Below are 56375 nucleotides of genomic sequence, written 5' to 3'. Positions count from 1 at the left end.
ATCGGCATCCTGCAGCATCACCACCCGCACATTCGGGTGCCGTGTAAACTTGTGCCCGCGCGGGCCGAAGTGGAAATACATGTGGTCGAGACCGACATCGCCTTCGCTGTAGATCAGCGTCAGCGGCACCTTGCGCCTGCCAAGCGCCGCAAAGGACTGGCGCACTTGCCGCGCGATATGACGGCGGCCTGGGATGAGTTCGACAAGCGGCGCGATGCGCGGCGAAAGCCGGCGGCCGATCGCGATGAAGATGTTCTGCAGGGCCGCAAAGACATCGACCTCGCCGCGGAACAGCCGCTTGACCGTGTCGAACCGCATCATCCGCTGACCGTAGTCGTCGACGCTGCGCGGAACAGAGACGACATGCTCGCGCCGCACCGGCATCTCGGGATCCCAGTAGTAGACGAAGGGATTAATGGAAACGATCGCCTTCAAACGCTCATCCTCGATGCCCGCGCGCAGGGCCACATAACCGCCGCTGCAGCGACCTGCGACCATGATCGGTCCGGCGACAAAGCTTTCCAAGAGATCCAGCGAGGCGAGCGCGTCTTCCGTCTGTGTCGCCGAATAGAGAACCTGTTCCGGCGCATCCGGCCGCGGAACGCTGTCGCCGACATTGGCGGAATCGAAGCGGAGTGAAACGACGCCCTGGCGGGCGAGCTCACGCGCCATATCGACAGTCGTACGACCCCAGCCCGCATGCCGGTCATAGGCCGTCGACATGAAGAGCACGGCATTACCCTTGATCTCGCCCTGCGGCCGGCTGATGACGCCGATCAGATGCTGGAAGGCTCCGAAACGAACCGGAATTTCCTCAAAACCATCACCCGCGAGTGGCTGGTTTTCGACCTCCTGCGGAGAGTGACCCGCGGATGCGGCAGGCGTGGTTGTCTCGACAAGCCATTCGGCGAGCAGGTCGATGACTGCCATCGGCGTCTTGGCAAAGAGCGGGTTCGTGACCAGCTCGTCATAACCTTCGAACACGCGCTGCTCGACATTGCCGCCGAGCGCCTTCAGTGCGTCGGCGAAGGCCGTATCGTCAACCCGAACCGGGCGTTCGAGGATGAGGTAATTCGGCGCCGCCAGGTCCTGCGGTGAACTGATATTGAGCTTGCCGATTTCCGCAGCAATCGCGTCGGGCAAGGTCAGACCGGCGATCTGCACCTGGGCGCTCGGCGCATGTTCCTTGCCGAGACCGAGGTCGGCATGGATGATCCGCGACCACATGTTGATTTCACGCAGATGGCCTCTGCCGCTCAAAATAGGCGCAAGCAGCACAACACTGTCGACGCCCTCGATCGAATGGCCAGTCAAATGAGCAAGCGTGCCGCCGAGACCCTGGCCGACAAGGATGATCTGGGAGCAACCACTGAGAGCCTTCAGCTTTACAGCGGCCGCGCGGATGGAGTTCTTCCAGATTTCCAGGCTCGGCGTCTGATTTCCGAAATCGAGTGCGTCACCCGTGCCCGTATAGTCGAACCGCAGGCTCGGTACACCGATATCGGAAAAATGCTCTGCCGCCACACGATAGAATTTCCGCGTGCACATTTCCTCGAAACCCCAGGGGCTGACGAAGAGGACGGCAGCCGAGCGTCTTGCGACATCAGGCTTTTCGGGCATGAACAGACCAATCGTGCCATCGAAGACAACGGGAAGAGCAGCGGCACGGCCGGCGCCTTCTGCTGGTTCACGCGAGAATTCTTCGTTGACCGGCTTCTTCGCTTCTCCTTCTGGGGTCGGCGGGGTGATGAAATTGACCACGCGCCTTGCCGGTCCCTTCAGCAGCGCCGGCATCTTGTCGAGGATCGAGCGCAGCACCTGGATATCTTCGGCCGGAACGGCGCGCAGGACTTTCAACGCAGCAAAATAAGTAAATGTGCCAGCGATGATCGCCGCGACAAGACCAATCGGACCCTGGATGAGCTCAAGTGCAGTAATGGCACCGCAGCCGCAAAATACCGCCGCGAGAGTAATCTTCGTAAGGCTGAGATAAAGGCCCGAAAGCTGAGTTCCGAATCCCGTTTGCCTGACCATCATTACCGACATCGCAACAAATACGGCTATGCGCACAAGCGCGGCACCCTCGGCGGCAAGACTAGGTACGATGAGTAAACAACCCACTACCATCAGGAGGCCACCTATCACACTGATTTTCAACCGTACATTGGCCTTGTCGATTGAAAGCAGGTACAGGCTGAGAACCTGCATGAGAGTGTAGGCAGGCGCGACAAGCGCAAGCAGGGCGACAACTCCGCCGCTTCGGTCGAAGGCTTCGCCGAAGACCACATGTACAAGTTCAGTAGAGATCGCAGCGAGCCCGAGGCTCATGGGCAGCACAATATAGGCCATGCTGCGGATGACGGCGGCAAAGGCCTCGACCGGGAATTTAGAGTCAGCACTGGCATGCCGCCGTTCAGAATAATAGGGCAGCAGGCTGCCGCTCATCTGGATGGGAAGCTGCAGCGCGATATTGGCGATCGACAGGCCGGCAGCATAGAAACCGACCATTTCCACCGACCAGAACTGCTGCAGAAAGAGCAGTTCAATGCGGTTGAGGAAGATCGAATCGATGATGAACTGCATAGACAGGATGACCGACGACGACGCCAGATATTTGAGCGAGACGCCGCAGCGGTCACGACGGGTAAAGAGGATCGGCAAAGTAGCGACGAAAAGCACGAGCTGGCCGAGCGCATATCCGACGAGCACGCCCAGCACCCCATAAAAAACGGCACCGACCGCCACACCCACAAGCTGAAAGACCGAGACGATCAGCGTCAGCTGAAAGAAGGTGCCAAGCCGCTTTTCGCCGATGAGGTAGAATTTGACGAAGGAGCCAATCGCCTGGACGAAGAAGAGAATGCCTGTCACAAGCGCCACCGACGGCGCGGTATCGGCCCAGTGCATTTCCTCCGATGTCAGGAAGAACAGGGCATAGAGCCCCAGCAGCACCAACGTGGAGCAGACCATGAAGGTAACCAGGATCGAGGCAAATCCCCTACGTTGCTCGAAACTGTAGCCCTGCGCCGAAAGCTGCGGCAGCGTCTTCAGAAGCGTGATGCTGGAGCCGAGCTCGGCAATCGAGGCCCCTGTGACAACGAGCCAGAGCGAAAAGGCGACGATGCCGTTGGCTTCGGGGCCGAGCAGGCGTGCGGTTATGATCGAGGATACGAATCCCGTCACCAGAAGCAGCATGCCCGCCGCCGCATTCATCACCGAGTTTGCAATAATGCCCTTCGACATCCGTCCATCCGTTAGAAGCCGCATCGCGGCCGAAAACAAGCCATCTCTAAATTGGAAATGTTAAAATAAAGGGGAGTGAAGCGCTCAGCTTAGCTTGCCTGCATCGCCGAAAGCCTCGAAAGCGCCTTGTCATAACTGTGCTCGGCAAGATGGCGCATCAGATAGGTCCGAGCCCCCTCCGCTTTTCGCCTCGCACCATCAGAATCGGAATAGATGCTCTTCAAATGCGCTGCCGCGGCCACTGGCGAGGGATCGGCCCAAACGGCATCCTTGAGATCGGCAAATTCCGGATGGCTGTCGACGACGGGAACGAGCGAAGGCTCGACCAGCCAGGTATTGTCGGGATCACAGAAATCGGCCGTGCCCGACCATCCTGTCGAGACGACGGGCGTGCGGTGCATGATCGCTTCAGCCACCGTCAGGCCGAAACCCTCCGAGCGATGCAGCGAAAGATAGGCGTCGGAATCGCGGATAATGCCGTTGATCTCCGAACTCGCCAGATTGTCGGTAACGATCCTGACGTTGCGGTCGCCTTCCACGGATCGCATGAGTGCCCGAAGCGCCTCGTCTCTGGCCGGGTTGCCGCTCGCCTTCATCAGCAGGAAGGCATTGGGGCATTCGGCGCTGAAGAGCCTGAAGGCTTCGATCGCCGCCTGTGGGTTCTTGCGGTTGATCGAGGAGCCGGCACTGAAGATGAACGATACGAGGAAAGCATTCTCGGCAATTCCGAATTTCTGCCTGATACCGTCAGCCGCCGGCCGCTCGGTAACAGGGTGCGGCACGACAATGACAGGTGCAGTCGTATGCGGCGCAATTGCCCGCCTGGTGAATTCCGAGGGAACGAAGACGGCGTTCATATAGTGCATGGCATTGCGCCATTCCGCCGGCACCACTTCAAGCTCCCAGGCCCAGTAGCCGATGTTGAAGGCACGGGTGAAATTGCCGAGGCCTTTCTTCAGGATCGCGCGTGGCAGCATGGGCGGATTGAGATGCCATATGCGGCTTCCCGGCTGGCCGTCGGAAACCTGTGTAGATGCCCACTCCACCAGCTTGCCTTCGTCCGGATGCGTGCTGACATCAGCAAGCATGATCTCACGGCCCGCGTGCGAGAGCGCGGCAACGCAAAGTCGCGCGGATTCGCCTACACCCGCCGCCATCGATAAATAGCCGACGATCTCGACAGGCCGGCGCGGATTGAAGGCGAGACGCGATTTGACGATCAGCCGCTGCAGCAGATGCCCGCGCACGTTCCGATAGACGCCCCGCAAAGCCTCTTCCGCCTGCACTCTGATCGTCATGACCGCTCCCTGGCCGTTAAAGCGCGAAACGGCGCGCGGCGCCGACGCTCCTGATTTCACCCGTCGGCAATGCATCGCCATCAGTGCCCGCAGCGGCGATGAGCTTCACTCGCTTGGCAGGGCCTGGTGCCAGATGGAACCAGTCCTCTTCCGCCCGGTAGCCTTCGACATCGATATGGACAGATTGGGCCAACCTATCGGTCGCAAGCGCAATGACCCAATCATCGCCCTCACGCATGAAGGACGCCTCGATCGTCGCGTCGTGGAAGGCTTTGGCTCGGCCGCGCGGAAAATGAAAAGCCTGCGCGAGCAACGTGCCGTCCATCGTCGACCGCAGCCAGGCGACGCTGACGTCATGCGATGGCGCACCGAAACGGAAGGCATAGGTCGCATCGAAGAAGCCGCCGAAGAGATCGGTACAAGCGATACGCTCAACGCTTCTCGGGTCGAGATTGAAAGCCTTGCTGCCGCTCGCGACCTGCTGGCGCCCCTCGCGCAAGCAGGCGACATCGAGTTCGACAGCGACCACCTTATCGGTTTCGTTGATGACGTTGACATAGAGGCCGTTCGTCCCCTCGTCCGTAAAAACTGCCTGCACCGGACGGAAGGCGCGGCGCATTGCATGCCAGACAGGCTTCGGCTCGCGGGTGGAGTTGATCACGCCCCAGCCGGGACCTGGCAACAGATCCTGCAGGGTCCAGACGAGCGCGCCATTGCAGGACGATCCCTTGCGTCGCCATTCGGCAAAGGTCTCCTCCAGCACTTCTCCCGTCACGGCGCGCGAAAGATCGAGATAACGCTCGGGATCGTCGCGGCGGAGCCTGGCCGGATCGAGATCGTAGAGAAGCCCGAGATAGAAGTCTCTGATATCCTCGAAATCCCAGGAAGCACCACGGTCGCGCGGCACCCGCTCTTTCCAGAGCGGACTGTGAACTGGGGGCACGTCGAGATGCCGTTGCAAGGTCCGCTGCTGCGGCACATGAGCAAAGGCGAGGCTTTCGGCCGCAAAGCGCACCTCGGCGCGGCGCGCATCCTCGAGTGGCCGCATATAGGCGCCGACGCCGTAATAATGCGTCACGCCGGCGTTGGGCGAAAAGGGCATCGCCCCGCCATAGGGCGAATTCGGCACATAGGGCACATCCGGCCGCATGCGCTGGCAGATCGCCGGGATGATCTCGTCGGTGATCGGCCCGCTCCAGAAATCTGGGGGCAGACCGAACATCGCCGCCTGCTGGTGGATTTCGCTGCCGCCGCAGAGCACGGCAAGCGAGGGCGAGAGCTGTACGCTGTGCAGAAACTCTTCCACCTCGGCATGTACACTGCCGATAAAAGCCTTGTCATTCTTCGGATAGTCGAAATTGGCGAACATGAAGTCCTGCCAGACCATCAGCCCGAGCGCATCGCAGAGCGCGAAAAAGTCGGGCGTTTCATAGGCCATGGTACCGCCGATGCGGATCATGTTCATGCCAGCCTCGGCAGCAAGCCGCAGGAAAGGCTCGTAATCGGCCCGCTCGCCAGGCAGCCGTGCGATATCGGCCGTTGTCCAGACCGCGCCGCGGCAGAAGACCCGCTCGCCGTTGATGACAAGCGCGAAATCATTGCCATCAGCGCCATGGTCAACCTCGATACGGCGAAAGCCGGCTTTGCCCAGCGAATGTTCTTCGCCATCGATAACCAGCGTCACATCATAGAGATGCGGCACACCATGCGTATGCGGCCACCACGCCTCAATGTCGGAAAGCTTGAGAATCGCCGAATAATGCCGATCGCCGATCTTCTCGAAACCCTGCTCGGCGCCGGCGCAACGCAACAGCATCACCGGCTCTTCGCCAGCGGTACAAAGCGAAACGCTGAGTCGCCCCGCGCCGTTTTCCTCCAACACCGCGCGCACCGAAACATGATCGACCGAGGCCACGCCCCGGCGCGCGAGCGAAATCTGCCGCCACGGCCCAACGGCATGGATCTCGGGACACCAGCCGGGCATATGCCCGAGCAGCGTGTTGCGGACATTCTTCAGCCCTTGAGGCGTAATCATCTGCGGTCGCCAGCGAGCACGCGGCCCGGGCTCCGACAGACGAGGGCCAAGCGCCCGGAAACAGAGCGCCAGTTCATCACCACCTGTCAACGTAACCGGCATTTCGTGCGCAGTGAACATGCTCTCGGAAAAGAGGATTTCCTGGCCGTTGAGAAAAACATGGCAGATTGTCGCCAGCCCCTCAAAACGCAGGATCGCCTCACCCGGCTCCGTATCGAAGAGGCGGGTCAGGTACCAGGCGTCCTTGGTGTTCAGCGGCTGTGGATTTTCCCGGTCGAACAGCCCTGCTCTTTCGAGCGCCGCTGCAACGGTGCCGGGAACAGGTGCAGGAATGAACTGCGCCGAAAGATGGATGTCGTGGGGTGTCGCGCAGGCGCCAGGCTCGGTCAGAACCAGATTCCACCCTTCGGAAAGCAAGCTTTCCTCAGCCCCGATGCTTGCCAACCGCCCCCGCATGGTCAGATCTCCGGCCTCAGACTCGCTCCGCGAGCGATGCCATCATCGAATCCCATGCATCGGCTGCCGGATCAAGTGCCGCTTTCAAAGGCTCGAACTTGCGGCGGGTGACGGCGCGGGCAAGCTGGAACTGAACCGACTTCGCCACTTCCGAGATCCGGCGCGCCTCTCCGGCCGCAACACCAAACTCGCCGGCTGAAAGCCAAGTCAGATGATCGGCCGCGAGTTCGAAATTCGCACCTACCTGCCGCAGCGTGTTGAAGGCATATTTGTGGAAGAAACCGAAGGACCGATCGGCTACTGCCTCAACCTGCAACGGAAAGACCTCGGCAAAGGCGCGGATCGGATTGGCGCTTGGGCGGCGATGGAAATGGAAGCCCAGGAGCCGCCGCGAAACCTCGCGCAGATGTGCTTCGCCGACAGGGCGTTCCGGGAACTTGGCGAATTCGGTATAGGGCAGGAACGGCGCATCCTCATCCGTCAGATGGGATTGGAACAAGCCGTCGAAATCCTCGCCCTCGATGCGGAAATAGCCGGCATTATGGAAGTAGTCGACACGCTTGCCGGCAAAGTCCAGCCGGTTGATCGCAACTGTGGTCTTGCCATGTTCCTGCCGGTAGGCGGTGCCGCGCGTATCCGGCATGTAGAAGGAATCCATCTCGATGAGGCAGAGCCGCCCGCGGGCGATCTGCACCTCGATATGCCGCTCGACGCGGTCGTAGATCGCAAGCTCGGTGGCGCGAATGCCGTAGAGCGCTTCGAGATCCTCCAGCGGCACCTTGAAGAAGGTGAACTGGTCGCCCTCGAAATCCTGGGTCAACGTGAAACCGAGCATTGCTTCCGGCACAACGCCGAAGGTCGAGAGAACCTCGATCCAGAGATCGATGTAGCAATTGGTCTCAGGCCACATGCGCTCACCGGAATGCAGCGCATGCGCCCTGTAGGTATCGGGATCGATACCCGCAAAGACCGATGTCATCGAGCCGCTCAGCCCCACAGGACTTTCCGCACACTTGCCGGCCATTCCTTGACGTCAAGGCCGTGATGATGGAAGAGCGCGAGCGCAATGCGCTCCAGCCCGAAGCCGACGCAGGCGGTGTGGGCCACGCTGCCGTCTTCAAGGTTCAGGCCCCACTTCACGCCGAACGAGTCCTGATGATAGTTGAAGCTCATGCAGGCCGTCGGGTTTGCAGAGGAGGTGATCGGGATCAAGAGCTCGAACTTCAGGTTCTGGTCGCGCTGGTTGTTGACCATCATCTTGCCGGCACGGCCGAAGAACGGGTCGTTGGCAACGTCGATTGTCACGTCGAGACCGACCTGCTTCATCATTTCGACACCGCGGTCCATCCAGCTCTGGCGGAAATCGGTCACATGCTGCTCGGTGCCCATGCAGACATATTCGCGCATGCGGAAAAGCTGCTGCCGGGCCGGATCCTTGGAAGGCTCATGACGGAAGCAATAGGATTGCAGATCGAAGAGACCGCCCTTGGCCGGCAGGTTGCCGCGCTTGGCGACCGTCGGATAAAGCGGATAGCAGGCTGCCGGCGTCAGCACGATGTCGGTCGCCTTCTGGTCCTTGGTCCAGTCCTCGCCGACTTCCATGCACTGCAGCAGGCTCATATGGTCGAGCTCGCTGCCGCAGAAGCTGTGCACCGTGCCGGCAAGCTGCGGAAAGCTCTTCATGTAGCCGCTCTTTTCGAAGAGCGCGCGGTTCATGCCGGGCGGAAAACGCATCGCCTCGGCGCCATCGGCGCCGCCGAACTTATCGATCAGCCGCTCGAAGGCAGCGATGACATCTTCGAACTGGCCGCTGCGGCCATAAAGACCGTCAACGCCGGTATCGATCAGCAGACCTGACTCGAAGAGCCGGTCCAGAAACGAAGTCTGCATATCCATGGCTTTACCCCAGTAGGCTAGTGTCCTGCTTATGGACAAGAAGCATGCTCGACGTATTGCCGAGGATGCGGTCGTTCGAGATCATGAGCTGTGCGGAATGGGCATCGCGCAGATGACGTCCGAGGCTGAAGGGCGTACCGTTCTTGTAGCCCATGATGCCGCAGATCAGCATGGTATGATTGACGATTTCCAGGATCGTTTCCGAAGAGGCGATCTTCACATTGTTCATCGCCACGGCAAAACCCATCGACGAGAGCTTGTCGCCGTCAGTTTTGGCATCCTCATAGGCCTTGAGGCCGGCAACGACGTTCGATTTCACCATCTGCAGGAGGTTGGAAACCTCCGCGAGGCGAAGCGCACCGGGCGGCGTGGCGTCGGGAGACTTGCGGGCAGCGGCACGCACGAAGGCCTGGGCACGGGAAACGGCATCGACTGCGATACCATACCAGACACCGCTCCAGAGCAGGTGCGAGGAGGCGAGCATCGACTGCGCAGCGATTTCAGCGAAGGGCTTCGGCAGGATCTGTGCGGCCGGCGCTTCACCCTTGAAGAGGAAGCCGTCGGAGCAGGTACCGCGCATGCCGAGCGTGTTCCAGATATGCGTCTTTTCGAGCGTGTACTGATCCCTAAGGAAGGCAGTCAGTACCTGATCGGAAGAAGCGGCCTGCGGATGGCTGCGCGAGGTGATAAGAATTGCATCGGCATGCGAGCCATAGGAAATGACGGTCGCATCCTTTTGCAGCCTGCAGATATCGCCGTCGATTTCGATGGCGCAGATGCTGTTGCGCAGATTGCCGCCGATCCCACCTTCGGTGGTGGCGGAAGCGATCAGGAGCTGTTCGGCGGCGATACGGCGCATGAAGGCGCTATGCCATTCGCTGTCGACGCCGTGTTCGACGAGGCTCGAAAGCTTGATCTGGTGCATGGCGAAGACCATCGCGCTTGCCGCGCAGGCCTGGCCAAGAATCGAGCACAATTCGGCGATCTGGGTGATGGAAGCGGCCTCGCCACCGAGATGGCGGGGAATCTGGATGCCGAGCAGGCGCTCGGTCTTCATCGCGTTGACGGCTTCCTGCGGGAACCGGCCTTCGAAATCGACGGCATCCGCATGTTTTGCCGCAATTTCTGCGACGCGGGCAGCCCTTGCGACCAGGCTGTCTTCCGTGATCTTGACCGGGAAGTTCATCAGGCGACCTTTCGACTATCCCGGATGAGATCGACCGTCTTGGCGATCGCCGAGATGCTTGCGAAGGACTTGCGGTTCAGGAGATTGTCAGGAAATTCAATATCGAATGCCTCTTCGATGCCAAGCATGAGCTGCACCGAGGCGAAGGACGTCAGACCCGCAGCGTAGAGATCCGCATCGTCGGCAACCTGATCAACAGGAACAGGAAGCTTACCGAACTTGGCTACGAGGTCGCGGATTGTCTTGTTCATCCCATTAACTCCAGATTTTCATGATCCTGAGCCGGCATTCATCGCCTTTTCATGGGAGTGCTTTTAGTGCGGAAAACAGAAAATTCCGCTAATGTAATTAGTTAAATATGACTATCATTCATACTTTGTATTTTACAAATAATGCCCGCTTGAGGCCTAATACTTCATTCCTATCAATAGTTTGATGTGGCCCGAGACGACCGGCAGTAAATGGCCCCGGCTGTATCGAGTGCAGAAATGGTACGCCGGGAGCACGCTTTTGCGTTAACCGGCAGGAGGATAGGAATGCTCGCCGCCGCGATAGTCCGACACCGAGTAGCAGCCCTCCCCGGTCGCCTTCACAGCGCTCTCGCCGATGACAGCCTTGCCGTAACCACCGGGAATATCGAGAATATAGGTGGGCTGGCAGAGACCGGAGATGCGGCCGCGAAGCGAGGCAACGATCTTCTGCCCCTCTTCTATCGACAGCCTGAAATGGCTGGTGCCGGGCGCAAGGTCCGGATGATGCAGATAATAAGGTTTCACGCGCGTCTCGACGAAGGCCCGCATAAGTTCTGCCAGCACGTCGGGATCGTCATTGACGCCCTTCAGGAGCACCGACTGGCTGACCATGACGATGCCGGCATCCACCAGCCGGGCGCAGGCGGCGCGTGCTTCAGTCGTCAGCTCACGCGGATGGTTGGCGTGAAGCGCGACATAGACAGTCTTGCCACTCGCTTTCAGCGCCGCAATCAGCTCCGCATCAATCTTCTGCGGATCGACGACGGGCACGCGCGTGTGGAAGCGCACGATCTTCACATGCTCGATCTCAGCAAGCTCGCTTAGAATGTCGCCGAGACGCCTTGGTGAAAGCACCAGCGGATCGCCGCCGGTCAGGATCACTTCCCAGATCTCGCCATGCCCGCGGATATAGTCGACGGCTGCAGCCAGCGCCGCCGGATCGAGCATGCCGAGCCCCTGCGGCCCCACCATCTCGCGCCGGAAGCAGAAGCGGCAATAGACCGGGCAGACATGCACGGCCTTCAACAGCACGCGGTCCGGATAGCGATGCACGATGCCCTCGACCGGGCTGTGCGCATGGTCCCCGATGGGGTCGGCCCGTTCCTCGGGCGTGGTAACGAGTTCCGCCACATCGGGCACGAACTGCCGGGCAATCGGATCGGCCGGATCGGCATAATCGATCAACCTTGCCATGGCAGGTGTCAGCGCGATGGCATAGCGCGCGGCGACCTCATCGAGCGCCAGTCGCTCCGCGTCCTCGACCAGCCCCGCCCTGACGAGATCGTCGACGCTCTTGATCGGACGCATGACATTCATCGGCCGTACTCCGCGACCGGCGCCCAGAGCACCTGATCGATCCGCGACGCACCTGTCGCCAGCATCACCAACCGGTCGAAGCCGAGCGCGATGCCGCTCGCTTCCGGCATGATTGCCAGCGCCGCCAGAAAATCCTCGTCGAGCGGATAGGTCTCGCCATAGACCCGCATCTTCTCCGCCATCTCGATCTCGAAACGGCGCCGCTGCTCGGAGGCATTTGTCAGTTCGCCAAAGCCGTTGGCAAGCTCGACCCCGCAGGCATAGAGCTCGAAGCGCTCCGCTACGCGCGGATCGCGCGCCGAAGGCCGCGCAAGAGCCGCTTCCGAAACAGGATATTCGTCGAGAATGGTGACACGGCCAAAGCCGAGATAAGGCTCGACCTTCTCCACCAACACCCGGCTGAAGAGATCAGCCCAATGATCGTCATCGGCAACGCGCATGCCGACCCGCCGCATTTCAGCGGCAAGATGGTCGCGTTCGGTCGAGCCGTCAGCAGATACAGAAGCCAGAAGATCGATGCCGGCATGGCGACCGAACGCTTCTGGAACGCTGATGCGCTCCGGCCCGGCGAAGGGATCGCACTCAGTGCCGCGATAGGTAAGCGTTGCGGTCTTCACCGTTTCGGCAGCGAGCGCCAGCATGCGCACGCAATCCATCATCAGGCTCTCATAGCTCTCGCCCGCCCGATACCATTCGAGCATTGTGAACTCAGGATGATGCAGCGGCCCGCGCTCGCGGTTGCGATAGACATGCGCAAAGCAGGCGATGCGTTCTTCACCGGCGGCCAAAAGCTTCTTGCAGGCAAATTCCGGCGACGTGTGCAGGTAGAAGGGCGCAGCCTGTCCGTCCGTCGTCAGCGCTTGCGTCGCAAAGGCATGCAGATGCGCCTCGTTGCCCGGAGACACCTGCAGCGTCGCAGTATCGACCTCGATGAAATCCTCACGGGCGAAATAACCTCGCAGCGCTGACTGGATCGCGTTACGCCCGATAAGGAACGGGCGGCGATCGGCATGCACTGATGGTGTCCACCAGGGAGACGCTGTGGCGCTCGTGAGGTTCATTCAACGCTTTCCTTGCCGGATTCGGCCGGGATGGGGTGGCTATTTACACGATTTTAGGTTAGTGCCGCCCCGAAGAAAAAACATTTTGCGTCTTCAGGGCCATTCTGACTGTCCTCTACGACGCCGAAAGCCGACTTACAAGGAAGTCTTATGGTCAAGGTCATCGCCTCTTCGGTCCGCAAGGGCAACGTTCTCGATGTCGACGGCAAGCTCTACGTCGTTCTCACGGCTCAGAATTTCCACCCGGGCAAGGGCACGCCGGTTACCCAGGTCGACATGCGCCGCATCGTTGACGGCGTGAAGGTTTCCGAGCGTTGGCGCACCACCGAGCAGGTCGAGCGCGCCTTCGTCGAAGATGTGAACTTCCAGTACCTTTATGAAGACGGCGAAGGCTTCCACTTCATGAACCCGGCCACCTATGATCAGGTCGTCGTCGACGTTGACACCATGGGCGACCAGAAGGCCTTCCTCCAGGAAGGCATGACCTGCATCCTGTCGATCCACGAAGGTATTCCGCTGGCGCTCGAACTTCCGCGCCACGTCACCCTCGAGATCGTTGAGACCGAACCGGTCGTGAAGGGCCAGACGGCATCCTCCTCGTACAAGCCGGCGATCCTGTCGAATGGCATCCGCACTTTGGTTCCGCCGCATATCGATGCCGGCACCCGCGTCGTCATTGCAACGGAAGACAATTCCTACGTCGAGCGCGCCAAGAACTGATTGCATCAGTTTCCAGACATTCGGACGGCCTGAAGCAACCGCTTCGGGCCGTTTTCATTTGATCGGAAATACTCATTCGCTTCCGGCAGCGCCAATAGACAACGACCGGCAAAAACGCCGGCCTCCTGCTCAGAGATGCGGGTTACGCGGCCGGTATTTCTTCACCAGCTTCTGATTGATTTCTGCAGCACCCGGCATGTTGGCGCTGAGGTAAACAGGCGCATCGCCCGATTTCGAAAGCTCGGAGGCGACATCCGCAAAGATGGCATTGATGACGGTGACGCCCACAGCCGTCGAGACCGGCCCGACCCGAAGGCCCGTGCCATCGAGATCAAGAACGGCGTCACCCGGCGGCAGCCCGTTATCCAGCACCACGTCGGCCACATCGGCAAGCCGCCGGCGCCCATTGGCGATCGCCGTCGAATAGGCGATCGAGGTGATGGCGATCACCTTGGCGCCGATCTCGCGCGCGTAGTCGGCCGCCTCGATCGGCGCGGCATTCACGCCTGAATTGGAGGCGATGATGATCACATCACCCGGCTGCATGCCGTAACGCTCCAGCATTGGCCGCACCAGCCCTTGGGTGCGCTCATAGACCGAGCTGATGACCGCACCCTCATGCAGCATGGCCGAGCCGACGAGAACGGGCACGGTAAAGGCAAGTCCGCCGGCACGGTAATGCACCTCTTCCGCCAGCATATGCGAATGGCCGGTTCCGAAGACATAGACACGCTTGTCGCCACGGGCAGCCTCAAGGATCGCAGCGGCGGCCTGCGCCATTGGTTCGGCCAGTGCCCGCTTCAACTCTTCCAGCCGGCCGATCAGATTGGAGAAATACGCGTCCGTGATGTCACTCATCCGCCGCTCTCCTTCAAGCCGCTTCGCCGTTTAGCCAGGTCGCCGTCACTTCGATTGCATCGGTGAAATGCACGAGATCGGCGCGCGCGCCTGGCGAAAGGTGGCCGCGATCGGCAAGCCGAAGGAAACGCGCCGGATAGAGCGTCGCCATCCTGAGTGCCTCGGCAAGCGTCAGTTCCAGATAGGTGACGCCGTAGCGGATCGTTGAAGCCATGTCGACATCCGAACCCGCTAGCGTGCCGTCCGAAAGGACCAGTTTCGAACAGAAGCCGCCCCTTTCGCGCCGCACGGTGCGGCCGTTCAGCGTGAACGTATCCATCTGCGAGCCGACCAGCGACATGGCGTCGGTCACAAAGAAAAGCTTGCCCTCGCCGCGCTTGGCACGCAGCGCCGTGCGCAGCGCCTTCGGATCAACGTGGTGGCCATCGGCGATGATGCCGCACCAGACGGCCGGATGGTCGATCGCGGCACCCACGAGCCCCGGCGCGCGGTGCGCCAGCTGGCTCATGGCGTTAAAGAGATGCGTCACACCGCGAGCCCCGGCATCGAAGCGGGCCTCCGCCGCCTCACTGGTGCTGTCGGAATGACCGATACTGACGATGACACCCGATTCGCTCAGTTCACGCACCTGCGAAACTGTCACCTGCTCCGCCGCCATGGTGACGAGCAGCGTGCCGATCGCCTCGCGCGCGGCGATAAAGCCCTTGACGTCCTTGTCCTCGACCGGACGCATCAGCTCGGCGAGATGCGCACCCTTGCGCGCCGGCGCCAGATGCGGACCTTCCAGATGCAGGCCGGCAACACCACGGTTGGTCTTCACCGCGACTTTCGCCGCCTCGATCGCGGCAGCCGTCGCTTCGGCCGTATCGGTGATCAGCGTCGGCAGCAGCGCCGTCGTTCCATACGGCCGATGCCCATCGGCGATCATGTACATCGAACCCGGCGACGGCTCGTCGTTCAGCATGCGGCCGCCACCGCCATTGACCTGCGCATCGATGAAGCCGGCAGACAGCACGCCTCCATCAAGTGTCACGACCTCGCCCTTGGGCAGATCATTCAGGCCGACGATCGCCTCGACGCGTCCGTCCTTGACGATCAGCGCCCGTTCGTCATGGAAACGTTCGCCATCGAAGATACGCGCGCCGGTGAAGATCTTGCGGGTCATCAGACGGTCTCCGTCACCTTGAGAAGGTTGGCCGGCTTGTCCGGATCAAAGCCCTTCCGGCGGGTGACGGACTCGATCAGGCGATAGTAGACGAGTAGCGAAACCAGGGGATCGACGAGACCGTTGCCGGTCGTCGGAACCTGCAGATTGACGCCGGCGAGCGGCTTCGTCGAAAAGGGCACGGTGGTAGCGCCAAGCTTCTGCAGACGCTCCAGCGCCTTTACATTGTTGTCGTAGGCGGCATCTTCAGGCACGAAACCGATGATCGGGAAGCCAGGTTGTACGAGGCGCATCGGGCCGTGCATCAGTTCCGCAAGAGAGAAGGCCTCAGCGTGAAGACCAGCTGTCTCCTTGGCCTTCAGGGCCGCCTCGAGAGCGATGGCGAAAGCCGTGCCGCGGCCGCCGGTATAAAGTGAGGCGGCATTGAACAGCACATCCTCGGCTGCCTTGGTTTCGATGCCGGACGTCGCGGAAAGAGCGGCCGGAAGCTTCTCGAGCGCCGCCTGCAGATCGGCCTTGCCGCTGATCGCAGCCGTCACGCCAGCGAGGGCGGCAACAGATGCGATGAAGGATTTGGTCGCCGCAACACTCTTTTCAGCACCGGCATTGAGGCCAAGAACGAGATCGGCCTGCTTGGCGAGCGGGCTGTCAGTGACGTTGACGACGGCAATCGTCGTCGCCCCGCCCTTCTTGGCCGCTTCCTGCAGCGCCACGATGTCAGGGCTCGCGCCAGACTGTGAAACGGTGAAATGGATGCCGCCCTTCAGATGCAGGGAGGCACCATAAACTGAAGCAATAGACGGCCCGATCGAGGCGACCGGCACGCCACAGGTAATCTCGAACAGATATTTGAAGAAGGTCGCCGCATGGTCGGAGGAGCCGCGCGCCGCTGTCGTGACGACGCTCGGACGGGCGGACGAGAACAGCCGGGCGATTTCTGCGAAGACCGGCTTTTCCTTATCGAGCAGGGTAGCGACCACTTCGGGCGACTGGCCCGCCTCCTGCAGCATCAACGACTGGTTCTCACTCATAGGTCATCTCCAATTCTCAGTTCGGCGACGAAATCATAGGCGTCGCCACGATAATGCGAGCGGGTGTATTCAACGACGCGCTGGTCTTCCAGGCGTGAAACGCGTTCGATCAGAAGCGCCGGCGCACCGGCCTTGACATCGAGGATAGCCGCCGATGAAGGATCAAGCGTGACGGCGGTCAGCCGCTGCATGGCGCGTACCGGCTTGTGGCCGCTCTGGGCGAGCGCATCATAGAGCGAGCCTTCTCCGCCGGCATCCTCGCCGAGAAACTTGACCGGCACGACCGCGCGTTCGATGGCGAGAGGCAGCCCGTCAGCCAGACGAAGGCGGTCGAGCCGCAGCACGGGCTCATCGACACCGAGGCCGAGCAGGAAGGATTCTTCGGGAGACGGATTGTTGATGGTACGCGACAGGATCTTCGCCGCCGGCGAGCGCCCGCGCGAGCGCATGTCCGCCGAGAAGGAGGAAAGCCGCCAGAGCGACTGCTCCATGCGCTCCACCTTACTGGAAACGAAGGTGCCGCTGCCGTGGCGAGATTCCAGCGCACCCGATGTCATAAGATCGCGATAGGCTGTCCGAACCGTCACGCGGCCAAGCTTCAGGGCTTCCGCCAGATCGCGTTCGCCGGGCAGCGCTGTTCCGGGCTTCAGCAGGCCTTCCTGGATGAGGCCCGTGAGCGCCTGCGCCAGCCGCTTGTAAAGCGGCCCCGTTGCCGCCTCATCGCGCAGCCCACGGCCATTCAGTTCCGCTATCAGACTGGTTCTATCCATGGACGCATAATAGAACCTATTTAGAACCAATCGGCAAGGCGGATTCGCTTCATCAAAAAGAAAAACCCTCGCGGGACACCGCGAGGGTTTTCATTGATCCTGACGGATGGTTGATCTCAGTTCTTCGTGAAGATGTAATCCGTTTCCTGCCGCAGCACCTCCCCTGGACGCAGAACCGCGTTCGGAAAGCCTGCATGATTGATGGCGTCGGGCCAGATCTGCGTTTCCAGGCAGAAGCCTGCGAATGGCGCATACTTGCGGCCACCGAGACCCGGCACCGGCACGCCGAGCTTGAAGCCGGCATAGAACTGTACGCCAGGCTCGGTCGTGCGCACTTCCAGAGAGACGCCGGAATGAAGGCTGCGGGCAAGTACGACGGAGCGCTTGGCCGTGCGCTCGCTCGAGAAGCAGAAATTATGGTCGTAGAGCGCCTGCTCTTGGTCGACGAAACGCTTCATCGGCGCCATCGCGCGGAAATCGAACGCGGTGCCTTCGACAGAGCGGATCTCGCCGGTCGGTATCTGCTTCTCATTGGTCGGCAGATAGTGGTCGGCAGCGATCATGATGTCATGCGCCAGCGCATCCTCCCGGCCATCGAGATTGAAATAGGAGTGCTGGCAGACATTGGCGATCGTCGGTTGATCCGTCGTCGTCTCGTAGTTGACGGAAAGCTCGCCATTGCCATGTACGCGATAGGTCGCCTGGATCGTGCAGTTGCCGGGATAACCGGCGCGGCCATCGGGATCGACGATCTTCAGCACGACACGGTCGGTCTCGTGCTCGACGATCGTCCAAACGAGCGTACCGATATTGTTGCTGCCGCCGTGAAGATGAGTGACACCCTTCTCGTTCAGTTCGAGCTGGTAGTCCTTGCCGTCGAGCGTGAACTTGCCGTCGCCGACGCGGTTGGCACAGCGTCCCGGTGTCGCGCCGAAGAAAGGCGAATGCGCGAGGTAGCTGCCTAAATCCTCGAAGCCGAGCACCAGCGGGGCATTATGGCCCTCGAGGCTGATATCCTGGATTACTGCGCCCCAGCTCAATACCTTGACCGTCAGTCCGCCGCCGCGGATGACGACGCGATGGACGGTCTCCCCGTCCTTCGTCTGTCCGAAAACTTCCCGTTCCAACTTGTCCGTCATGATCGACGCTTACTCCATCCCTAGAATTCAGGAACCGGAACCTGCCCCCATTCGCCGCAAACCGCAACCGGGCAGGGCCGGAAAACAAAATGCCGTCGCAGAAATGCGACGGCATCATTTCTAAACCGGACCGGTGACGCTCAGATGTCCGAGCCGATCTCTTCGATATCGTAGGGCGTCGTCTGGTAGATCTCATTGATCCAGTTGCCGAAAAGCAGATGCGCATGGCTGCGCCAGCGGTTCTGCGGCGCGAGCGCCGGATCGTTATGCGGGAAGTAGTTGTGCGGCATCTTGATCGGTACGCCAGCATTCACGTCGCGGAAATATTCGTCCGAAAGAGACGTGGAATCATATTCGACGTGATTGAAGATATAAAGCCGCCGACCCTTCGGCTCGTGGACGAGACACACGCCCATCTCGCTCGATTCCATCAGGATCTCGAGGCCGTCGACCTTCTCGATGTCGGCCCGGCGCACCTCGGTCCAGCGCGACACCGGAACCTCGAAATTATCAGAGAAACCGTTGAGATAAACGGAAGAGGGCTTGAGATTACGGTGGCGGTAAACGCCGAAGGCCTTTTCCTTCAGTTCATATTTCGGCACACCGTGGAAATGATAAATCCCCGCCATCGCACCCCAGCAGACATTCATGGTCGAATGGACGTTTGTCTGCGTCCAGTCGAAAATCTGCTGCATTTCCTTCCAATAGGTAACGTCCTCGTAAGGCAGCGTCTCGATCGGCGCGCCCGTGATGATGAAGCCGTCAAATTTACGGTGCTTCACTTCCTCCCAGGTCTGGTAGAAGGCGAGCAGATGTTCTTCAGAAGTGTTCTTGGCCTTGTGGTTGCCGACACGGATCAGCGAGAGTTCTACCTGCAGCGGCGAAGCGCCCACCAGGCGCGCCATCTGCACCTCGGTCTTGATCTTGTTCGGCATGAGGTTGAGCAGCCCGATGTGCAAGGGGCGGATATCCTGGCGGATCGCCACCGTTTCGGTCATCACCCGCACGCCCTCGTTCACGAGGGTTTCGAATGCGGGCAGCGTATCGGGGATCTTGATGGGCATTGCGGTCAACTCGATCAAAATAAAAAACCGGCGGCGAAAGAATCGCTACCGGTCCGCACGCGGCCCTTTAGCGATTTATTTAACGTGGCTGCAAGCCGGCCGGCCAAATCACCACGAGGCATCCTAATTAGCGCCAGTCGCGCTGCGAATCAACTGTCAATAGAGACAGCTGCACAAGCCATCACGCTTTCTTTATGGGTGGTGGAATCTGTTGATGGACCAGTAACGCCCCCATGTTATTAATGGTGTGATGGGCGATTTTGGAAAAAATAATGAAAAATGACGTCAAAGGGGGGAAGGGCATCCAGAGTCAGGACCGGGTGGGGTATGATCTCAGCCTGACATATCGGCTTGGAGTGATGTTCTCCGCATTCTGGAATTCGCAGGTTCGCGGCAAGGTCGTGGGACTTGCGATCCTGCTTGTCGTCATCATCCTGATGACCGCCTATGGACAGGTGATCCTCAACGAATGGAACGCCCCTTTCTACGATTCCCTCGAGCGTCGTGATCTCGGCGAGTTCTTCCGCCAACTCGAAGTCTTCGCGATGATCGCCGGTGCGCTGTTGCTGCTCAACGTGCTGCAGGCATGGCTGAACCAGATGACCGCCCTCTACATGCGCGAAGGCCTCTCACGCGATCTCGTCGATCAGTGGCTGGAGCGCAAGCGCGCCCTCAAGCTCTCCACCATCGGCATCCTCGGCGTTAACCCGGACCAGCGCCTTCACGAAGATTCCCGCAATCTTGCCGAAAGCACCACCAACCTCGCTCTCGGCCTCCTGCAATCGACCATTCTGCTCGTCAGTTTCATCGGCGTCTTGTGGGAACTTTCGAGCGGCTTCATCTTCCATATCAGCGGCCACAGCTTCACCATCCCCGGCTATATGGTCTGGGCGGCGATCTTCTACGCCGCATCGGCCTCACTATTGAGCCAGGTCGTTGGCCGCAAGCTCGTCAAGCTCAATGCCGACCGATTCTCGAAGGAAGCCGAACTGCGCTTTGCGCTGATGCATGCCAACGAGAACATGCCGGCGATAACAGTGGCGCGTGGCGAAGAGAACGAGCGCAAACGCATCAACGGCGATATCAGCAACGTCCTTACCGTCATCAAGCGGCTCGCCATGGCCAATACCAACCTGACCTGGGTCTCGGCGGGTTATGGCTGGCTGGTTATCGTTATCCCGATTATTGTTGCAGCCCCCGCCTATTTCTCCGGCGGCCTCACATTCGGCCAGCTGATGATGTCGGTTGGCGCCTTCAACCAGGTCAATACGGCACTGCGCTGGTATGTTGCCAACTTCGGCCCGATTGCCGAATGGCGCGCCACGCTGATGCGCGTCACCGATTTCCGCCAGGCGCTTCAGGAGATGGATGATGGCTTCGATTTGAAGGACGCAATCGTCTACGAGGAAACCGCGCCCGACAGGCTGACGCTGAAGGATATCGTCATCGTTGCCAAGCTTGGCGAGGATATCGACGATTGCGGCGGCTTCCAGATGCGCGAAACGGATGTGACGATCAGGGCCGGCGAAAAGGTCATGATCAACGGCGATCACAGCGTGAACCGCCGCCTGCTCTTCCAGGCCATGGCCGGCCTCTGGCCCTGCGGCAAAGGCACAATAGGCCTGCCGCCGATTGACGACATCCTGTTCATCCCCCAGGTTGCCTATGTGCCGGGTGGAACGCTGCGCGAGGCGATCGCATTCCCCCAAAAACCCGAAGCCTATGACACCGCGGCCATCGAAGCCGCGCTTGAGGCTGCCGGCTTGCATTCGCTGGTCGCCCGCCTCGATAGCCGCGCGCGCTGGGACAAGCTTCTCGATGCCGATGAACAGAAGGCAATCGGCTTTGCCCGCCTGCTCCTCGTCAAGCCGCGCTGGGCCGTCTTCGACGAAGTGCTCGAAGGCATGGAGCCGGAATGGCAGCGCACTATGACGAAGCTGCTTACCACGATGCCGGACACCGGCATGATCTATATCGGCCGCTCGGAGACCTATCTGGAAGCGCTGCATCCGCGCATACTGCATCTGCTGGCGCTGCCTTCGAAATCCGATGAAGAACCGGTAGCATCCGTCGCAGGATCAAGCGCCGCGGCAGCTCCTGCCCCGGCGCTCTGATCAATTCCAGTAGAAGAAATACACAGCGGTTTGGCTGAAATTGCTCCAGGAGAGCTTACATCGGCGGCATCACGCCGTTGATGCCGACGGCGACCTGAGCGGCCGAGATACTGCCGTCGGCTGCCCTTTCCGCCATGACGATAACGCCGGCGCCCGGCTTCAGATCATCTTTCGTTGCCGGCGCAAAGGTAACGATCGGCGTGCCCTCGGCAATCGAGATGGTCTTTTCCTTGCCCTGATAGGTGAGCGTGATCGTGTGGCCGTCGACAGACTTTACCGCATTGCTGACGGTCGCATTGGTCATCGAGCTATTCGGCTGCACGTCCCACGGACGGCTGCCTTCGCCGGTGCCCTTCATCGCGGCCGGGAAGATCAGCACCTCGATCGCGCCATCGGGACCTGTGCCCTTCGGCAAGGAGGCGACACCAACGAAATCGCCGACCTTGATATCATCGACAGAAGCATTCCTGATACCCGCAACCTTCCAGCCGGACTTGAGCGCCACCGTCGCATCGCTGCCCTCCCGGGTCTTGACGGTTAGCGTGTCGCCGTTGAGACTCTCGATCGTGCCACGAACGCGCACGCGCTGGTTTTCCTGAGCAATCGCCGCCTGCGAAAGGCTAAGCACGACGAAGCCGCTGGCGGCAAGCGCCGTCAATATTCTGGTATAGGATTTGCAAGACATGTAACTCTTCCTTGTCGCCATTGATCGGCACGATCCCCAGCTGAGCGGCACTCTATGCCGCATGACGCGGCGCGGGCGAATCAAGGAAAAGTGAGGAAAGCGGACCCCGACAATCCGGTTCCAGACGCCGGAGTCCGCGAAAGACCTTTGAAAAGACCGGCTCAACCGGCAGCAGACATGTCCATGTACATGATTTCCCAGACATGGCCGTCGAGGTCCTGGAAGCTGCATCCATACATCGGCCCCATATCGAGGATCGGCTTCCAGGGCTTGCCGCCCACTGCCAGCGCCTTCTTGAGGTAATCATCCACCTCGTCGCGGCTACCGGCCGAAAGGCAGGTCAACACTTCCTTGCCCTTCGTCGTATCGGCGATATCGCCCTCGATGAACTGCTGGAAATGACCGTGGGTCAGCAGCATCACATAGATGTTTTCCTCGACAATCATGCAGGCAGCATCGTCGGTGGTAAAATTCGGATTGTAGGAAAAGCCGAGCGCCGAGAAGAATTCCTTCGACTTGACGAGGTCCTTGACCGGCAGGTTCACGAAAATCATGCGCATGAAAAAATCTCCCTAATGACGTGGCGGCACCGTGCCGTTGATCACGTTCGGCCCAAGGACGGAGAAAAACCACCCGATCCGACATTTCAGGAAATTTTTATCGGATCAGCCTTCCAGCTCCTCGCGCAGCATTTCGAGTTCCAGCCATTCCTCTTCCATCTTGGTCAGGCTTTCGCGCAGCTTCTCCATCTCGGATGCCAGCCGGTTGAAGGTTGCCGGGTCCTTGGTGAAGAGGTTCGGATCGGCCATCTTCTCCTCACGCTTACCGATCTCCGCCTCTGCCTTGGCCATTTCTTTCGGCAGGTTTTCGAGTGCGAATTTCTGCTTGTAGGAGAGCTTGACCTTCGAGGCAGAAGGTGCGGCAGCCGTCTCCTGCGCCTTAGGCTTTTCCGCCGCCTTCTCGGCCCTGCGGCGCTCCTCGGCTGCACCCTTGCGCTGCGCCAGCATGTCGGAATAGCCGCCGGCATATTCGATCCAGCGCCCGTCCGGCGCTTCCGGATTGGCCGGCGCAATCGTCGAGGTCACCGTCCGGTCGAGGAAGTCGCGATCGTGGCTGACGAGGATGACGGTGCCGGCAAAACCCGTGACGATCTCCTGCAAGAGGTCAAGCGTCTCGATGTCGAGATCGTTGGTCGGCTCGTCGAGGATGAGCAGGTTCGTCGGCCGCGACAGGATGCGCGCCAGCATCAGCCGGGCGCGTTCGCCGCCGGAGAGGTTCTTGATCGGCGTGCGCGCCTGCTCCGGCTGGAACAGGAATTCCTTCATATAGCCGGTCACATGCCGCTGCTCGCCATTGACCAGCAGGTTCTCGCCACGCCCATCCGTCAGGTAGTTGGCAAGCGTATCGTCGAGGTTCAGATCCTCACGCTTCTGGTCGAGGGTCGCGATATCAAGATTGGTGCCGAGCTTCACCGTACCGCTGTCGGGCGCAAGCTGGCCGGTCAGCATCTTCAAAAGCGTCGTCTTGCCGGCGCCGTTCGGGCCGACGAGACCGATGCAATCGCCACGATGCACGCGGATCGAGAACGGCGCGACGATCGGCCGGTCGTCATAGCTCTTGGTGATCTTGTCGGCCTCGATCACCAGCTTGCCGGATTCCTGCGCATCGGAAGCGCTTGCCTGTACCGTTCCCTGCGGCCCTTTGTGGCCACGATACTGCGAACGCATCGTCTGCAGCTCGCCAAGCCGGCGCATGTTGCGCTTGCGTCGTGCCGTCACGCCATAGCGCAGCCAGTGTTCTTCCCGCTCGATCGCCTTGCCGAGCTTGTGCTGCTCCAGCTCCTCTGCCTCCAGCACCTGGTCCCGCCACGCCTCGAAAAACGCAAAGCCCTTGTCGAGCCGGCGAGACGTGCCGCGGTCGAGCCAGACGGTGGCCGTCGAGACCTTTTCGAGGAAGCGGCGGTCGTGCGAGATCAGCACCAGCGCACTGCGCGTCTTCTGCAATTCGCCTTCCAGCCACTCGATGGTCGGCAGGTCGAGATGGTTGGTTGGCTCGTCAAGCAGCAGGATGTCGGGCTCCGGCGCCAGTACGCGCGCAAGTGCTGCGCGGCGCGCCTCGCCGCCAGAAAGGTTCTTGGGATTTTCCTCGCCGGTCAGCCCCAGATGCGAGAGCAGGTAGCTGACGCGATAGGGATCGTCGCCCGGCCCGAGACCGGCTTCGGCATAGGCCTGCACAGTCTGGAAGTCGGCAAAATCCGGCGCCTGCTCCAGATAGCGCACCGTGGACGCTGGATGGCGGAAGACCTCACCCGACTGCGCGTCGACGAGGCCGGCGGCGATCTTCAGAAGCGTCGATTTGCCTGAGCCGTTGCGGCCCACGAGACAGATCTTGTCGCCGGACTCCACCTGCAGGGTAGCCCCCGCCAGAAGCGGTGCACCGCCGAAGCTCAGGAAGATATCGTCGAGTTTCAGAATGGGAGGCGCCAAGTATCAGACTCCGGAAAGATCATAGGGCCGCGCGAGCACGATGGCCCTGCCGCTGGCAAGCGTGAAGCGCACGGGCCCCTCCGCCACATTGGAAATGGTGCGCGACGAGCCGAAGGGCAAATGGAAGTCGGCGAGCGGATAGCGGGCATTTTCGATGAACAGGCCACGCAGCTCGCTGAAACCTGGCACGGAAAACAGGCTGCCCGGCGGAAGATCGATCTTCAGCGAGCCGGGAAGCAAAGGCACGGCCTCCTCACTGCCCGAGGTCAGCAGCATGTCGAAGCCTTCTTCCGCCAGCTCCACGGCGTAGAGAAGATGCTGCAAGGCGTGGTCGGACCGTTCACCGCCCAGCGCACCCGCAAGGATCAGGCGTTTGGCACCACGCTCGATCGCCTCGGTAACGGCAATTTCACCATCCGTCGCAGCCTTTGCGGCTGGATAGGGCTGGCGCGGTACGTCAGGAAAAGCGCGGTCGAGATCGGGCGGTGTCGAATCGAAATCGCCAACCCACAGTTCCGGCACCACGCCCAGCGCCGCCGCATGCCGCATGCCGCCATCGGCCGCGATGAACCGGCTTTCCCGCACGGCGTCGCGCAGACGATCCGTCAGGCTGAGTGCCCCGCCGAGCAGGATGGTGAAGGTGGATTGGCTCATGGGCATTGCCCATAGCGCAAACGGGGGGAAGGGGAAGAGGCGCCGGATATCCGGTGCCTTTCCCTCAAAGCAATTCCCGCAAAAGCATGCAGCGGTTTTGCGACCGGAATTGCTTCAATCAAATGCTCTAGAAGCGATAGGTGACACCAGCGCCGATCAGCCAGGGATCCAGTTTCGCCTTGCCACTGACATCGGCACCGCCGACGGTCGCATCGAAATCCGGACGCAGGAAGATCTTCTTCACATCCAGGTTCGCACCCCAATGCTCATCGAACATGTAGTCGAAACCGGCCTGCAGCGCGACGCCGAACGTGTTCTTCACATCGAGGCTGTCGGCGCTCTTGCCGGACTGGTTGTAGAAGACAGTGTAGTTCACACCGGCACCGAGATAGGGCTGGAAGGCACCGAAATCGGTGAAATGATATTGCAGCGTCAGCGTCGGCGGCAGCAGCCACGTCTTGCCGATTTCCCCGAGGCCGGCAACCGAGCCTTCGCCATGCACATTGGCATAGGTCGTGCCGAGAACGAGCTCGGCGGAAATATTGTCGGTGAAGAAATAGGAGATATCCACTTCCGGAATCACCGTGTCCGAATAGGACAGATCGGATCCGGGAATCCCATCGACTGAGCCGTTGTCGCGCGTGATCACGCCAAGCGCACGAAGACGTACCTGCCATGGGCTTTGCGTCGCCATTGGCGAGCCCGCCGAAGGCGCCAGATCGGCCGAAAGCGCCGCATGCCCGAAGGATGCGAAAACGATAGCGGTAAAAATACCCCTCAGCCGAAGCGGATGATGTTTCATGTGAATCTCTCCTGATGACGTCGAACGAGGAGAGACTTAGGCTTGCCTTGGATGGGTCGGCTTGAGCGAGATCAAACGTCGGACTATTTTCTTAGCCCGGCGTATCCTTGTCGCGCGAAAGGAAGATCGCCTCGTAGCCGCCGATGAATTTCTCGAACAGCAGCGAGAAAGTGTCGATCTCCTCCTGTGGCCAGTCCCGCACAACCTCGGAAACGAAGGCGAGCTTCTGGGCCCGGATTTCCGCCAGCAGATCCTTCCCGAGCGGAGTCATGACGACGACGATACGTCGCGCATCCGCCTGCGAAGCCTCACGGCGCAGGACGTTGCGGCCCACCATATCGGACACGACGCGGCTTGCCCTCGACGGGTCGATGCGTAGCATCTCGGCAATGGCGCCGACCGTCACCTCGCCATTTTCCTGTGCGCGGCGCACGGCATCGAGTACGTCGAGATGAGACAGTTCCAGATCCGGTGCCACGCTCTGGATCGCCAGGCGGCCGATCAGCCGGCGGCCCGTCATCATTCGCATGCGCGTCATGGTGCGGCCGATGCGCGGCACACTGTCCAAAGGATCATCAAGCTCTGTCGTTCTTGTCTTGGTCAAGGTCTCGTTCATGACGGAATCATAACAGACCGGAGCTCAAAATAAAATATGCCAATGTCAATAATGTGCCCTTGACAAATATATGACATTAGCACATAATATATCCATATAACGAGAATGGCCCATCCCATGGATATGCAACTTGCCCCCGCACCGCTCGTAACGGATCCCCGTCGGCGGCTCATCCTCTTCTTCTTCCTGATGACCGCCATGTTCATGGCGACGCTGGATAACCAGATCGTCTCCACCGCACTGCCGACCATCGTCGGCGAGTTCGGTCATCTGGACCGCTTCGGCTGGATCGGTTCGGCCTATCTGCTGGCGCTCAGCGCCGTGATGCCGCTCTATGGCAAGCTCGGCGATCTCTTCGGACGCAAATATGTGATGATGACGGCAATCGCGATCTTCACGGTGGGCTCCGCCGTCTGCGGTCTCGCCGTCTCGATGAACACGCTGATTGCCGCCCGCGTGCTGCAGGGCTTCGGCGGCGGCGGCATCATGGTTTCGATTTTCGCCGTCAATGCCGACCTCTTCGAGCCGCGCGAACGCGCCCGCTACCAGAGCTATTCCAGCCTCGTACTGATGGCCTCCGGCGCCATCGGCCCGGTCCTCGGCGGCACGATGAGCGATCTCTTCGGCTGGCGCTCGATCTTCCTCGTCAATGTGCCGATCGGCTTCATCGTGCTTACCGGCCTCGCCTTCATGCTGCCTTACCGTAAGCCGCATCGCCGGCCGAAGATCGACTATGCCGGCGCACTCCTGCTGGCGCTGACGACAACCAGCATCGTGCTTGCGACCGACAGCAGCGAGCTTTTCGGTGCGTTGATCTCGCCGCAGAGCATCGGCATAATCGCCTTCGGTGTCGTTTGCGCCATCACCTGGGTTTTCGTCGAACGTCGCGCGCCGGAGCCGATCGTGCCGCTGGCGCTCTTCCGCAATTCCACCTTCAGCCTGCTGCTGGTAATCTCGATCATGGGCGGCGCAATCGCCATCGGCATGGTCAACTACCTCGCGCTGTTCCTTCAGACGACGACAGGCCTTTCGCCGTCGGGCGCCGGTCTGCTCTTCATTCTGCTGACAGGCGGTCTCGTCTGCGGCTCCCTGAATGCCGGCCGCATCATTTCGAAGACAGGCCGCTACAAGCCCTTCGCAATTGCCAGCCTCACCTGCAGCGCCATCGCTTTTGCACTGATCTCACAGGTTCACGCCGGCACACCGATTGCCTTCATCGGCGCGATCATGCTGCTGCACGGCATCGGTATCGGCCTTGCCCAGCAGGTTCCGGTCATCGGCGTTCAGAATGCCGCACCGGCCCGCGATGTGGGTGCTGCGACCGGCTCGGTCACGCTGTCGCGTATGGGCGGCGCCTCGATTGCCATCTCCATTTACGGTGCAATCATTGCATCGCAGCTCGGCAGGCTCGGCTCCTCCATCCCGGGGGTGGCCAATATCGAGGAGCTGACGCCGAAGATGATGGCAGCACTTCCCGAAGCCAGCCGTCAGGCGGTGGCTAATGCTTACGCCTCCGCCTTCTCGCCGCTGTTCATGACCTCCTGCGGCATCGCTTTGATCGGTCTGATCGCCGCCATCATGCTGAAGCCGGTGCAGCTCCCCCGCGCCGGCGAACAGAAGACCAGCCAGACCACCGCCGCCGCCGCCGAAGCCGCGGAGTAAGCACAGAGCGCGCGGCCTCCGCGCCTCTTCAATTTAGTCGGCTCGAAAACACCACCATTAATTGTATTATTCGCGCGAATGTTACGCGTGCCCGCATCGGTCGCCGTACTGACCGATTTTTTCCGCAGTGCAGCCGGAATCTGCACTCGCGATGGAACTTTCGCCATAATTTCATCGGAGCGAGAAGTGCCTCGACAGGCGGGGCATTGCCGAAATGCAACGGCGCCACATTTAGATAAAGTCTCGCTATGCAACCCATGCGGAAATCGGCTACAGCAAAGACTTGGATCGGCCGATTGTGCAGCGCGAGAACCGAGGCGGAAGCCTATTGAATTTTTCTGGCAACGGCCGGCCCGAAGATGCGGCAGACCGGCGACTTAAAATGGTGCGGAGAGACAGACTGGACAGCATGACGACGTGGAAATCGCCCGCGCTTTCCAGTGATGCCTTTTTCGCGCCGCGCCGTTGGGCGCGCCGTTTCCTGCTGCTGTCGGCCTGCGCCGTTGCGCTGAACGGCTGCGAGTCGTTGATCCAACAATCCTATCAGCCGACCGTGGGCCCTTCGTCCAATCCGCAAATCGTCGATGAAGTGCAGAAGAACGACCCGCGCGCCGCCATGGGCGCCCGCGAGCATCCGCGCATCGTTGCAAGTTATGGCGGCGAGTATAAGGACGCCAAGACCGAGCGCCTCGTCGCCCGCATCGCCGGCGCGCTGACGGCCGTCTCGGAAAATCCGAGCCAGTCCTATCGCATCACCATCCTGAACTCGCCCGCTATCAACGCGTTCGCGCTGCCGGGCGGTTATCTCTATGTCACCCGCGGCCTGCTGGCTCTCGCCAACGATGCCTCGGAAGTCGCGGCCGTGCTGTCACACGAGATGGGCCACGTCACCGCAAACCATGGCATCGAGCGGCAGAAGCGTGAAGAGGCGGAAGTCATTGCCAGCCGTGTCGTCGCCGAAGTGCTGTCTAGCGATATAGCCGGCAAACAGGCGCTTGCCCGAGGCAAGCTGCGTCTGGCCGCCTTCTCTCGTCAGCAGGAACTGCAGGCCGACGTCATCGGCGTACGCATGCTCGGTGAAGCCGGCTATGATCCTTATGCCGCAGCCCGTTTCCTCGACTCCATGGCCGCTTACAGCCGCTTCATGTCGGTCGATCCCGAGGCCGACCAGAGCCTGGACTTCCTGTCGAGCCATCCGAATTCCGCCCAGCGCATCGAGCTTGCCCGCACCCACGCTCGCGCCTTCGGCCAGGAAGGCTCCGTCGGTGATAAAGGCCGTGACTACTATCTCGATGGCATCGACGGCCTTCTCTACGGCGACAGCCCGGAAGAGGGCTATGTACGCGGCCAGACCTTCCTGCACGGCGGCCTCGGCATCCGCTTCGACGTGCCGCCCGACTTCAGCATCGACAACAAGGTCGAAGCTGTCATGGCAACCGGCCCGAACGATATCGCCATCCGCTTTGACGGCGTGGCCGACAACCAGAACCAGAGCCTGACGAATTACATTTCCAGTGGCTGGGTTACCGGCCTCGATCCCTCGACCATCCAGCCGATCAACGTCAATGGCATGGAGGCTGCGACCGCGCGCGCCACTGCCGACCGCTGGGACTTCGATGTCACGGTCATCAGAAACAACAATCAGATCTTCCGCTTCCTGACGGCGGTGCCGAAAGGCAGCCCGTCGCTGGAGCCGACGGCAGACGTTCTGCGCGCAAGCTTCCGCCGTATGACGCCGGACGAAGCCGCTTCGCTGAAGCCGCTTCGCGTGCGGGTGGTCACAGTCCGCCCTGGCGAGAACATCACCACGCTCGCTTCCCGCATGATGGGTACCGATCGCAAGCTCGATCTCTTCAAACTGATCAACGCCCTGCCGACGGGCGCTGCCGTTTCTCCCGGCGACCGCGTGAAGATTATCTCCGAATAAAAGAAGGCCCGGCTTATGCCGGGCCAGTCTGTGCTGCTGGGGAGTAATTCCTGTCAGGCATAGGCTGCCATGTGCGGATCGGCGCTGACGAGCGCCGTACGAAGCTTTTCCATCGCCCGGCTTTCGATCTGGCGCACGCGCTCTTTGGAAATGCCGAGGTCGGCGCCGAGCTCTTCGAGTGTCGCCCCGTCTTCAGCCAGCCGGCGCGCGCTGATGATCTTCATTTCACGCTCATTGAGATGCTTGAGGGCAGAGGCAAGCCAGACGCGACGGCGTTCGCCGTCGATCATGTTCGAGACCTGCTCATCCGGCAGCGGTTCGTCGCTGACGAGGAAATCCATCTTTTCTGCACTGTCGGCATCACCCGATACGGAAGGCGCCTGCAGCGAGGCGTCGTTGCCGGAAAGGCGCGCATCCATGGTCTGCACGTCAGCAAGGCTGACACCGAGGGCAGCCGCGATTTCCTGATGAATGGATTGCAGTGTCAGCTGCGTATCGCCCTTGGCAAGTTTGGCGCGCAGGCGCCGCAGATTGAAGAAAAGTGCCTTCTGCGCCGAACTCGTACCGCCGCGCACGATCGACCAATTGCGTAGGATATAGTCCTGGATCGAGGCGCGGATCCACCAGCTTGCATACGTGGAAAAGCGCACATCGCGCGCCGGTTCGAACCGGGCCGCGGCCTCCAGAAGCCCGACATAACCTTCCTGTACGAGATCGCTCATCGGCAGGCCGAAATTGCGGAACTTGCCTGCCATGGAAATGACGAGGCGCATATGCGCCATGGCGATCTGGTTGCGGGCGCCGCGGTCTTCATGATCTTTCCAACGAATGGCCAGGTTATGCTCTTCTTCACGGGCAAGATAGGGAGCCGCCATTGCTATTTTGATCATGCGCCGATCTGCAGACATGTTCTTCATATCGCTCTCCTAAATGGGCCACGTGCCTAAAAATGAACAAGCAAACATCGTTTCCGGAACATCGCTGCGCCGGAGCAAACTAGGGTCTTGAATGCATAAAGGCCTCCTCCTGGACTTTTCAGGAGGAGGCCCTATCTCTCGTCATGTGCCGCCAAGACGGCAGGATTGGATCTGTTTCTTGAGATTGCCGGAAAGGCAAATTCTGGAAATCATGATCCTCTCCTCATCGAACGTTGACAGCTTCGGCGGAAGTCAAACCGAGCTTTATGGGCTCCGGTCATGTCCGCACTACTGTGTATGAACGTCGTAGCGGCGAAAAAGTTCCAATAAAAAACCCGGCACCAAGGCCGGGTTTTTTCATCAGCAAAAACAATGCGCTATTAAGCGGCTTCGTCCTGCGAGTCGTCTTCTTCGATTACCTTGCCACGCTTCGGACCCTTGTTGAGATTGGTCTCGACGAGGCGAACTGCTTCGGTTTCAGACATTTTGTTGACGGCAGCGATTTCGCGAGCCATGCGGTCAAGAGCAGCCTCATAGAGCTGACGCTCGGAATAGGACTGTTCCGGCTGGTTCTCGGCACGATAAAGATCGCGAACGACCTCTGCGATGGAAATCAGGTCGCCGGAATTGATCTTGGCATCATATTCCTGAGCGCGACGGGACCACATGGTGCGCTTGACGCGAGCCTTGCCCTGCACGACCTTGAGGGCGCGCTCGACGAAATCGGTCTCGGAAAGCTTACGCATGCCAATGCTCATGGCCTTCGCGACCGGGACCTTCAGCCGCATCTTGTCCTTTTCGAAATCGATGACGAAAAGTTCAAGCTTCATGCCGGCGACTTCTTGCTCTTCGATAGCCGTGATGGTACCGACGCCATGTGCGGGGTACACGATCGATTCACCAGTCTTGAAGCCGTGACGTGCGGTAGAAGGTTTTTTCTGCTGGGTGGTCATTCTAATCAAAAACTCCCTGTTACGCTACCGGCGGCGGCCGGAGCCGGGTCAGTCAGGCCCGGATGAGACGGTTAAATCCGTCGGGTGACTTCACTCTGGTTCCACCAGACAGAAGCAAAAGGTATCCTTGCGCGCGATCTTGGGATCCGACAGCTCAAGTTATTGATATGTCACGGAAACCGCGTACGGATTTGTTTTACTTTCGTGATGGTTTTGGGCATGCGTCATGCCACAAATGGAACAGTGTGGTGAACGTATCACAAAAATATGAGGAAATCAATAATTTGCTTAACGTGAGTCATGTGGGCAACACATAGCCCCCATGTGACTCACGCGTAATTTGAAACGTTTAACCTGCGGCTGAACCCGGTTTCATCGGCACCGCACGTCGAAATTTTCAGTCGCCGCTGCCGGGCTTTTCCGAGAAGTATTTCTCGAATTTTCCGGTCTCGCCGTCCATCTCCTTGGCCTCGGCCATCGGCTCTTTCTTGACCGTGATATTCGGCCAGATGCTCGCATATTCAGCGTTAATCTTCAGCCACTTGTCGAGACCCGGTTCGGTATCGGGCTTAATCGCCTCGGCCGGACATTCCGGCTCGCAAACACCGCAATCGATGCACTCATCGGGATGGATGACGAGGAAATTCTCGCCCTCGTAGAAACAGTCGACGGGGCAGACTTCAACACAGTCGGTATATTTGCAGCGAATGCAATTGTCGGTCACGACATAGGTCATGAAGAACTCCAGGATTCCACGCGGGCGGGGCCGGGCAACCTGGAACGTCGCGCCTGTCCCCTAAGCCGGAGAGAAAGCGTGGACAGGCTTGGGAAGGCAAGCACGCTACCCGGCAGGTTGTGTGTCACGTATCGGCTTTACAGCAGGATTTCAAGGACAAACGATCTTCGAAAAGCTGACGGCAGGAAGAGTTTTCTAATCCTCATCCGACATCAGCCTGTCGATTGCGCGCCGCTCCTTTTTCGTCGGTCTTCCGGAGCCGGTGGCCCGAATAGCCAGCTCATAGGGCGTGAGGCGTTTTGCCACATCCGGAGGCGGCGACAGATCCTCATAGAGCAGCTTCGCCTCCTCATAGGGTCCGCGCCGCTCGCCCGGCAGCCGGACAACGAGAATGACATCCCGCCGCTCCAGCCTCAGCTCAACGCGATCGCCCACCTTGACCATCTGGCTCGGCTGCGCACAGCGTGCGCCATTGATGCTGACGTGACCGGATTGGATATGGCTCTGCGCCAGCGAGCGCGATTTCACCATACGTGCGAAGAACAGCCATTTGTCGATGCGCTGGCGCGAACCGCTCCCTGGCTGTGTCTCTCCGCTCATGACTACTTCTTCATCTGCTCCTTGAGCGCTGCAAGCTTGGCAAACGGCGAATCCGGATCGATCGGCTTCTCCTTGCGCGGCGGCTTGGCCTCGAAGCGCAGCGGCTGCGAATTGCCGCGGTTGTTGTTGCGGTCGTTGCGATCGCCACGATCCTTGCGGTCCTGCCGGTCGCCGCGCTGCTCGTTGCGGTCATTACGCGCGTGCTGAGGCCTGCCCCCATCACGATTGCCGCCGTCACGATTGCCGCCTTCCCGGTTACCGTCACGATTGCCATCCCGGTTGCGGTTGTTGTTGCGATTACCATCCCGGCTCTCGCCACCTTCGCCACCGCCCTGGCGGCGATTGTTGCGCTCACCGCGGTCCTGACCCTGGCCTTGGCCCTGTCCGCCGCGGCGGTCGCCATGGCCGCGCGCCTGGCGCTGGTTTTCGTTGCGGCCACCGAGGCGCCACAGGAGAACCGGCTTCGGCTCTGCAGCTTCGCCCGCCTCAGCCGAGTCTTCGGTAACTGCAGGCGTTTCCTCAGCTACAGGTGCGGCTTCGACAGCGGGCGTTTCTTCCGAAGCGCCGTCTGCGTCATCGTGGTCGGCCTTTTCAGCCGTTTCCTCTGCTGCAGCCTCAGTCACCGCTGCAGCCGGAGCGGATGCTACATCCTGCGTTGCGAGGAATGCGGCTGCCTCTTCGGCCTTCACGGCATCGGCGCGGTAGCCGAGACCCTTGAGAATCTCTTCCATGTCTTCGAGCGTCGCGCCGAGAATGGATAGCATCGCCGTCGTCGTCGTGAAACGGCGACCGTCATAGGCGCCTTCGGGACGCGTGCCTTGACCCGGCTTCCACTGCAGGAGCGGACGGATGAGGTCGGCAAGACGCTCCAGGATGTCGATGCGCACGGCGCGCTTGCCGAGGAAACGGAAGCCCGCGAGCTTGTAGAACATACGCTCGAAGCTCGGATCGGTGACCACAGAGGTACGGCCGGCGGCGAGCACCGGAATGAGATCGCCGTAGCCCGGCTTGTCGAGACCGTCATTCTTCAGTGCCCAGAGGAGGGTGATGAGCTCCGCCGGCGCCGGCTTCAGAAGCGCAGGCACGAAGATATGATAAGCGCCGAAGCGAATGCCGTATCGGCGCATGGAAGCGCGCGCATCCTGATCCAGAGACTTCACTTCTTCCGTCACGTCGCGGCGGAAGAGCACGCCGAGATTCTCGACGAGCTGGAAGGCAAGCCCCTTGGCAAGGCCCTGCAGGTCTTCGGCGCGCGACAGGTCGTCGAGCGGCTTCAGCACCGTGCTGATATGATGATTGACGAAGCGCTCGATACGGGCGGCGACATGGTCACGCGCATTGCCCGTGAGCTGCTCGTCGGCAAGCAGGATGACACGCGGACGCATCACATGATCGCTGCCCGAAAGGCGGCCGACAGGATCGCCGAGCCACCGGACGAGTCCATCCGATCCGATCGCCAGATCGGCATTGCCTGCGGCATGCAAGCGTGCGGCACGAGCTTCGAATTCGAGAGCAAGCGCCTTCTGCGACGCAGCCTGAACCGCCTTGGCATCCGGCCCGTCCGTTCCCCCAACAGGCGTGAAACGGAACCCGGTCAACTGCCCCACATGATGTCCTTCAACAAAGACATCGCCATTCACACTGATTTCAGCTTCCAGCATCGCATTCTCTCTCAGGCGCTTCATGAGCACAGATGTCCTGCGATCAACAAAGCGTTTCGTCAACCTTTCATGTAACGCATCGGACAATCGATCTTCGATTTCCCGCGTCTTTTCCTGCCAGTGTGTCGGATCGGCAAGCCAGCCGGGCCGATTCGATACATAGGTCCAGGTTCTTATCTGCGCGATTCGCGCCGAAAGCGTGTCAATTTCTCCATCTGTCCGATCCGAACGGTGAACCTGTTCGGCTAGAAACTGCTCGTTCACCGTGCCATAGCGCACTAGATCGGAAAAGAGGGTAGAAATAAGATCGGCATGTTGCGCAGGCGTTATGCGCCGATAGTCCGGCAGAGCGCAAGCCTCCCAGAGCTTTTCGACCCGCGCCGGCGTGCTAGCGAGATCAATAATTTCCGGATAGCGCGACAAATGTTCGAGCGCTTGCTGGTCGACTGCCGGCAGCGCCCGGGTCAGACCCGGCACGCGGGGGCCGGTCTCAAGGCTTGCCCGCAGGGACTGTATCGAGGAAAAATCGAGATCCTTGGTACGCCACTGCAGAACCTTGATATTGTCGAACTCATGGCCCTCGATGCGTTGCACGAGTTCCTCGTCGAAGGGTGAAACCTGGCCGGTTACTCCAAAGGTTCCGTCACGCACATGACGGCCGGCGCGGCCAGCGATCTGGCCGAGTTCGCCGGGGTTGAGGTTGCGGAATTGATACCCGTCGAACTTCCGGTCCTGCGCGAAGGCCACATGGTCGACATCGAGATTGAGACCCATGCCGATCGCATCGGTCGCGACGAGATATTCGACGTCGCCCTCCTGATAGAGCGCTACCTGCGCATTGCGGGTGCGGGGGCTGAGCGCTCCGAGCACGACAGCCGCACCGCCGCGCTGGCGCCGGATCAGTTCCGCGATCGCATAAACTTCGTCCGCCGAGAAGGCGACGATTGCCGAACGCTGCGGCAGCCGGGTGATCTTCTTCTGCCCGGCATAGAGAAGGTGGGAAAGCCGCGGCCGCTCCGTGACCGTAATCCCCGGCAGAAGCTGCTGCAGGATCGGCCGCATGGTGGCAGCACCCAGCAGAAGCGTCTCCTCGCGCCCGCGCAGATGCAGGATGCGGTCTGTAAAAATATGGCCGCGCTCGAGATCTCCCGCGAGCTGCACTTCATCGATGGCGACGAAGGCTGCCTTGGTTTCCCGTGGCATCGCTTCGACCGTACAGACCGAGAAACGCGCATTCGGCGGCGAGATCTTTTCTTCGCCGGTCACCAGCGCCACGTTGTGGGCGCCGACCTTTTCGACCACGCGCGTATAGACTTCGCGCGCCAGCAGGCGGAGCGGCAGGCCGATGACACCCGTCCCATGCGCCACCATGCGTTCGATCGCATAATGGGTCTTGCCGGTATTGGTCGGCCCGAGCACCGCGGTCACGCCGCGCCCGCTCAGTATCATCGGCTGCGAAGTCAGGGTCATATTCCATGCAAGTGAGGCGGTGACGCCCCAGGGTCAAGTCGGAGCTGCGAATGAGGCACAGAACACATGGACAGCCGAAGCTTCAAACGCAAGGGCAGATTTGAAATAGACTTGGGATTGAGCACGGAAGTCACAGCCCGCTAAGTCCTTGATTTAAGATTCGGAACAGCTTGAGAACGAATCGGAGACGAATCGCTGACTCCGGCGGATTCAGCTTTTGTTCACGGCTAAGTATTGATTTTGAATCGCTTTTTTACACTAGATGCTGAATCTGCAGACTCGCCTGAGAACAAATGCTGGCAACCGCGATTAACGCTTCTTGCCGCATCGTAAAGGCGCAAAGGTCAAGCCCGAAATTAACGCTTCGACCAAAGCCGGAACGAATCGGAGACGAATCGCCGATCTCGAGGTTTTCCCCTTTCGTTCACGGCGAGATCTTGTGGCGTTTTCGCCACCGATCCCAAGATACGGGTTCTGGGTTTGCCGCAGCCATTCCGAGCTGTCGGATCGCATTAATCTTTTGCATGCCGAATTTACGGAGCCTTAAGCAGGCCGGTGCCGGTAGGCCGATGAAAGTCATGGCTGATCAAAGCCGGAACGAATCGCCGACGAATCGGAGACATGTTCATTTTCCTGTTTTGTTCACCGCAACATATTGTATTCAAAGAGAATTTTAACCATACCCGGAAAATACTAGATAGCACTTCGCCGACTTGCTTTCGAAGGAACCGGCTAAATTCGGCTTCTGTCGCAATGGGTGATAACGCCGCCGTGATATTCTGAGAGTTTAGCCGGGAACAAAAATCGCGGATGCGGGTTTCTAGTCCAGTCGAAATGAGAATGAGGCAGGACAAACACCATGCTTGGCACGATACTTCTTATTATCCTTATTCTGTTATTGGTCGGCGCCTTGCCGAATTGGGGTTATAGCCGCGGCTGGGGCTATGGACCTTCCGGTGGTTTGGGGTTAGTTCTCGTCATCATTATCATTCTTGTACTGATGGGCCGAATTTAAAGGCCGGTAACCTGGGGAGTTAGACATGAAAAGGATTGTTCTTAGCTGCGCTCTCATTGGCGCTCTCGCCTCCTGCACCCCGACGGAGCAGGGCACGGCGATTGGTGCGGGCACGGGCGCCATCATCGGCGGCGCCGTCAGCAACAGCTGGGGTGGCGCGGCAGTCGGCGCAGTCGCCGGCGGTCTGACAGGCGCACTGATCGGCCAGTCGGTTGAACGCCGCGGCTACTGCATCTATCGCGACCGCTACGGTCGCCGCTACGAAGCGCGTTGCCGCTAATCAGCATCGGCCCATCGGAAATTTTGAACGGGCGCTTCAGCGCCCGTTTTTCTTGCCCGCTTTTGTCGTCAACGCCGCGTTGACGATCGGTCGCTGAAGGCAAATCTACCGCGCCAACAGGACCAAGCGCATATTCCTTTTCAACATCACAAGGGCAGAGCATGTGCCGCCCCTGAATGAAAAGGAACGCTACCATGGCCCAGATTTTCCTGAATTCCGCCGTCGCCGTCCTGATCGCCTCGGCTTTCCTCACGACGGCAGTCGCTGCCCTCCGCAAGCAGGACCGCGCCTTCCAGAAAGTGCCCGTCAAAGCCAATAGACGGCGTCATCCGAACGCCTGACTCCATCAATGAACCGAACCGCGTGTCGTCAACTATACGCGCGCCCGTCCGCAGGGAGACACGACCATGAACAAGATCATCGCGATCGCAGCCCTCATCACCATTGCCCTCGCGGCTTATGGAGCGTCTGCCGGCCCCTATGACAGTGCCGGCAGCTTCCCGAGCAACTACGTCCACAGCCAGAAGAAATAGGTTCAGACGAAGAACTGACCGCCATTGGCCGTCAACGTCGAACCGGTAATGAAACCGGCATCGTCGGAAACGAGGAAGGTCACGCAGCGCGCGATCTCCTCGGGTTCGCCGAGGCGCCCGACCGGGATTTGCGGAATGATCTTCTCATTCATCACCTTTTCCGGCACGGCAAGCACCATCTCCGTCCCGATATAACCGGGGCAGATGGCGTTGACGGTGATGTCCTTGACCGCACCTTCCTGGGCAAGCGCCTTGGTAAACCCGAGGTCGCCGGCTTTTGCGGCAGAATAGTTCACCTGCCCCATCTGGCCCTTCTGGCCGTTGATGGAGGAGATATTGACGATGCGGCCGAAGCTGCGGTCACGCATGCCGCTCCACACATGGTGCGTCATGTTGAAGAGGCCGGTGAGGTTGGTATTGATCACCTCATGCCACTGCTGCGGCGTCATCTTGTGAAACATCGCATCGCGCGTGATGCCGGCATTGTTGACGAGGATCTCGACCGGGCCGAGTTCAGCCTGGACCCTCGCAATACCTTCGCCGCAGGCAAGATAGTCGGACACGTCCCACTTGAAGACGGGCACGCCGGTAACATTATGAAATGCCTTGGCCTTTTCATCATTGCCGGCGTAGTTGGCAGCAACCTTATAGCCGGCATTCTTTAGAGCCATCGAAATTGCCGCGCCAATGCCGCGCGTACCACCAGTGACCAAAGCCACTCTGCTCATGTTCCGCTCCCCAGTTATTGTCAGCCCGCTCTCGGGCGGGCCTCAAGAAACATGCATTGTACGCTATTTACATTGCCTCGAAGCACATCGCGACACCCATGCCGCCGCCGATGCAAAGCGTGGCGAGACCCTTTTTGGCGCCGCGGCGCTTCATTTCGAAGAGGAGCGTGTTGAGAACTCGCGCACCCGAAGCGCCGATCGGATGACCGATCGCGATCGCGCCGCCATTGACGTTGACGATATCAGGATCCCAGCCGAGATCCTTGTTCACGGCGCAGGCTTGGGCCGCGAAGGCTTCATTGGCCTCGACGAGGTCTAGATCGGCGACGGACCAGCCGGCCTTTTCCAGCGCCTTGCGGGAAGCAGGGATCGGGCCGGTCCCCATAACTTGCGGATCGACACCGGCTGTTGCCCAGGAAACGATGCGGGCAAGCGGCTGGATGCCGCGACGCGACGCTTCCGCTTCGCTCATCAGCACGGCTGCGGCAGCGCCGTCGTTGAGACCGGAGGCATTCGCCGCGGTCACCGTGCCATCCTTGTCGAAGGCGGGTCGCAGCTTGCCCATGGCCTCCAGCGTCGCGCCGTGACGGATATATTCGTCGGCATCGACGGTTACATCACCCTTGCGGCCCTGAATGATGAAGGGAACGATTTCATCCCGGAAGCGGCCAGCCTTCTGCGCGGCTTCTGCCTTGTTCTGCGATCCGACGGCGAACTGGTCCTGGTCGTCGCGCGAAAGCTGCCATTGGCGTGCGATATTTTCTGCAGTAACGCCCATGTGATAGCCGTAAAAGGCATCGGTTAGACCGTCCTTGATCATGGTGTCGATCATCTTCATGTCGCCCATCTTCACACCGCCGCGCAAATGCGCCGCGTGTGGCGCCATCGACATGGATTCCTGACCGCCGGCGACGATGATCTTCGCATCACCGAGCGCGATCTGCTGCATGCCGAGGGCAACGGCACGCAGGCCGGAACCGCAGAGCTGGTTGACGCTCCAGGCCGTCGCCTCCTTGGGTACACCGGCCTTCATCGCCGCCTGGCGAGCGGGGTTCTGGCCCTCGCCGGCCTGCAGGACCTGGCCAAGGATGACCTCGTCCACGTCTTCAGGGGAGACACCTGCCCGCTCCAGCGCGCCCTTGATGGCGGCTGCGCCGAGCTCGTGAGCGGGAATTGTGCCGAAAGCACCGTTGAAGGAACCGACAGCGGTGCGCGCTGCGCTGGCGATGACGACGGATGAACTGCTCATGGGGTGGTTTCCTCGTTTCTCGTCACACATATAAGTGGAAACTGACAAAGCTGCAGGCGCAAGTCAAATGCCAAGACTATTCCACCATTTGCTGCAGCGCCCTCAAATGGATTTATCCGTACAGGGAAAGGGCTTGCCGCATCGCACAAAGAGATTGTCACCGCCCTTCTTTTGCGTCTACAGTCTCTGGTGGAGGAGTATCCATACAATCAGACGGGGTTCGGGAGACTGATATGGCGAAGACTGAGGGTCAGATCGTAATTAAGAAATATGCCAATCGCCGCCTCTATAATACAGGCACCAGCACCTATGTGACGCTGGAAGACCTGGCGGAGATGGTGAAGAAGGGGGAGGATTTTGTCGTCCAGGACGCCAAAAGCGGTGACGACATCACACATTCGGTACTGACCCAGATTATTTTCGAGCAGGAATCGAAGACCGGCAACACGCTGCTTCCGATCTCCTTCCTGCGTCAGCTGATCACCTACTACGGCGACCAGATGCAGATGGTCGTTCCGAGCTTCCTGGAACATTCCATGCGAGCCTTCACGGAACAACAGTCGCAGATCCGTGAGCAGGTGAACCGTGCCTTCGGCGAAACGCCGCTCGGCAAGAACCTGCAGCTTCCCATGCAAATGGTCGAGGAGCAGGTCCGCCGGAATACCGAGATGTTCCAGCAGGCCATGCAGATGTTCTCGCCCTTCATGACGCCGCCGCCCAAGGAAAGCCGCAAGGCAGAGGCGAAGGACATCGACGAGCTGAAGGAACAGCTTCGCGCACTGCAGAACAAGCTCGACAACCTATAGGCCGATCGAAACGTCCCGGCCGGCGCTGCGGATCGACACCGCAAAGCCGCCGATCACGTCGATCAGCGCAATGGTCATCAGGATGAAGAAGACCTGGGTCGCCGCATCCTGGACGAGAAGAAACTCGACCAGGAAGGCGATGAAGACCAGCATCGACAGCATATGGTTGATGAGGTTGCCGGAAGCGTTCCGGGTCGCCTTCAGGATCTCGAAGAAGAGTACAACGAGCGCCACGACGATGAAAAGATCGCCGAGCGCCATGCTCCAGATTGCGCCCGAAAGCATCGACAGCACGATCACATCGTGCTGTAGCGAGGGAATTCCGCCGCCGCCCATCAGGCCCAGCATCGCCAGATTGTAAAGAATAAATGGAATAACCATCAGCGGCATTGCGGTAATCATGCAGAAAAATCTCCCTGATCTCTAGGGAATACTGCCTGACATCACCGTGTCACTTCAAGGCACTGAAGATTATAATATCCTGAAAAGAAAAAGGCCGGCATAGAGCCAGCCTTCAAAACCTTCATAGGACAAAACCGCATAAAGAATTATGCGCTTTCCTTCGGCGTCAGAACCTGGCGGCCACGGTACATACCGGTCTTCAGATCGATATGGTGCGGGCGGCGCAGTTCGCCGGAGTTCTTGTCTTCGACATAGGTCGGAGCCTTCAGCGCATCAGCCGAACGGCGCATGCCGCGCTTGGACGGGCTCGTTTTTCTCTTCGGTACAGCCATTTCTCTTACTCCACTTGCGGGCAAAACATTCCCACGGCCAGACTGGCGGCCGAAACGGACATGTCGCGATTTCGGAATTTTGCGCGCTTATACATGCAAGGCGCGGCCTTGACCAGTCCCCATATGTATTTTTTGCGATGCCTCTGATTCTCCGCTTAGACTTCGTCTTCCGGTACGATCCACGGCTCGGCGCGGGCTGCTTCTTCCCACTTCCGCCAAGCCGGATGCGCCTTCATCGTGTTCATGTAAGCCAGTATATCGGCGCTGCTGACGAGATCATAGATATCGAAGCGATTGACGACGGGCGCAAACATCGCATCCGCTCCGCTGAATGCACCGAAGAGGAACGGTCCACCGGATTTCTGCAGCAGGTCGCGCCAGATTGTCTCGATGCGACTGATATCGGCAGAGATGCCGTCAGGCAGCGCGATCTTGCCCTTCGGCCGGCGAATATTCATCGGGCAGGCGCTGCGCAGCGCCCGGAAGCTCGACATCATCTCCATGGAGGCCGAACGGGCGAGCGCCCGCTCGGCGCGATGCTTCGGCAGCAACCCGGCATCTGGGTAAAGCTCGGCTACATATTCGATGATCGCGAAGGATTCCCAGATCTTCAGCGCACCGTGCTGCAGCAGGGGCACATGGCCGCTCGGAGAGACCGCCTTGATATTGGGATTGCCGTTTGGATAATCGAAGGGGATCAGCACCTCTTCGAAATCGATGCCGACGCCCGTCAGCGCCATCCACGGCCGGAAGGACCAGGAAGAGTAGTTCTTGTTGGCGATATAGAGCGTCAGCTTGTCCATGGTGTGTTCCTGTCAGGGTTCGAAATCGAAGATCAGCAGTTCGTGGAAGTGGTTCATATCCTCGAACACGCAGAAGGCCGGCGGGTTGAGTTCCAGTACCGGCGCCCTGCTGCGGATATCCTCTGTCACCTCGTCAAGCATTGCCTGCCAGCGCGGCAGCGCCTCGTCTTCCAGCCGCTCGATCGCATAGGTGAAGGTCATGTGGAACTTGTAATTCTCATGGTGGGGCTGACGGTAACCCAGGAGATCGGCGAATGCGTCGCGCCAGGCGCGCATAACCTTGCGGTCATCCTCTGTCGCACCCTCGAGGAGTAGGCCGGACGGACGGGCTTCGACGATCGCGACCTTGAAGGGATCGAACATCTTGAAGCCTTCGAGCCGCGCGCCCAGGAGCTCTGTCATGTCATCGATCGGCGTATCGAGCGGAATATTATCAGGCCAATGGTTCTCCTTGCGGCCGGTCTCGATCACGCCTTCAAAAAGCGTCATATGGAGGCTGGTGATTGGCGTGAAGATGAATTGTGGTGCCTCGGGCATCGCCAGATATCTCTCACGCGCTTCGATCAGCACCTGCTGCGTTCGTGAGCCCCTCGGGGGATGGCAGACGATCGTGTTGCCCCGCTCGGGCAGGAAGCCGCCGAGCTTCTGGTAGCGGGAGCCGAGATGCCGCGGCGGAGCCGGATTATGGGTCTTCGAATACTGGAGAAGCTCGGGCGAAAGTGTCGTGGTGGTCATGGGCGACTCGGGGCTTTGATTGCTGATGCATTCGCCCATATGGCAGGATCAAGAATGTCAGATGACGCTTGCCGCTTCCAACGACAAGTTCTGATTCAATCATAGATGCACTTGATGTAATCGCCCGAGCCCTGCGCCCGCCGTTCGATGAGCGCTGCAAGCCTGCGCAGCCCTCGTCCGGGTTTTCCGGCATTGCGATCGATCGGGTTCGGCAGCGAAACCGCAAGCAACGATGCCTGGCGGCGCGTAAGCTTCGAGGCAGGCACCTTGAAGTGATATTGCGCAGCCGCCTCGATACCGTAAATGCCTGGCCCCCATTCGGCGATGTTGAGATAAATCTCCATCAGCCGCCGCTTCGACCAGACGAAATCGGAGCCGACAGCCAGCGGCAGTTCCAATCCCTTGCGGATGAAGGAGCGGCTGTTCCAGAGGAACAGGTTCTTCGCCGTCTGCATGGGAATGGTGCTGCCGCCACGCGTCTCCTGGCCCTTCAGCGTATCCTCGACCAGCATCCGCATCTCGCCCCAATCGACACCGCCGTGGAAGCAATATTGCCCGTCTTCCGACATCATCACCGATTGCACGAGCACAGGCGCAACATCGTCGATCGACACCCACCGCCGGTCATAACCACGCAGAAGCACGAGGTCGCGCAGCATCAGCGTCGAAACCGGATGGATGAAGGGCAGCAGATAGAGAAGGATCAGCACATAGGGCAAAAGCAGCACCGCCAGAACGGCAAGAACAATGCGCTTCAGCACCTGGCGGTCTCCAACCCAGCGCCGGCGAACCGGCGCATCGACGCTCTCCTCTGTCTGCGGCGCTATATCCAATGTCCCAGTCCGATTTCGCCCTTGTCGTTGTCATACCGCCTGAAAACCGTCATTGCCAGAGTGCAGCGGAAATCTTGACGCGGTGATCGACAATTCCGTTGCCAGCAGCCGTTCTGCCGTGCCAAAGAGCGCGGATGGACGCTAAGCGGGAAACATTCGAGACACGGTTGAAAAACAGCGCCGCCGAGATCGAGGGGCTGCTCGATCTGCTGCTCGCTCCTGCCATGCTGTCCGACGAGATCGCCCGTCCCGATCTTCTGCGAAGCGCCATGCACTACGCCGTCCTGAATGGCGGCAAACGCCTGCGCCCCTTCCTTGTCATCGAGAGCGCAGCACTTCTCGGCGGCAACAGGCAGGCAGCACTTCGCGTCGGCGCGGCACTCGAATGCATCCATAGCTATTCACTCGTTCACGACGATCTGCCGGCTATGGACGACGACGACCTGCGCCGCGGCAAGCCGACCGTACACATCAAATTCGACGAAGCGACCGCCATTCTGGCGGGCGACAGCCTGCTGACCTACGCGTTCGACATCATCGCCGCGCCGGAAACCGACCTGCCGGACCGCAGCAAGACAGAACTCGTTCTGGCGATCGCCCGCGCCGCTGGCCTCGGCGGCATGGCCGGCGGACAGGCCCTTGATCTTGCGGCGGAAAAGCAGGCGCCCGATGAAGCCGGCATCATTCGTCTGCAGGCGATGAAGACGGGTGCACTGATCCGCTTCGCCTGCGAGGCCGGCGCCATCATTGCCGGCGCTTCGGCCGAAGACCGGCAGCGCCTGCGCCGCTTCGGCGAAAAGATCGGCCTCGCCTTCCAGCTTGCCGACGATATTCTCGACCTGATCTCTGATGCCCAGACGATGGGCAAGGCGACCGGCAAGGATGCCGCCCGCGGCAAGGGAACGCTGGTGGCACTTCACGGCATGGAATGGGCGGAGAAGCGGCTGCGTCAGCATGTCGAGGACGCGGAAGAGCTGCTCGCCCCCTATGGTGAACGCGCCGCAGTGTTGATCGCCACGGCCCAGTTCGTGGCCGAACGCAAGAGCTGAGACAGGGGAAGGGCGGGACTATCCAGCCCTGCTGCAGGAGGTCGTCGAAAAGCGGAGTGATTACTCCGCTGCCGTCTTCTGGCCGAAACGCTTCTCGATATAGTCGATGACGAGCGCCTCGAAATCCGAGGCGATATTTGGGCCGCGCAGCGTCAGGGCCTTCTTGCCGTCGATGAAGACGGGGGCAGCCGGCGTCTCGCCGGTGCCGGGAAGCGAAATGCCGATATCGGCATGTTTGCTTTCGCCCGGTCCATTGACGATACAGCCCATGACGGCGACATTGAGTGCTTCCACACCCGGATATTTCTCACGCCAGATCGGCATATTCTTGCGGATGTCGTTCTGGATGTTCTGCGCGAGCTCCTGGAATACCGTCGAGGTCGTGCGCCCACAGCCGGGACAGGCCGCGACGACCGGCACAAACTGGCGGAAACCCATGACCTGCAGCAGTTCCTGCGCCACTTGCACCTCGCGGGTGCGGTCACCATTCGGCTCCGGCGTCAGCGAAATGCGGATCGTATCGCCGATGCCGTTCTGCAGCACATAGCCCATGGCAGCCGAAGAGGCGACGATGCCCTTGGTGCCCATGCCGGCTTCGGTCAGGCCGAGATGCAGCGCATGGTTGGAGCGTTCGGCGAGCATGGAATTGACGGCGATCAGATCCTGGACCTGGCTGACCTTGGCCGACAGGATGATGCGGTTGCGCGGCAGGCCGATCTCTTCGGCAAGCTGGGCAGACAGCAACGCCGACTGCACGATCGCCTCGTGCGTCACCTGCCGGGCCGAAAGCGGCGATCCTTCGGCCTGGTTCTTGTCCATCAGCTGCGTCAGCAGTTCCTGGTCCAGCGAACCCCAGTTGACACCGATGCGCACCGGTTTGTTATAGCGGATCGCCATCTCGATGATTTCGGCGAACTGCTTGTCCTTCTTGTCCTTGAAACCGACATTGCCGGGGTTGATGCGATATTTCGCCAGCGCTTCGGCGCAGGCCGGATGATCGGCAAGCAGCTTGTGGCCGATATAGTGGAAATCGCCGATCAGCGGCACATCCATGCCGAGGCGCAGCAGCCGCTCGCGGATCTTCGGCACGGCGGCAGCACTTTCGTCGCGGTCGACGGTGATGCGTACCAGCTCCGAACCGGCGCGATGGAGTGCAGCCACCTGCGCAACCGTGGAATCCACATCCGCCGTATCGGTGTTGGTCATGGATTGCACGACGACCGGCGCACCGCCGCCGACGATGACACCGCCGACATCGACGGCAACGGAAGCGCGGCGCGGTTTCGGATCGAAATCGAAAGCAGACATAAAGAGCTCTTACACCCGGAAAACAGAGCCTTTCAGGTGGATCAAGCCCGCGAGCTTGTCAACCGCCCCGTATATCACTTTTGTTTGGAGGCGGCTCAGTGGCCGCCGCCCGAGACCCCGTCGGCATATTGCGCGAGCCTGGAGAATGCGAGAACCACGAGCAGCAGCACCGGCAACGCCATAAAGACGGCCGCAAAGCCCACATGCTCGGCCACGAAGCCGATCACAGAAGGCGCCACCAGCATGCCGGAATAGCCCAGGGTCGTGACGACGGAGATGCCGATGCCGGGCTTCAGACCGGGGATGTTGCCCGCTGCCGAAAAGGCGATCGGCACCATGTTCGAAATACCAATACCGCAAAGCGCGAAGCCGATGATGGCGATTTCGGCATTAGGCGCAAGGCTCGCAAGCAGCATGCCGACGATGGCAAAGAGCGTGCAGATGCGCAGCGTCTTGACCCCGCCGAGACGATCGCGGACCAGATCGCCGGCAAAGCGCATGGTCGCCATAGCCGCCGAGAAGGCCGCGAAGCCGAGGCCGGAGAGGGCGACCGACGCACCCATTTCCTGCCTGAGATAAAGCGCCCCCCAGTCGAGGACAGCACCTTCCGGCACCATGCAGAACAGCGCCATAACACCGAGCAGCCACGGCAGCGGCACCATCGGCAGCTTCGTTTTCTCCTTCTTGGTATCGGGATGCGGCGGATCGGCCAGAACCATCGGCCAGGCAACGGCAAGGAAAACAGCGGCCAGCACGGTCGCCAGTTCCGCGTGGCCGAGAATGCCGAGCCTGGAGATCACCAGGCCGCCAAGGCCGGAGCCGATCAGGCCGCCAAGGCTCCAGAACGCATGGCAGGATGACATGATCGCGCGGCGCATGGATTTTTCCACCGCCACGGCATTGGCGTTCATTGCCACGTCCATCGCGCCCATGAAACCGCCGAATAGGAAGAGCGAGATCGCCCCTATGATGACGTTGGGAGCCAGCGTCAGCGCCAGAAGCATTGGCAGCAAACAGACGGCGAGCACCCGCACGACAACGCGTGAACCATGCTTGGCGATCTGCGCGCCGGCGATTGGCATCATGACCAGCGAGCCGAAACCGAAGACGAGGATCATCAGCCCAAGCTCGAACTTGGTGAGTCCCAGCCGCTCGGCAAAGTCGGGAATCTTCGGCGCCCAGCAGCCGACGACGAAACCATTCATGAGAAAGAGCAGCGAGACCGCTGCTCTGCTCCTGGTAATGAAGCCGCTCCGTACCCACGGCGCTGCACTCACATTGTTATCCATTTCCTTGTCTTTCCTCTTGATCGGGCTTGCCTGCCCGATCCCCGTAAAAGGCGGAACGGTCTCAAGCCGTCTTGTCCGCAATGATCGTCCGGCACCCGCGTGCACGGTATTGTTCGAGCATGGCGGCATCCGCATCGTGCTCGACGACAAGGCATTCGCAATGCGCGACCGGCAGAACGCTGTGTGGCGCAGCCGTACCGAATTTTTCCGACGTCGCCGCTACCAGCACCCGTTTGCTCCTCGACGTGGCGAACCTCTTGAACTCCGCATCCTCGAAGCCGAAAGTCGTCAGTCCCGCCTCGATATCGACGCCGCAGGCGCCCAGGATGCAAAGGTCAGGCGAAAGCTGCTCCATGTCCCGCAAGGCCTTTGCGCCAAGCGATCCGCCGGTCTGGCGGTCGACCAGACCACCGATCAGGATCACGTTGACACCGGGCTTCTCGATCAGGGCCGCGGCAATCGCCGGCGCGTTTGTGGCAGCGGTCAACGGAAGATCGGCCGGCAGAGCATTGGCAATCGCCAGATTGGTGCTGCCGGCATCGAAGAATACCGTCGTACCTGCGACGATTTCCTCTGCCGCGGCGCGGGCCAGCGCCTGTTTCCGGTCGGCAGCAAAGCTCATGCGCTGGGTCAGACTTCCGTGCGCCGGCGAAATCGGCAGCGCTCCGCCATATACCCTCTCACAGAGCCCTGCCGCCGCCATCTCGCGCAGATCGCGCCGCACCGTATCCTCCGAGACGCCGAATTCGAGTGCCAGTTCTGCAGCCAGCACGCGGCCATGCGTCTTCAGTCGCTCGGAAATGACAGTCTGGCGTTCCCGCAACAGGAAATCTTGCATGTTTATACCGGATCAACCCTTCAAAATCTGAAATCATGCATAAACACTGATAAACGTGCACGCAACATGCACGATCACACGTTTTCTGACGCTCTGAAACAAAGCTCCACGACCAGGGCGAAATCTCGCATATTGACCGTCTCCGGGGGCAGGACTATCGATCAGGCATTCCCGATTCCCGCCGGCATAGCCCGCCTCTGGTACATCCCGTGAAAAACTCCGTCAGCCTGGGCATCCTGCTCACGACCGCCGCCTATATGGCGTTCACTTTCCATGATGCGATCGTCAAGGTTTTGACGGCGAGCATTCCCGTTTGGCAGATCCTGTTCTTCCGCAGCCTCACCATCCTTCTCGGCTGCCTCGCCTATGGCCGCAGCAAACTTGTGCATCAGGCGATCACCTCGCCGATCATCAAGCCGATGATTGCCCGCAGCATCCTTCTGCTCTGTGCATGGCTTTCATACTACACGGCCGCAAGTCATCTGCAGCTCGCCGAGGTCACGACGCTCTATTACGCAGCGCCTGTCGTCGGCACCTTGCTCGCCTGGTTCATCCTGAAGGAAGAGGTCACCCCCGCCCGTTGGCTAGCGGTCGGTGTCGGCTTCGTCGGTGTGCTCATCGCCAGCAATCCCGTCGGGCTCACGATCTCCTGGCCGGTCTATCTGGCGCTGCAGGCAGCCGTGCTCTGGGCTTCCGCCATGGTATTGCTGCGCAAAACCTCGCTGCATGAGAAGACTATCATCCAGCTTGCGGTCTCCAACGTCTTCTTCCTCATAATGACCGGTATTGCCGTGATCTACACCTGGCAGACCCCAACTCTCACGCAACTCGCCCTGCTCATCGGCACCGGTGTCGTCGCCGGCTGCGCCCAGTTCGCCCTCTTTGAAGGCATGCGTCAGGCTCCAGTGTCGGTGCTCGCGCCCTTCGAATATACATCGCTCGTCTGGGCCTTCATCCTCGGCTATCTGATTTGGGCTGATGTACCCACGCAGAATGTCGTCGTCGGTGCGGTGATGATTCTTGGCGCGGGCTTGATCATCATCGTCAGCGAAAAATTGCGTCGTCGCGCCGTGGCCTGATACCGGTTTCAGCCAGATTCGTGGTCAGAGTGGCAGCTTGAGAAAAATATTCGCAGTTGCCGCTTTTATTTGCAGTTTTCTACGCTTTCGATACCGCAATTTTCTGCGATGTATCGACCATCCGAACACAATCTTCCCAAGGATGGATAGAACAATGAACTGGTTGAAAACCGTCGCCGCCGCCGCCCTCATTCAGGCTGCAGCCCTGCTGCCCGCCCATGCCGGCGAAAACCTCAGCGCCATCAAGTCTGCCGGCGTCTTCAAGATCGGCACGGAAGGCACCTATGCGCCCTTCACCTATCATGACGAAAGCGGCAAGCTCGTCGGCTTCGACGTCGAGATCGGCGAAGCGGTGGCCGCCAAGCTCGGCGTCAAGGCGGAATTCATCGAAGGCAAATGGGACGGCCTGATCGCCGGCCTCGACGCCAAGCGTTATGACACCGTCATCAACCAGGTCGGTATCACCGACGCGCGCAAGCAGAAGTACGACTTCTCCGAACCCTATATCGCGTCGAAGGCCGTACTGATCGTTCGCGACGGCGACGACAGCATCAAGACCTTCGCCGATCTCAAGGGCAAGAAGTCCGCCCAGTCGCTGACCAGCAACTTCGGCAAGATCGCCACGGAAGCGGGCGCCGAACTCGTCGGCACCGACGGCTTCGATCAGTCGATCCAGCTCGTCCTGACGAAGCGCGCCGACGCAACGATCAACGACAGCCTCTCCTTCCTGGACTTCAAGAAGCACAAGCCGGACGCTCCAGTGAAGATCGTGGCCCAGCAGGAAAATGCCGACTATTCCGGCATCATCATCCGCAAGGGCGAGCCGGAACTGCTCGACGCGATCAACAAGGCGCTCGCCGATATCAAGGCTGATGGCACCTACAAGAAGATCGCCGACAAGTATTTCGGCCAGGACGTTTCGAAGTAAGTCCTGACACCGGCGGTTTCGCGCTGCCGCCATATCATTTATAGCTGCATGAGAAAGCGTCCGGCGAACACTCGCCGGACGCGTCTTTTCTTGAGGACACGCCCTTGCCGCACTGGCTCCAACTGATGGCGGAATCGCTTCCCTCGCTCCTCTGGGCGGGGCTGATCTTCACCATCCCCTTGACCCTGCTTTCCTTCGCCTTTGGACTGATCCTGGGCCTGATCACCGCGATCGCCCGCCTCTTCGGCCCTGAGCCCGTCGCAGCCATCGCGCGCTTCTATGTCTGGGTCATCCGCGGCACGCCGCTGCTCGTCCAGCTCTTCGTGATCTTTTATGGCCTGCCCAGCATCGGCATTCTGCTCGACGCCTTTCCGGCAGCGCTCATCGGCTTCACGCTGAATATCGGCGCCTACAGCTCCGAAATCATCCGCGCCGTCATCTCCTCTGTGCCAAAGGGCCAATGGGAAGCGGCCTATTCGATCGGCATGAGCTGGCGCCAGGCCATGAGCCGCACCATCCTGCCGCAGGCGGCCCGCGTCGCAGTACCGCCCCTGTCTAATACCTTCATTTCACTGGTCAAGGATACCTCGCTCGCAGCTGCCATCACAGTGCCCGAGCTCTTCCAGGCCGCACAGCGCATCGTCGCGACCACCTACGAACCGCTGATCCTTTATATTGAGGCGGCGCTGATCTATCTCGCCTTGAGCTCCGTACTCTCGACGCTGCAGCAGCGGCTGGAGCGCCGGTTCGCCCGTTACGGCGGGATGCTGGAGGCAAATGCATGATCGAGCTTTCCAATATCGAAAAGCGCTTCGGCGACGCCGTCATCTTGAAGGACATCAGCATCCGCATCCCGGAAGGCAGCGTCACCGCCCTCGTCGGCCCCTCCGGCGGCGGCAAGAGCACCCTGCTCCGCTGCATCAATCTCCTGGAGATCCCGACCGTAGGCACCATTCGCCTCGGCGAAGAAACGCTCTCTTTCACGCCCGGCAAGCGTGTGGGCTGGCAGGCAATCCAGAAGATCCGTCGTCAGACCGGCATGGTGTTCCAGAACTTTCAGCTCTTTCCGCATCAGACGGCGATCGAAAACGTCATGGAAGGTCTGGTCACAGTCCTGAAATGGCCAAGGGAAAAGGCGCGCGAACGCGCCATGGAGCTGCTGACCAAGGTCGGCATGGCACACAAGACCGATGCCTGGCCCTCGACGCTCTCCGGCGGCCAGCAGCAGCGCGTGGCGATCGCCCGCGCTCTTGCGCCTTCGCCGCGCGTATTGCTCTGCGACGAGCCGACGTCTGCGCTTGATCCGGAACTGTCAGCGGAAGTGGTGGATGTGCTGGGTCAGCTTGCCAGGGAAGGCACGACCATGGTCATGGCGACCCATGATCTTCGCCTCGCCTCCAAGATTGCCAATGACGTGGTTTTTCTGGAGGCCGGCAGCGTGGTGGAAACCGGCAGCGCCAGAGCGATCTTCAATACGCCGGAGAAGGAGCGCACCAAGCGCTTCATCTCTACCATCAACGCCGCTCATACCTACGATATTTGAGGCGATGCCGGGATGCGAAATCCCGGCATACGGAAATTCCGATCAGGCGGCAGTGACGACGGCACGTGCTGCCTTCAGCGCATTTCCCCACCAGGTCAGCTGATCGAGCAGGTTCTTGGCAGCTTCGTTCAGATGCGCGTAATCGCCGAGGCTCCTGCCTTCCTTCAGAACGGCAAGATATTCGCTGAACGCGATGTGTACCCCCGTCCTGACAGAAGCTGCACTCATTTCGACGAAGACCAGACGAAGCTGCTCGACGGCGCGTGCGCCACCGACGCCGCCGTAACCGACGAAGCCGACCGGCTTATGGATGAATTCGCCGAGATCGATCGCGTTTTTCAGAACAGCCGTCGGAGCATGGTTATATTCGGCGACCGTGAAGATGAAGCCGTCGAATTCGCGCAGCTTCTTCTTCCAGCGCTCGGCGGTTTCGCTTTCCGCCGTGGTGGCGCGCGCTTCGCCGAAGAAATGCATCGGGTAGTCGAGAAGATCGAGAACCTCGACTTCGAGATCGGAACGCTGGTCGACGAGCTCGGCGATCCACTTGGCCGGATGTTCAGCGAAACGGCCAATACGCGTGCTGCCAACGATGACGGCAATCTTCAACTTGCTCATGAGATGATCCCTGATTGATCTTGGGGGCGGTGATGGGAGCCGAAGTCTATGAGAAAGCCTCCTCGCCCGGCAAGGCGAGAAGGCTGCTAACTCATAGAAAAATCAGCTTTTTAACGACACTATCGTACACAATCGGGTGATGCCGGAAACGATCGTCCGTCGTCTTCTTAACCGGCATAGACGACGAGCAGATCCTTGGCGTCGATCTGGTCGCCGGCCTTGACCAGGACTTCCGAAATCGTGCCGTCCTTTTCCGCATGCAGCGCCGTTTCCATCTTCATCGCCTCGATGGAGACGAGTACGTCACCGGCACTGACGACCTGGCCAGGCGCAATGAAGACACGCGAGATGACGCCTGGCATCGGCGCCCCGACATGGACGGCATTGCCGGCTTCCGCCTTGCGGCGGGCCGCAGCCCCCGAAGCGCCGTGCGCCCGATCCGGCACCTTGATGCGGCGCGGTTGGCCATTGAGTTCGAAGAAGACGGTGACCATGCCCTGGCTATCGGTGCCGCTCATCGCCTGGTTCACGATGACCAGCGTCTTGCCCTTTTCGATATCGGCAAACAGCTCTTCGCCATCCTTGAGGCCGTAGAAATAGGAGGGCGTCGGCAGCACCGAGACCGGACCATAAGTGTCCGCAGCCAATGCGAAATCGGTGAAGACCTTCGGATACATCAGGTAGGAGGCAAACTCGAAGTCGCTGACTTCACGCTCCAGCTTGGTCTCGATCGCCTTGCGCTCCGCGTCGAGGTCGGCATCGTCAAGCAGCGAGCCGGGGCGCACCGTATAAGGTTGCTCTCCCTTCAGAGCCTTCTTCTGCAGCGCTTCCGGCCATCCTGACGGAGGCTGGCCGAGATCGCCCTTCAGCATCGAGACGACCGATTCCGGGAAAGAAACTTCTTTCTCAGCGCTGACCACATCGGCAACCGTCAGGTCTTGGCTCACCATCATCAGCGCCATATCGCCAACGACCTTGGACGACGGCGTCACCTTGACGATATCGCCGAACATCTGGTTGGCGTCGGCATAGGCCTGCGCCACCTGGTGCCAGCGGGTCTCGAGCCCTAGCGAACGGGCCTGTTCCTTGAGGTTGGTGAACTGGCCGCCCGGCATTTCGTGCAGGTAGACTTCCGAAGCAGGTCCCTTGAGGTCACTCTCGAAGGCCGCATATTGATTGCGAACCGCTTCCCAATAGAAAGAGATGCGGCGGATCCATTCCGGATCGAGGCCCGGATCGCGCTCGGAGCCACGCAGCGCTTCGACGATGGAACCCAGGCAGGGCTGCGAGGTATTGCCTGACAGTGCATCCATCGCTGCATCGACGGCATCGACGCCTGCATCCACGGCAGCAAGAACCGTGGCCGCGGCAATGCCCGACGTATCATGCGTGTGGAAGTGGATCGGCAGGCTGGTCGCTTCGCGCAGCGCCTTGAACAGCACCTTGGCCGCGGCCGGCTTCAGGAGGCCCGCCATGTCCTTCAGCGCGATGATATGCGCGCCGGCCTTTTCGAGCTCGACGGCAAGATCCGTATAATATTTCAGGTCATACTTCGGTCGCGCCGAATTGAGGATATCGCCCGTATAGCAGATCGCCGCTTCGCAGAGCTTGTTCTCCTCGGCAACGGCGTCCATCGACACGCGCATATTCTCTACCCAGTTCAGGCAGTCGAAGACACGGAAGAGATCGATACCGCCCTTGGCGGCCTGTCGGACGAAGTATTTGACGACATTATCGGGGTAGTTCTTGTAGCCGACGCCGTTCGCGCCGCGCAGCAGCATCTGCAGCAGCAGGTTGGGAGCTCCCTCGCGGATCAGCCCCAGACGCTCCCATGGATCCTCGGTCAGAAAGCGCATGGAGACGTCGAAAGTCGCACCACCCCAACATTCCAGCGACAAGAGATTTGGCAGCGCATGCGCATAGGTGCCGGCGATCTTGGCAATGTCATAGGTGCGCATGCGGGTGGCGAGCAGTGACTGGTGACCGTCGCGCATTGTCGTATCGGTCAGCAGCACCTGCTTCTGCTCGCGCATCCACTCGCCGAATTTCTTCGGACCGAGCTGGTCGAGAAGCTGCTTCGTACCATCGGGGATCTTGCCGCCGTCTGCGTAGGGTACGACCGGCTTGGCGGCATCCTCCGATGGCCGTGGGCGATCCTTTGCCTCGGGATGCCCGTTGACGGTGACATCGGCGAGATAGGTCAAAAGCTTGGTGGCACGGTCCTGGCGCTTGACCTGCTGGAAGAGCTCAGGCGTGGTGTCGATGAAACGGGTCGTATAGGTGTTATCTCTGAACTTCGGATGCGTAATGATCGCTTCCAGGAAGGTCAGGTTGGTGGCAACACCACGAATACGGAATTCGCGCAGTGCGCGGTCCATGCGCGAAATCGCCTCCAGCGGGTTCGGCGCCCAAGCCGTCACCTTCACCAGCAACGGGTCGTAGTAGCGGGTGATGATCGCGCCGGTATAGGACGTGCCGCCGTCGAGGCGAATGCCGAAGCCCGATGCCGAGCGATAGGCAGTGATGCGGCCATAGTCCGGAATGAAATTGTGCTCCGGATCTTCCGTCGTGATACGGCACTGCAGCGCATGGCCGTTGAGGCGGATATCCGCCTGCTTCGGCACGCCGGATTCCTCAGTGCCGATCGCGAAACCGTCGAGGATATGGATCTGTGCCTTGACGATATCGATGCCGGTCACGACTTCGGTGACCGTATGCTCGACCTGGATGCGCGGATTGACTTCGATGAAGTAGAATTTGCCGGTATCGGCATCCATCAGGTATTCGACAGTGCCGGCGCCGACATAATTCGTCGCCTGCGCGATCTTCAGCGAATAGGCTGCAAGTTCCTGACGCTGCGCTTCCGACAGATATGGGGCGGGCGCGCGCTCGACGACCTTTTGGTTACGGCGCTGAATAGAGCAGTCGCGCTCGAAGAGATGCACGACATTGCCGTGTGTATCGCCAAGAATCTGGCTTTCGACGTGGCGGGCGCGCTCGACGAGCTTTTCGAGATAGACTTCGTCCTTGCCGAAGGCAGCCATCGCCTCGCGCTTGGCCTCGGTTACCTCGCGAGCGAGATCTGCTTTGGAGCGGATGACGCGCATGCCGCGACCGCCGCCGCCCCAGGACGCCTTCAGCATCACGGGATAGCCGATCGCGGCAGCCATCTTGGCAACTTCCGCCATATCGTCAGGCAGCGGCTCAGTCGCCGGAACGACCGGAACGCCGACCGAA

General features: G+C 60.1%; 52 protein-coding genes and 1 riboswitch (2 of these 53 only partly in view). Of the genes, 14 read left to right on the top strand and 38 right to left on the bottom strand.

Annotated elements, in window-relative coordinates:
* The 9 genes from ACR9ZQ_RS26720 to epmA form a co-directional block, all read right to left on the bottom strand.
* Positions 1 to 3243, bottom strand: the 5' portion of a protein-coding gene (locus tag ACR9ZQ_RS26720) for an oligosaccharide flippase family protein (RefSeq protein ID WP_310385172.1). It extends 69 nt beyond the left edge of the window; 3243 of the gene's 3312 nt are visible here — the first part of the coding sequence; the start codon lies at positions 3241 to 3243; the stop codon falls past the left edge of the window.
* Positions 3244 to 3332: 89 nt separating this feature from the next.
* The gene (locus ACR9ZQ_RS26715; RefSeq protein ID WP_481429361.1) at positions 3333 to 4511 is read right to left on the bottom strand and encodes a glycosyltransferase family 4 protein; all 1179 of its coding nucleotides are present in this window, start codon (positions 4509 to 4511) and stop codon (positions 3333 to 3335) included.
* 46 nt (positions 4512 to 4557) lie between these two features.
* On the bottom strand, positions 4558 to 7032 hold the full coding sequence (locus ACR9ZQ_RS26710; RefSeq protein WP_481429066.1) for a glycoside hydrolase family 2 protein: 2475 nt from the start codon (positions 7030 to 7032) through the stop codon (positions 4558 to 4560).
* 16 nt (positions 7033 to 7048) lie between these two features.
* Complete coding sequence (locus ACR9ZQ_RS26705) at positions 7049 to 8029, bottom strand: DUF1839 family protein (protein WP_310385174.1); 981 nt, start codon at positions 8027 to 8029, stop codon at positions 7049 to 7051.
* A complete protein-coding gene (locus ACR9ZQ_RS26700) occupies positions 8020 to 8928 on the bottom strand; it encodes an amino acid--[acyl-carrier-protein] ligase (protein ID WP_310385176.1) in 909 nt (302 codons plus the stop codon). The genes ACR9ZQ_RS26705 and ACR9ZQ_RS26700 overlap by 10 nt, the downstream gene beginning before the upstream one ends.
* Positions 8929 to 8932: 4 nt before the next feature.
* Positions 8933 to 10114, bottom strand: coding sequence for an acyl-CoA dehydrogenase family protein (locus ACR9ZQ_RS26695; protein ID WP_310385179.1), 1182 nt, complete (start codon positions 10112 to 10114; stop codon positions 8933 to 8935).
* Complete coding sequence (locus tag ACR9ZQ_RS26690) at positions 10114 to 10365, bottom strand: acyl carrier protein (RefSeq protein ID WP_112564399.1); 252 nt, start codon at positions 10363 to 10365, stop codon at positions 10114 to 10116. The genes ACR9ZQ_RS26695 and ACR9ZQ_RS26690 overlap by 1 nt, the downstream gene beginning before the upstream one ends.
* A gap of 264 nt (positions 10366 to 10629) precedes the next feature.
* Positions 10630 to 11682 (bottom strand): lysine-2,3-aminomutase-like protein, encoded by a 1053-nt coding sequence (locus ACR9ZQ_RS26685; RefSeq protein ID WP_310385182.1) that lies wholly within the window; start codon positions 11680 to 11682, stop codon positions 10630 to 10632.
* Positions 11679 to 12743 carry an EF-P lysine aminoacylase EpmA gene (gene epmA / locus ACR9ZQ_RS26680; RefSeq protein WP_481429065.1) on the bottom strand — a complete coding sequence of 355 codons (1065 nt, stop codon included), beginning with the start codon at positions 12741 to 12743 and terminating at the stop codon, positions 11679 to 11681. The genes ACR9ZQ_RS26685 and epmA overlap by 4 nt, the downstream gene beginning before the upstream one ends.
* A gap of 150 nt (positions 12744 to 12893) precedes the next feature.
* On the opposite strand from epmA, the gene efp reads away from it, so the two are divergent.
* Entirely contained in the window at positions 12894 to 13463 is a 570-nt protein-coding gene (gene efp / locus ACR9ZQ_RS26675; RefSeq protein ID WP_037101953.1) for an elongation factor P, read from the top strand.
* Positions 13464 to 13592: 129 nt separating this feature from the next.
* Here the strand turns inward: efp and ACR9ZQ_RS26670 are convergent, their stop codons facing one another.
* The 6 genes from ACR9ZQ_RS26670 to metA all read right to left on the bottom strand — a co-directional run bounded on the left by ACR9ZQ_RS26670 (position 13593) and on the right by metA (position 19490).
* A complete protein-coding gene (locus ACR9ZQ_RS26670) occupies positions 13593 to 14321 on the bottom strand; it encodes an SIS domain-containing protein (protein WP_037101955.1) in 729 nt (242 codons plus the stop codon).
* A 13-nt stretch (positions 14322 to 14334) separates the two neighbouring features.
* Positions 14335 to 15486 carry an N-acetylglucosamine-6-phosphate deacetylase gene (nagA, locus tag ACR9ZQ_RS26665; RefSeq protein WP_481429064.1) on the bottom strand — a complete coding sequence of 384 codons (1152 nt, stop codon included), beginning with the start codon at positions 15484 to 15486 and terminating at the stop codon, positions 14335 to 14337.
* Positions 15486 to 16517 (bottom strand): SIS domain-containing protein, encoded by a 1032-nt coding sequence (locus ACR9ZQ_RS26660; protein ID WP_481429063.1) that lies wholly within the window; start codon positions 16515 to 16517, stop codon positions 15486 to 15488. The genes nagA and ACR9ZQ_RS26660 overlap by 1 nt, the downstream gene beginning before the upstream one ends.
* Entirely contained in the window at positions 16514 to 17287 is a 774-nt protein-coding gene (locus ACR9ZQ_RS26655) for a GntR family transcriptional regulator (RefSeq protein ID WP_310385194.1), read from the bottom strand. Before ACR9ZQ_RS26655 ends, ACR9ZQ_RS26660 begins: the two co-directional genes overlap by 4 nt.
* A 116-nt stretch (positions 17288 to 17403) precedes the next feature.
* Positions 17404 to 18426: an aldose epimerase family protein gene (locus tag ACR9ZQ_RS26650; protein WP_481429062.1), complete on the bottom strand. Its 1023-nt coding sequence runs from the start codon at positions 18424 to 18426 to the stop codon at positions 17404 to 17406.
* Positions 18427 to 18566: 140 nt separating this feature from the next.
* A complete protein-coding gene (gene metA / locus ACR9ZQ_RS26645; protein ID WP_310385199.1) occupies positions 18567 to 19490 on the bottom strand; it encodes a homoserine O-acetyltransferase MetA in 924 nt (307 codons plus the stop codon).
* A 47-nt stretch (positions 19491 to 19537) separates the two neighbouring features.
* Positions 19538 to 19615: riboswitch (SAM riboswitch) on the bottom strand.
* 147 nt (positions 19616 to 19762) lie between these two features.
* On the opposite strand from metA, the gene ACR9ZQ_RS26640 reads away from it, so the two are divergent.
* Positions 19763 to 21604 (top strand): ABC transporter ATP-binding protein/permease, encoded by a 1842-nt coding sequence (locus ACR9ZQ_RS26640; protein ID WP_481429061.1) that lies wholly within the window; start codon positions 19763 to 19765, stop codon positions 21602 to 21604.
* Positions 21605 to 21659: 55 nt separating this feature from the next.
* On the opposite strand, the gene ACR9ZQ_RS26635 is transcribed toward ACR9ZQ_RS26640, so the two are convergent.
* The 6 genes from ACR9ZQ_RS26635 to ACR9ZQ_RS26610 form a co-directional block, all read right to left on the bottom strand.
* The gene (locus ACR9ZQ_RS26635) at positions 21660 to 22289 is read right to left on the bottom strand and encodes a hypothetical protein (protein WP_481429060.1); all 630 of its coding nucleotides are present in this window, start codon (positions 22287 to 22289) and stop codon (positions 21660 to 21662) included.
* A gap of 161 nt (positions 22290 to 22450) precedes the next feature.
* Complete coding sequence (locus ACR9ZQ_RS26630) at positions 22451 to 22849, bottom strand: VOC family protein (protein WP_113319829.1); 399 nt, start codon at positions 22847 to 22849, stop codon at positions 22451 to 22453.
* A 105-nt stretch (positions 22850 to 22954) separates the two neighbouring features.
* Positions 22955 to 24775: an ABC-F family ATP-binding cassette domain-containing protein gene (locus ACR9ZQ_RS26625; protein WP_481429059.1), complete on the bottom strand. Its 1821-nt coding sequence runs from the start codon at positions 24773 to 24775 to the stop codon at positions 22955 to 22957.
* Positions 24776 to 24778: 3 nt separating this feature from the next.
* Positions 24779 to 25435 (bottom strand): thiamine diphosphokinase, encoded by a 657-nt coding sequence (locus tag ACR9ZQ_RS26620; protein WP_481429058.1) that lies wholly within the window; start codon positions 25433 to 25435, stop codon positions 24779 to 24781.
* A 121-nt stretch (positions 25436 to 25556) separates the two neighbouring features.
* The gene (locus ACR9ZQ_RS26615; RefSeq protein ID WP_481429057.1) at positions 25557 to 26231 is read right to left on the bottom strand and encodes an OmpW/AlkL family protein; all 675 of its coding nucleotides are present in this window, start codon (positions 26229 to 26231) and stop codon (positions 25557 to 25559) included.
* Positions 26232 to 26322: 91 nt separating this feature from the next.
* Positions 26323 to 26847 (bottom strand): MarR family winged helix-turn-helix transcriptional regulator, encoded by a 525-nt coding sequence (locus tag ACR9ZQ_RS26610; protein ID WP_113319833.1) that lies wholly within the window; start codon positions 26845 to 26847, stop codon positions 26323 to 26325.
* A gap of 117 nt (positions 26848 to 26964) precedes the next feature.
* Here ACR9ZQ_RS26610 and ACR9ZQ_RS26605 point away from each other — a divergent pair, with 117 nt between their 5' ends.
* Positions 26965 to 28509, top strand: a complete 1545-nt coding sequence (locus ACR9ZQ_RS26605) for an MDR family MFS transporter (protein ID WP_481429056.1) — start codon at positions 26965 to 26967, stop codon at positions 28507 to 28509.
* A 382-nt stretch (positions 28510 to 28891) separates the two neighbouring features.
* A complete protein-coding gene (locus tag ACR9ZQ_RS26600; protein WP_310385213.1) occupies positions 28892 to 30436 on the top strand; it encodes a M48 family metalloprotease in 1545 nt (514 codons plus the stop codon).
* A gap of 53 nt (positions 30437 to 30489) precedes the next feature.
* Here ACR9ZQ_RS26600 and ACR9ZQ_RS26595 read toward each other — a convergent pair whose 3' ends face one another.
* From ACR9ZQ_RS26595 to ACR9ZQ_RS26575, 5 genes are all read right to left on the bottom strand, one after another.
* Positions 30490 to 31353 carry an RNA polymerase factor sigma-32 gene (locus ACR9ZQ_RS26595; RefSeq protein ID WP_007825441.1) on the bottom strand — a complete coding sequence of 288 codons (864 nt, stop codon included), beginning with the start codon at positions 31351 to 31353 and terminating at the stop codon, positions 30490 to 30492.
* A gap of 380 nt (positions 31354 to 31733) precedes the next feature.
* A complete protein-coding gene (locus tag ACR9ZQ_RS26590; RefSeq protein WP_007825443.1) occupies positions 31734 to 32306 on the bottom strand; it encodes a CarD family transcriptional regulator in 573 nt (190 codons plus the stop codon).
* 397 nt (positions 32307 to 32703) lie between these two features.
* Positions 32704 to 33042 (bottom strand): ferredoxin FdxA, encoded by a 339-nt coding sequence (gene fdxA / locus ACR9ZQ_RS26585; RefSeq protein WP_007825445.1) that lies wholly within the window; start codon positions 33040 to 33042, stop codon positions 32704 to 32706.
* A gap of 195 nt (positions 33043 to 33237) precedes the next feature.
* Entirely contained in the window at positions 33238 to 33642 is a 405-nt protein-coding gene (locus tag ACR9ZQ_RS26580; protein WP_310385216.1) for an RNA-binding S4 domain-containing protein, read from the bottom strand.
* Positions 33643 to 33644: 2 nt separating this feature from the next.
* Positions 33645 to 36773 carry a helicase-related protein gene (locus ACR9ZQ_RS26575; RefSeq protein WP_310385218.1) on the bottom strand — a complete coding sequence of 1043 codons (3129 nt, stop codon included), beginning with the start codon at positions 36771 to 36773 and terminating at the stop codon, positions 33645 to 33647.
* 859 nt (positions 36774 to 37632) lie between these two features.
* Here ACR9ZQ_RS26575 and ACR9ZQ_RS26570 point away from each other — a divergent pair.
* From ACR9ZQ_RS26570 to ACR9ZQ_RS26555, 4 genes are all read left to right on the top strand, one after another.
* A complete protein-coding gene (locus tag ACR9ZQ_RS26570; protein ID WP_007825451.1) occupies positions 37633 to 37788 on the top strand; it encodes a DUF3309 family protein in 156 nt (51 codons plus the stop codon).
* A 25-nt stretch (positions 37789 to 37813) separates the two neighbouring features.
* A complete protein-coding gene (locus ACR9ZQ_RS26565) occupies positions 37814 to 38068 on the top strand; it encodes a YMGG-like glycine zipper-containing protein (protein ID WP_310385221.1) in 255 nt (84 codons plus the stop codon).
* A 194-nt stretch (positions 38069 to 38262) separates the two neighbouring features.
* A complete protein-coding gene (locus ACR9ZQ_RS26560; protein WP_310385223.1) occupies positions 38263 to 38409 on the top strand; it encodes a hypothetical protein in 147 nt (48 codons plus the stop codon).
* Between the two features lie 66 nt (positions 38410 to 38475).
* Complete coding sequence (locus ACR9ZQ_RS26555) at positions 38476 to 38601, top strand: hypothetical protein (protein WP_310385225.1); 126 nt, start codon at positions 38476 to 38478, stop codon at positions 38599 to 38601.
* Positions 38602 to 38603: 2 nt separating this feature from the next.
* On the opposite strand, the gene phbB is transcribed toward ACR9ZQ_RS26555, so the two are convergent.
* Positions 38604 to 39329 (bottom strand): beta-ketoacyl-ACP reductase, encoded by a 726-nt coding sequence (phbB, locus tag ACR9ZQ_RS26550; protein ID WP_310385227.1) that lies wholly within the window; start codon positions 39327 to 39329, stop codon positions 38604 to 38606.
* Between the two features lie 67 nt (positions 39330 to 39396).
* Positions 39397 to 40578: an acetyl-CoA C-acetyltransferase gene (locus tag ACR9ZQ_RS26545; RefSeq protein ID WP_481429055.1), complete on the bottom strand. Its 1182-nt coding sequence runs from the start codon at positions 40576 to 40578 to the stop codon at positions 39397 to 39399.
* 233 nt (positions 40579 to 40811) lie between these two features.
* On the opposite strand from ACR9ZQ_RS26545, the gene phaR reads away from it, so the two are divergent.
* Positions 40812 to 41384 carry a polyhydroxyalkanoate synthesis repressor PhaR gene (gene phaR, locus ACR9ZQ_RS26540; RefSeq protein WP_007827566.1) on the top strand — a complete coding sequence of 191 codons (573 nt, stop codon included), beginning with the start codon at positions 40812 to 40814 and terminating at the stop codon, positions 41382 to 41384.
* On the opposite strand, the gene ACR9ZQ_RS26535 is transcribed toward phaR, so the two are convergent.
* The 5 genes from ACR9ZQ_RS26535 to mtgA form a co-directional block, all read right to left on the bottom strand.
* Positions 41379 to 41786 carry a hypothetical protein gene (locus ACR9ZQ_RS26535; RefSeq protein WP_007827565.1) on the bottom strand — a complete coding sequence of 136 codons (408 nt, stop codon included), beginning with the start codon at positions 41784 to 41786 and terminating at the stop codon, positions 41379 to 41381. The genes phaR and ACR9ZQ_RS26535 overlap by 6 nt on opposite strands.
* A 146-nt stretch (positions 41787 to 41932) precedes the next feature.
* A complete protein-coding gene (gene rpmF, locus ACR9ZQ_RS26530) occupies positions 41933 to 42118 on the bottom strand; it encodes a 50S ribosomal protein L32 (protein ID WP_003543812.1) in 186 nt (61 codons plus the stop codon).
* Between the two features lie 155 nt (positions 42119 to 42273).
* Positions 42274 to 42921: a glutathione S-transferase family protein gene (locus ACR9ZQ_RS26525; protein ID WP_481429054.1), complete on the bottom strand. Its 648-nt coding sequence runs from the start codon at positions 42919 to 42921 to the stop codon at positions 42274 to 42276.
* A 12-nt stretch (positions 42922 to 42933) separates the two neighbouring features.
* On the bottom strand, positions 42934 to 43656 hold the full coding sequence (locus tag ACR9ZQ_RS26520; protein WP_310385385.1) for a DUF1868 domain-containing protein: 723 nt from the start codon (positions 43654 to 43656) through the stop codon (positions 42934 to 42936).
* A 95-nt stretch (positions 43657 to 43751) separates the two neighbouring features.
* Positions 43752 to 44489 (bottom strand): monofunctional biosynthetic peptidoglycan transglycosylase, encoded by a 738-nt coding sequence (gene mtgA / locus ACR9ZQ_RS26515; RefSeq protein WP_310385387.1) that lies wholly within the window; start codon positions 44487 to 44489, stop codon positions 43752 to 43754.
* Between the two features lie 134 nt (positions 44490 to 44623).
* Here mtgA and ACR9ZQ_RS26510 point away from each other — a divergent pair, with 134 nt between their 5' ends.
* Positions 44624 to 45538: a polyprenyl synthetase family protein gene (locus ACR9ZQ_RS26510; protein WP_310385390.1), complete on the top strand. Its 915-nt coding sequence runs from the start codon at positions 44624 to 44626 to the stop codon at positions 45536 to 45538.
* Between the two features lie 60 nt (positions 45539 to 45598).
* Here the strand turns inward: ACR9ZQ_RS26510 and ispG are convergent, their stop codons facing one another.
* The 3 genes from ispG to ACR9ZQ_RS26495 all read right to left on the bottom strand — a co-directional run bounded on the left by ispG (position 45599) and on the right by ACR9ZQ_RS26495 (position 48973).
* Positions 45599 to 46846, bottom strand: a complete 1248-nt coding sequence (gene ispG, locus ACR9ZQ_RS26505; RefSeq protein WP_007827555.1) for a flavodoxin-dependent (E)-4-hydroxy-3-methylbut-2-enyl-diphosphate synthase — start codon at positions 46844 to 46846, stop codon at positions 45599 to 45601.
* A 95-nt stretch (positions 46847 to 46941) separates the two neighbouring features.
* Positions 46942 to 48135, bottom strand: coding sequence for an MFS transporter (locus ACR9ZQ_RS26500; protein WP_310385392.1), 1194 nt, complete (start codon positions 48133 to 48135; stop codon positions 46942 to 46944).
* A 61-nt stretch (positions 48136 to 48196) separates the two neighbouring features.
* Positions 48197 to 48973 (bottom strand): DeoR/GlpR family DNA-binding transcription regulator, encoded by a 777-nt coding sequence (locus ACR9ZQ_RS26495; protein ID WP_310385394.1) that lies wholly within the window; start codon positions 48971 to 48973, stop codon positions 48197 to 48199.
* A 209-nt stretch (positions 48974 to 49182) separates the two neighbouring features.
* Here ACR9ZQ_RS26495 and ACR9ZQ_RS26490 point away from each other — a divergent pair, with 209 nt between their 5' ends.
* The 4 genes from ACR9ZQ_RS26490 (at position 49183) to ACR9ZQ_RS26475 (ending at position 52523) form a co-directional block, all read left to right on the top strand.
* Positions 49183 to 50052 (top strand): DMT family transporter, encoded by an 870-nt coding sequence (locus ACR9ZQ_RS26490; RefSeq protein ID WP_310385396.1) that lies wholly within the window; start codon positions 49183 to 49185, stop codon positions 50050 to 50052.
* A gap of 154 nt (positions 50053 to 50206) precedes the next feature.
* Entirely contained in the window at positions 50207 to 50980 is a 774-nt protein-coding gene (locus ACR9ZQ_RS26485) for an amino acid ABC transporter substrate-binding protein (protein ID WP_310385398.1), read from the top strand.
* A 104-nt stretch (positions 50981 to 51084) separates the two neighbouring features.
* Positions 51085 to 51765 carry an amino acid ABC transporter permease gene (locus ACR9ZQ_RS26480; RefSeq protein WP_007827548.1) on the top strand — a complete coding sequence of 227 codons (681 nt, stop codon included), beginning with the start codon at positions 51085 to 51087 and terminating at the stop codon, positions 51763 to 51765.
* Positions 51762 to 52523 carry an amino acid ABC transporter ATP-binding protein gene (locus tag ACR9ZQ_RS26475; RefSeq protein WP_113183627.1) on the top strand — a complete coding sequence of 254 codons (762 nt, stop codon included), beginning with the start codon at positions 51762 to 51764 and terminating at the stop codon, positions 52521 to 52523. Before ACR9ZQ_RS26480 ends, ACR9ZQ_RS26475 begins: the two co-directional genes overlap by 4 nt.
* A gap of 42 nt (positions 52524 to 52565) precedes the next feature.
* Here the strand turns inward: ACR9ZQ_RS26475 and ACR9ZQ_RS26470 are convergent, their stop codons facing one another.
* Both ACR9ZQ_RS26470 and pyc read right to left on the bottom strand, forming a co-directional pair.
* Complete coding sequence (locus ACR9ZQ_RS26470; RefSeq protein WP_310385404.1) at positions 52566 to 53138, bottom strand: NADPH-dependent FMN reductase; 573 nt, start codon at positions 53136 to 53138, stop codon at positions 52566 to 52568.
* A 167-nt stretch (positions 53139 to 53305) separates the two neighbouring features.
* Positions 53306 to 56375, bottom strand: the 3' portion of a protein-coding gene (gene pyc, locus ACR9ZQ_RS26465; RefSeq protein ID WP_310385406.1) for a pyruvate carboxylase. 395 nt of this gene lie beyond the right edge of the window; only the last 3070 of its 3465 coding nucleotides appear in the window; its start codon lies beyond the right edge, outside the window; it ends in the stop codon at positions 53306 to 53308.

This window comes from Rhizobium sp. KNZ14-9A (assembly GCF_056755015.1).
The sequence above is the reverse complement of the archived record's forward strand: the minus strand, read 5'-3'. Positions and strand labels throughout refer to the sequence as shown.

Coding starts and splice junctions, on each gene's coding strand:
- ACR9ZQ_RS26710 (WP_481429066.1), bottom strand. CDS start 7,032: ATGCGGGGGCGGTTGGCAAGCATCGGGGCTGAGGAAAGCTTGCTTTCC.
- ACR9ZQ_RS26700 (WP_310385176.1), bottom strand. CDS start 8,928: ATGGATATGCAGACTTCGTTTCTGGACCGGCTCTTCGAGTCAGGTCTG.
- ACR9ZQ_RS26695 (WP_310385179.1), bottom strand. CDS start 10,114: ATGAACTTCCCGGTCAAGATCACGGAAGACAGCCTGGTCGCAAGGGCT.
- ACR9ZQ_RS26690 (WP_112564399.1), bottom strand. CDS start 10,365: ATGAACAAGACAATCCGCGACCTCGTAGCCAAGTTCGGTAAGCTTCCT.
- ACR9ZQ_RS26685 (WP_310385182.1), bottom strand. CDS start 11,682: ATGAATGTCATGCGTCCGATCAAGAGCGTCGACGATCTCGTCAGGGCG.
- epmA (WP_481429065.1), bottom strand. CDS start 12,743: ATGAACCTCACGAGCGCCACAGCGTCTCCCTGGTGGACACCATCAGTG.
- efp (WP_037101953.1), top strand. CDS start 12,894: ATGGTCAAGGTCATCGCCTCTTCGGTCCGCAAGGGCAACGTTCTCGAT.
- ACR9ZQ_RS26670 (WP_037101955.1), bottom strand. CDS start 14,321: ATGAGTGACATCACGGACGCGTATTTCTCCAATCTGATCGGCCGGCTG.
- nagA (WP_481429064.1), bottom strand. CDS start 15,486: ATGACCCGCAAGATCTTCACCGGCGCGCGTATCTTCGATGGCGAACGT.
- ACR9ZQ_RS26660 (WP_481429063.1), bottom strand. CDS start 16,517: ATGAGTGAGAACCAGTCGTTGATGCTGCAGGAGGCGGGCCAGTCGCCC.
- ACR9ZQ_RS26655 (WP_310385194.1), bottom strand. CDS start 17,287: ATGGATAGAACCAGTCTGATAGCGGAACTGAATGGCCGTGGGCTGCGC.
- ACR9ZQ_RS26650 (WP_481429062.1), bottom strand. CDS start 18,426: ATGACGGACAAGTTGGAACGGGAAGTTTTCGGACAGACGAAGGACGGG.
- metA (WP_310385199.1), bottom strand. CDS start 19,490: ATGCCCATCAAGATCCCCGATACGCTGCCCGCATTCGAAACCCTCGTG.
- ACR9ZQ_RS26640 (WP_481429061.1), top strand. CDS start 19,763: ATGAAAAATGACGTCAAAGGGGGGAAGGGCATCCAGAGTCAGGACCGG.
- ACR9ZQ_RS26635 (WP_481429060.1), bottom strand. CDS start 22,289: ATGTCTTGCAAATCCTATACCAGAATATTGACGGCGCTTGCCGCCAGC.
- ACR9ZQ_RS26630 (WP_113319829.1), bottom strand. CDS start 22,849: ATGCGCATGATTTTCGTGAACCTGCCGGTCAAGGACCTCGTCAAGTCG.
- ACR9ZQ_RS26620 (WP_481429058.1), bottom strand. CDS start 25,435: ATGCCCATGAGCCAATCCACCTTCACCATCCTGCTCGGCGGGGCACTC.
- ACR9ZQ_RS26615 (WP_481429057.1), bottom strand. CDS start 26,231: ATGAAACATCATCCGCTTCGGCTGAGGGGTATTTTTACCGCTATCGTT.
- ACR9ZQ_RS26610 (WP_113319833.1), bottom strand. CDS start 26,847: ATGAACGAGACCTTGACCAAGACAAGAACGACAGAGCTTGATGATCCT.
- ACR9ZQ_RS26605 (WP_481429056.1), top strand. CDS start 26,965: ATGGATATGCAACTTGCCCCCGCACCGCTCGTAACGGATCCCCGTCGG.
- ACR9ZQ_RS26600 (WP_310385213.1), top strand. CDS start 28,892: ATGGTGCGGAGAGACAGACTGGACAGCATGACGACGTGGAAATCGCCC.
- ACR9ZQ_RS26595 (WP_007825441.1), bottom strand. CDS start 31,353: ATGAAGAACATGTCTGCAGATCGGCGCATGATCAAAATAGCAATGGCG.
- ACR9ZQ_RS26590 (WP_007825443.1), bottom strand. CDS start 32,306: ATGACCACCCAGCAGAAAAAACCTTCTACCGCACGTCACGGCTTCAAG.
- fdxA (WP_007825445.1), bottom strand. CDS start 33,042: ATGACCTATGTCGTGACCGACAATTGCATTCGCTGCAAATATACCGAC.
- ACR9ZQ_RS26580 (WP_310385216.1), bottom strand. CDS start 33,642: ATGAGCGGAGAGACACAGCCAGGGAGCGGTTCGCGCCAGCGCATCGAC.
- ACR9ZQ_RS26575 (WP_310385218.1), bottom strand. CDS start 36,773: ATGACCCTGACTTCGCAGCCGATGATACTGAGCGGGCGCGGCGTGACC.
- ACR9ZQ_RS26570 (WP_007825451.1), top strand. CDS start 37,633: ATGCTTGGCACGATACTTCTTATTATCCTTATTCTGTTATTGGTCGGC.
- ACR9ZQ_RS26565 (WP_310385221.1), top strand. CDS start 37,814: ATGAAAAGGATTGTTCTTAGCTGCGCTCTCATTGGCGCTCTCGCCTCC.
- ACR9ZQ_RS26560 (WP_310385223.1), top strand. CDS start 38,263: ATGGCCCAGATTTTCCTGAATTCCGCCGTCGCCGTCCTGATCGCCTCG.
- ACR9ZQ_RS26555 (WP_310385225.1), top strand. CDS start 38,476: ATGAACAAGATCATCGCGATCGCAGCCCTCATCACCATTGCCCTCGCG.
- phbB (WP_310385227.1), bottom strand. CDS start 39,329: ATGAGCAGAGTGGCTTTGGTCACTGGTGGTACGCGCGGCATTGGCGCG.
- ACR9ZQ_RS26545 (WP_481429055.1), bottom strand. CDS start 40,578: ATGAGCAGTTCATCCGTCGTCATCGCCAGCGCAGCGCGCACCGCTGTC.
- phaR (WP_007827566.1), top strand. CDS start 40,812: ATGGCGAAGACTGAGGGTCAGATCGTAATTAAGAAATATGCCAATCGC.
- ACR9ZQ_RS26535 (WP_007827565.1), bottom strand. CDS start 41,786: ATGATTACCGCAATGCCGCTGATGGTTATTCCATTTATTCTTTACAAT.
- rpmF (WP_003543812.1), bottom strand. CDS start 42,118: ATGGCTGTACCGAAGAGAAAAACGAGCCCGTCCAAGCGCGGCATGCGC.
- ACR9ZQ_RS26525 (WP_481429054.1), bottom strand. CDS start 42,921: ATGGACAAGCTGACGCTCTATATCGCCAACAAGAACTACTCTTCCTGG.
- ACR9ZQ_RS26520 (WP_310385385.1), bottom strand. CDS start 43,656: ATGACCACCACGACACTTTCGCCCGAGCTTCTCCAGTATTCGAAGACC.
- ACR9ZQ_RS26510 (WP_310385390.1), top strand. CDS start 44,624: ATGGACGCTAAGCGGGAAACATTCGAGACACGGTTGAAAAACAGCGCC.
- ispG (WP_007827555.1), bottom strand. CDS start 46,846: ATGTCTGCTTTCGATTTCGATCCGAAACCGCGCCGCGCTTCCGTTGCC.
- ACR9ZQ_RS26500 (WP_310385392.1), bottom strand. CDS start 48,135: ATGGATAACAATGTGAGTGCAGCGCCGTGGGTACGGAGCGGCTTCATT.
- ACR9ZQ_RS26495 (WP_310385394.1), bottom strand. CDS start 48,973: ATGCAAGATTTCCTGTTGCGGGAACGCCAGACTGTCATTTCCGAGCGA.
- ACR9ZQ_RS26485 (WP_310385398.1), top strand. CDS start 50,207: ATGAACTGGTTGAAAACCGTCGCCGCCGCCGCCCTCATTCAGGCTGCA.
- ACR9ZQ_RS26475 (WP_113183627.1), top strand. CDS start 51,762: ATGATCGAGCTTTCCAATATCGAAAAGCGCTTCGGCGACGCCGTCATC.
- ACR9ZQ_RS26470 (WP_310385404.1), bottom strand. CDS start 53,138: ATGAGCAAGTTGAAGATTGCCGTCATCGTTGGCAGCACGCGTATTGGC.